Raw genomic sequence first — 55,866 nt, forward strand, 5'->3', positions numbered from 1 at the left:
CATGCCCCTCGAAGGCGGCGGCGCCGTCGTCGGCGACAAGATCACCATCACCCTCGAGATCGAGGCCGGCCTGCAGGCCTGACCCACCCCGCACCGACCGCGCCCCGCTCTCCACCCGGAGAGCGGGGCGCGGTCGTCGTCACGTGATCCAGGTCATTGTGATCTCGGGCCGGCTCGAGGGACCCTTGCCCGTTCGACATCGGCGACCGCGAAACGAAGGTGACCACATGGGTAGCGACTCCGAACTCTCGTTCGCTCTCGACCTCACGCTGGACGAGGCGCGGCGGCGCAGCGCGGTGCTCGAGGCGATCGGCGAGGACTGGGATCCCGTCGCCGTGCTCGCGGAAGAAGAGCGGGCGTACGACATGCTCTACTCCGGTCTCGACCCCGAGCAGCAGCGCATCTACGACGAACTGGTGCAGGCGGGTGTGCTCCCGGACCGGACGGTGGGCCGTGTTGCCGATTGATCCCAACGACCACGGCAACTGCTGGTTCAGCCGCGGCTGCGTGGCCGGTCGGCGAGTAGCTGGGTGAGCCGGTGCGCCGCGCGGAGGAGGAGTTCGCCCAGTTCGCGGCGTCGTTCCTCCCGGAACCGGCTCTCCACCCCGGTGATGCTCAGTGCCCAGGCCGGTGATCCCTGCGCGTCGAAGACGGCGGCGCCCATCCCCCAACTGCCCTCGACGAGCAGTCCGGGGTTGACGGTGTAGCCGTTGAGGCGGGTCTCCGCGATGCGCTCGGCGATCTTCTCCCGGCTGTGCTGCGGCCCCCATTCGCCGGTGACGTCCGCGCGGTTCAGGTAGTCGTCGACGTCGCGTTCCGGCATGTGCGACAAGATCACCATCCCCGCCGACGCCACCCCGAGCGGAAGCCGGATCCCGACGTACAGCACGTGCGACCGTAGCGGGAAGCTGCCTTCCTCACTGGCAATGCACACCGTTTCGTCGCCGCGCCGGGCGGACAGGAATGCGCTCTCGCCGGTCTCGCGGGCGAGGTCGCGCAGGACGCCGCGGGACCGGTCGGTGATGTCGTAGCGGCTGGCGGCGAGCGATCCGAGAAGATACAACTCCGGGCCGAGCGACCATTTGCCCGACTTCTGGTCGCGGTCCACCAGCCCCTCGTCGGCGAGCGAGACGAGCAGGCGGTGCACGGTGGGACGGGCGAGTCCCGTCTCCCGTGCCAGCGCGGACGTCGAGGATCCCGACGTGTCGAGCGCCCCGATTGCCCGCAGGAGGGCACTCACGCGGTGGATCACCTGCGGGCGCTGCGTGTCGTCCATCAGCGCAGTATACGTCCACTCAGTGAACGCTCCCGCGTCCATCGTCCAGACCGCGAGCACTCTGAGGGTTTTCCTTGAAATGCATGCAGGGACCCCTTTTAGTGAAGTGAGACACCCCACGAGGGTCCGTCCACTGGATGGACGGACAGTCGCGGGCAGAGGGATTCGCCGGGTTCGGCGGCCAGAAGAAAGGATGCACATGGGATCGAGAGTGTTCGACACCCCGGAAGCAGCTGTCGCGGACGTGTCCGACGGCGCATCGATCGCCGTCGGCGGGTTCGGCCTGTGCGGAATCCCCGACGCGCTGATCCGCGCGCTCGCCGACTCGGGTGTGGGCAACCTCGAGGTCTTCTCCAACAACTGCGGCGTGGACGACCACGGGCTCGGCATTCTGCTGGGATCCCGTCAGGTGCGCCGCGTCACCGCGTCCTACGTCGGCGAGAACAAGGAATTCGCCCGCCAGTACCTGGCCGGTGAACTCGAGGTGGAACTGACCCCGCAGGGCACCCTCGCCGAACGCCTCCGCGCCGGCGGCGCCGGCATCCCCGCCTTCTTCACCCCGGCCGGAGTCGGCAGCCCCGTCGCCGACGGCGGCCTGCCGTGGCGGTACGCCGACGACGGATCGGTCGCGCTCGCCTCACCGCCGAAGGAGACCCGCGTCTTCGGCGACAAGCGCTACGTCCTCGAACTCGGCATCACCGCCGACTTCGCGCTCGTCCACGCACTGCGCGGCGACACCGCGGGCAACCTGGTATTCGACAAGACGGCCCTGAACTTCAACCCCCTCGCCGCGATGGCGGGAAAGATCACCATCGCGCAGGTCGAGGAACTCGTCCCCGCAGGCACCATCGACCCCGCCCAGGTACACCTGCCCGGAGTCTTCGTTCAGCGCATCGTCGAGACCGGCCCCCAGAACAAGCGGATCGAGAAGCGGACAGTCAGCAGCACGGAAGGAGCCACTCGATGACCGGCACCAACGGATGGACCCGTGACCAGATGGCCGCGCGCGCGGCCGCGGAGATGGTCGACGGCGAATACGTCAACCTCGGCATCGGCCTGCCGACCCTCATTCCCGGGTTCCTCGGCACCGACGTCAACGTCACCCTCCACTCGGAGAACGGGATCCTCGGCACCGGCCCGTACCCCACCGAGGAGAACATCGACGCCGACCTGATCAACGCGGGCAAGGAAACGGTCACCGTCAACGCCGGTGCCGCGTTCTTCGATTCCGCCCTGTCGTTCGGGATGATCCGCGGCGGCCACATCGACACCGCCGTCCTCGGCGGCATGCAGGTCTCCCGCACCGGCGACCTCGCCAACTGGATGGTCCCCGGAAAGATGGTCAAGGGCATGGGCGGCGCCATGGACCTCGTGCACGGCGCCAGCCGCGTCATCGTCCTCATGGAACACACCGACCGGGACGGCAACGCCAAGATCCTCGACACCTGCACCCTGCCGCTGACCGGCCAGGGCGTCGTCAACCGGATCATCACCAACCTCGCCGTCATCGACGTGGTCGGCGACGGCACCCTCGCCCTGCGTGAACTCGCCCCCGGCGTCACCGTCGACGACGTCGTCGCGGCCACCGGAACCCCTCTCGACATCCGCGAATCCGTCCTCGTCTGAACGACATTCGCCACTACCCGAAGGACACACCCATGACTTCTTCCACCAGGTCCGTCATCGTCGCCGGCGCCCGGACTCCCGTCGGCCGCCTGACCGGTTCGCTCGCAACCCTGTCCGGTTCCGACCTCGGCGGCATCGCCATCAAGGGCGCCCTCGACAAGGCCGGGGTGGCACCGGAACTGGTGGAGTACGTGATCATGGGGCAGGTCCTCACCGCCGGCGCCGGTCAGATCCCGGCCCGGCAGGCGGCGGTCGCGGCGGGCATCCCGATGTCGGTGCCCGCCGTGACGGTCAACAAGGTGTGCCTGTCCGGTCTCGACGCCATCGCCCTCGCCGACCAGCTGATCCGCGCCGGTGAGTTCGACGTCGTCGTCGCCGGCGGGCAGGAATCGATGTCGCAGGCACCGCACCTGCTGCCCGGCTCCCGCGGCGGTTTCAAGTACGGCGACACCACCCTCGTCGACCACCTCGCCTACGACGGCCTCTACGACATCTTCACCGACCAGGCGATGGGCGCCCTCACCGAGAGCCGGAACGCGAACACCGACAAGATCGGTCGCGAGGAGCAGGACGCGTTCGCTGCTGCCTCACATCAGCGCGCCGCGGCCGCGTGGAAGAACGGACTCTTCGACGACGAGGTCGTTCCCGTGTCCATCCCGCAACGCAAGGGCGACCCGCTCGTCGTCACCGAGGACGAGGGGATCCGCGCCGACACCACGGCCGAGTCGCTGTCGAAGCTGCGTCCCGCCTTCAGCAAGGACGGCACCGTCACCGCCGGATCCGCGTCGCAGATCTCCGACGGCGCTGCTGCCGTCGTGGTGATGAGCAAGGCCAAGGCCGAGGAACTCGGACTCGAATGGCTCGCCGAGATCGGCGCACACGGCGTGGTCGCCGGACCGGACTCGACGCTGCAGCAGCAGCCCGCCAACGCCATCGACAAGGCCTGCGCCCGTGACGGTCTCGACCCCGCGTCCCTCGACCTCGTCGAGATCAACGAGGCATTCGCCGCCGTCGGCATCGAGTCGACCCGGCAACTCGGGATCGACCCGTCGAAGGTCAACGTGAACGGCGGCGCCATCGCCATCGGGCACCCGCTCGGCATGTCGGGCGCACGCGTGGTGCTGCACCTCGCGCTCGAGCTGAAGCGACGCGGCGGCGGCACCGGCGCCGCGGCTCTGTGCGGCGGCGGCGGACAGGGCGACGCCCTGATCCTGCACGTGCCGGGTGCCTGACGGACGCAGTCACACAACCGATTTCACGTCATGATCGCCCCGCCGCGAGCGCGGTGACGACCGGAGCGAACATCGTCGCCTTGATGGCGCCGAGGGTTCCGGAGTCCTTGCCCGCGAGCGGGGCGATCAGGTCGACGGCGGCGTCGAGGACCGCACCTTCGGGTGCGGTCCCGTCGACCAGTCCGGTGGCCTGCGCTTCGGTGCCGCCGTAACGATGACCGGTGGTCATCGCGGTGATCGCGGTCTGCGGCGTCAGCTTGGCCTGGATCAGTGCCGCCATTCCCGGGGTGAACGGAATGCGGATGTCGACCTCCGGGAAGCAGTAGAACCCGCGGTCGGAACGCATCACCCGGTAGTCGTGGGCGATGCCCAGCATGGCACCGGCACCGAACGCGTGCCCGTTCACGGCGGCGACCGTCGGCAGCGGGAGCGTCAGAATACGGCTGAACAGCGCCTGGACGCGGCCCACGTACCAGTCGGCGCGGTCGCCGTTGGACAGCAGCCAGTCCAGATCGAGGCCGTTGGAGTAGAACTTGCCCGTCGCCGTGGTGACGAGGGCCTGCGCGCCGTGTTCGTGGGCGTCGTCGAGGAGCCGGTCGACGGTGTCGAGCCACTCCGGGGAGAAACGGTTCTCGTCGTCGCCGAAGTCGAGGACGGCGATCGCGTCCCGGTAGGTCAGGGTGGCGGTCATGAGGGGCCTTTCGTGTCGGTGTCGTGACGTTTCCGCGGAGGCGGAGGGTCGAGTGCGAGGACGGCACGAACGGCCGTTTCGAGTCGTAGACGCATCGCGGCGTCCGGTTTTCGCCGGGCCTGGAGCAGCAGTCCGGTGGGGAGTCCGACGACGCACGCCTCGATCACCTCGACCGCGCGTCCGTCCTTACGTCCCCAGAGCGCACGCGCCAGTCGGATGAACAGTGCGACGAGGACGGAATCGAGCCGCGACAACTCGGCGGCGACGTCCTCGGGAACATCCGATCCGAGCAGTTCGTCGCGGCGGACGGTGAGAAGGAACCGAGACGACTGCGGAAACTTCTCCGCGAAGACCGCGGGAGTGTCGGCGGCCGCGACGACGGCGTCCACGGGACCCCGCTCCAGTGCCCGCTCGACCGACGCCTGCTGCAGGTCGAGAAACCGGTGCGCCGCCCGCAACCAGGCGCGTCCGACCAGACCTCCCCGGGAACCGAACGCGTGGTAAATGGCGCCGTTGGACATCTCGGTGGCGGCGGCGACCGCGCGCAGGGTCACCGAACTCGGTCCGCCCTCGACTGCCAGGCGCTCCGCGGCATCGAGCGCCTCGTCGAGGTCGTGGACGCGTGGCCTGGGCATACGCCGAACAATAACAGATCATTCGCTCTATTACTCGTCGGTAGCAAATGCGCAATTACGCCGTGAGAGCCACCCGCCGATGAGATTGCCGTTGTGCGCCGAGTCACAATGGGTTAGCTTTGTCCGGACATAAACACATTACGTGTTCTGCACATGGAATACGTCGAGGAGATGTTCATGGCCAGCGATCTATCCCGAACTACCGCCCCGTCCCCGACTACCGACGCCCCCGGGCGGCACTCGCACAGACTCGGAATCATCGCCGTCGTCGCCACCTTCGGCGGCCTGCTCTTCGGATACGACACCGGAGTCATCAACGGCGCACTCGCACCGCTGAAGGAAGACCTCCATCTCACCTCGTTCACCGAGGGCTTCGTGGTGAGCATCCTGATCTTCGGCGCCGCGATCGGCGCCCTGATCGGCGGACGGATGTCCGATCGATTCGGACGCCGGCACAACATCCTGGTTCTCGCGATCATCTTCATGATCGGGACGCTCGGCTGCGTGCTGTCCCCGACTTGGGAAATACTCGCGCTGTTCCGCTTCATCCTCGGCCTCGCGGTCGGCGGCGCGTCTGCGACGGTGCCCGTCTACCTCGCCGAAATGTCTCCCGCCGACCGCCGCGGCAGCGTCGTCTCCCGCAACGAGGTGATGATCGTCGTCGGGCAGTTCGCCGCCTTCGTGATCAACGCCGTCATCTTCAACATCTGGGGTGAGCACGAAAGCGTCTGGCGCTTCATGCTTCTGGTCGCCGTCACCCCCGCCATCGTCCTGTTCGCCGGAATGCTGCGGATGCCGGAGAGCCCGCGCTGGCTGATGTCGCAGGATCGGGACGACGAAGCGCTCGCCGTGCTGCTCCAGGTTCGGTCCCCGGAGCGGGCACGCGCCGAGATGGCGGAAGTCCGGGCGCTCGCCGAGGAGGAGAAGCTCTCGCAGACCGGCGGCGCCGCGGACCTGTCGGTCAAGTGGATCCGCCGCCTGATCTTCATCGGCGTCGGCCTCGGCGTGTTCCAGCAGGCCACCGGCATCAACTCGGTGATGTATTACGGCACGCAACTGCTCGGCGACGCCGGATTCTCCTCCAACGCCGCCATCGTCGCGAATACCCTCAACGGCCTGTTCAGCGTGCTCGGCGTCCTCACCGGCGTCGCCCTGATCAACCGGATCGACCGCCGGAAGATGCTCATCGGCGGCTTCACCCTCACCACCACGTTCCACGTGCTCGTCGGCCTGTCCGCGTTCCTGCTGCCCGACGGCACCCTCAAGGCGTATCTGATCCTGGTGTTCGTGGTGTTGTTCGTCTTCTCGATGCAGGGCACGATCGGCCCCCTGGTCTGGCTGATGCTGTCGGAGATCTTCCCGCTGAAGATCCGCAGCTTCGCCATCGGCGTCTGCATCTTCGCGCTGTGGATCGCCAACGCCCTTGTCGCGCTGCTGTTCCCACCCGTCGTGGCCGCACTGGGAATCGGTGCGACGTTCTTCATCTTCGCGGGCCTCGGCGTGCTGGCACTCGTCTTCATCAAGACCCAGGTTCCGGAAACCCGCGGCCGCTCCCTCGAGGAGCTCGAAGACCAGTTCCGGCGCGACTATTCGTGACAGCCGCACCGTGTCCCATGAAAGGTTGATCCCATGACAGTGCTCGTAGCCGTGACCGATTCCTCCGAAGGATCGCACGCCCTCCTCGCCGGCAAGAAGGAAGCCGCCATGCTGGGTGCCGACCTCCTGGTGGTGAACCTGTCCCTCACCGAACCCGAAGAGGTGCACACCCTCGCCGACGACGGCGTGACCGTCCTCGACCGGATCGGCCGCGGAGACCGCGATCCCGCGACCGCCGTGCTCGACCTGCTCGACGACCGGCCCGACATCCAACGTCTCGTCATCGGCGTCAAGCGCCGGAGCGCGGTCGGCAAGGCCCTACTCGGCAGCGTGAGCCAACGCCTCATCCTGCAATCGCCGATCCCGGTCCTCGCGGTCAAAACCCCACAGTAGTAACCGCTTCCGCCGTTCCACCGCGGTCACCCCCTCGCCGACGAGCCGGGTGCCGCGGTGGAACGGCGGATGCTCAACGTCGGCGTGTGCAGATGGATGCGCTGCGCCTGCGACGGCCGTTCCAGCCGCTGCAGGAGGAACTTGGCGGCCTGCGCGCCGACCGCGAAGTTGCCGTTGTTCACCGACGTCAACGACAGATGCCGGATGCGCGCGAGATACGTGTCGTCGTACCCGACCAGCGAGAGGTCGTCCGGTACCCGGAGCCCGCGGTCGTCAGCCGCCGACAACGCCCCGACACACGTCACGTCGTTGAACGCGAGGATCGCCGTGGGCCGCTGCTCCGCGTCGAGCACCCGCCCGGCCGCGACGTAACCGCTCTCCTCGGTCATGCCGGCGAACTGCACCGACGCGAGGTCGCCGCACCCGGCCTCGGTCATCGCCGCGGTGAACCCGTCGCGGCGCAGGGCGCCCACGACTCCCGGCCCCTGCAGGTAGGCGATCCGCCGATGACCCAGGTCCAGCAGATGCCGGGTGGCCAACCGGGCCCCGGCGACGTCGTCGTCCGCGGCGATGTCGACGTTGGGAAGACTCGGTTCGTGGGTGCCCGCGAGGACCACGGGGACGAGTGCGGCGGCCCGTTCGATCGCGGCGCCCGCGTCGGTGGTGCCCACCACGACCAGCCCGTCGATCCTCTGCGACAGTAGGGTCTCGACGGTGTCCCGCCCGACGCGCTGATCCATGTGGCTGTCGGCCAGGACGGGGGCGATGCCGACGGCGTCGAGGGTGGTCGTCATGCCCTCGAGTAATTCGACGAACCACGGGTTGCGCAGGTCGTTGAGCATCACCCCGACCGTGCCGCTGCGGGATTCGGACAGACCGCGGGCGATGGTGTTCGTCCGGTAGTCGAGTTCCTTCATCGCCTGCGTGACCTGCTCGCGACGCGCGGCGCTGACATTCGCCTCGCCGCGGAGAACCCGGGACACCAGCGATTTGGACACACCCGCCCGCGCGGCCACGTCGCGGATCGTCGGTGGGCGAAACGACGGTGCGCCGCGATCTGATTCGTTCACGGTGCACAGCATATGGAGCGGCACCCGTGTTACGCTCATCACAACTGGGACCGGTCCACGTTTGTCCCTTTCCCGAAGGAGTCGAGTTGAGCAAGCACGGAAGCCTGCGCCTGGTCGCGGGCATGGTCGGCGGCGGCGAAGGCGCCGACATCGGGAAGACCCACCGCTACGCGATGCGCCTCGACGACCGATACGACCTGCACGCGGGCGTCTTCGGACGGGACGGTGCGTCGTCGGCGCGGATCGCGGAGAGCCTCGGCGTACCGGCCGACCGCACCTACCGCGACTACCGGGAGATGGCCGAACGCGAATCTGCCCGCGAGGACGGCGTCGACGTGGTCGCGGTGACCACCCCGAACGACAGCCACTTCGACATCGCGCGCACGTTCCTCGAGGCGGGCATCTCGGTGGTGTGCGAGAAGCCCCTCACCCGCGACTCGGAGTCGGCGGCCGAACTGGTCGCGATCGCCGAGTCCTCCGGCGCGATTCTCGCCGTCCCGCACTGCTATTCGGCGTACGCGATGGTCCGGCACGCGGCCCGGATGGTCCGCGACGGCGACCTCGGGCGGATCCGGTTCGTGGCGGTGGAGCACGCGTCGGGGTGGGCGGCCACGCCCCTCGAACTCGGCGAGCACCGGCAGGCGCGGTGGCGCACCGACCCCGACGTCGCGGGCTTCCCCAGCGTCGTCGGCGATCTCGGCACCCACGCCTTCCACCTCCTGCGCTACATCACCGGCCTCGAGGCCACCCGGGTGTCGGCCGAACTGGACACCCTCGTCCCCGGGCGCCGGGTGTTCGACAACGCGACCGTCCGCCTCACCCTCTCCAACGGCGCCCCCGCGGCCCTGTGGGCGAGCATGGCCGCCACCGGCAACGAGCACGGCCTGCGCATCCGGGTCTTCGGCGACACCGCGAGCGTCGAATGGCGGCACGAGGATCCCCACCACCTGACGGTCCGCGACCTCGACGGCGGCACCACGATCCTCGCGCAGGGGATGCGCACGCTGTCCGACGACGCCGGCCGGCTCACCCGCCCCGGTCTGGGGCACCCCGAGGGCTTCCTCGAGGCGTTCGCGAACTTCTACCGCGACCTCGCGGACGAGTTGCGCGCCCGCCGCGACGGCGAACCCACCACCATCCGCGATCTGTCCTTCCCCACCGGGCGCGACGGCCTGATCGGCGTCCAGTTCGTGGAGGCCACCGCCGCCTCCCACTCCGCCGACTCCGCCTGGGTCGTCCCCGCTTTCGCACACGAAAAGGTCGGTATCTGACATGCAACGTTTCGCCCTCATCGGAGCCGGATTCATCGGCGGCGTGCACGGCGCCAACCTCGCCGCGCACCCCGACGTCGACCTGGCCCTCGTCTTCGACATCGATCTCGCTCGCGCGACGGACCTCGCCAAGCGGCACGGCAGCCGCGCGACCACCGACCTCGCGGAGGTCTTCGACCCCACGGCAATCGATGCCGTCTTCGTCGCGTCGTCCACCGACACCCACGCCGAACACCTCCGCAGCGCGGCGACCGCGGGCATCCCGGCGCTGTGCGAAAAGCCGATCGACCTCGACCTCGCGCGCGCCGTCGACATCGTCCGGTTCGCCGACACCCGGTCGCTGCGGGCGATGGTCGACTTCAACCGCCGCTTCGACCGCGACTACGCCGAACTGCAGCGGGTGGTCGCGTCCGGCGAGATCGGCTCGGTGGAGCTGATCCAGATGACCAGCCGGGGTCCGGCGATGCCGCCGCTCGAGTACATCGCGGTCTCGGGCGGGCAGATGCGCGACCAGACCGTCCACTTCTTCGACCTGGCGCGGTGGATCTCCGGGCTCGACCCCGAGTCCGTCTTCGCGACCGGGTCCACGCTCGCCGAACCCCGCCTCGCCGAGTACGGCGACGTCGACACGTCGGCAGTCACGCTGCGCCTCCCCGGCGGCGCGCTCGTCCAGATCGACTCCACCCGGCGGATCGGGTACGGCTACGACGAACGCATCGAGGTGCTCGGCTCGACGGGGATGGTCGAGGCACGCCGCCAGCGCGCCGGGTCGGTGTCCCGGTACAGCGCGGGCCGCGTCGTCGACGACGGGTTGCATGCGGGCTGGTTCGAGCGGATCCGCGCCAGCTACCGCACCGCACTCGACCACTTCGTCGACGCACTGGAGAACGGCGCCGCCATCGGTCCGACCCTGTCGGAAGCGCTGAAAGCCCAGGCAATCGCCGAGGCCGCGACCCGCTCCCTCGCCAGCGGCCGGTTGGAGCCGATCGACTACCCGGCCTGAATCACACGGGGTCGCCGCGGACGACGACGTCGGCGCGGGCCCGGCCGGGCGCGATCACCGCGGTGTTCTTCTCGTCGCTGTGCCGCACCCACTCCCGGGCCCGATCCGCTGTCCGGCCGTATCGGATGTGGCGTTCGACGAGGCGCGACACCCGCTCGTCGTCGTCCGGGACGAGGAACCACGCCTCGTCGAGCAGCCCACGCACCGGCGACCAGGGTCCGTCGTCGAGGAGGAGGTAGTTGCCTTCGGTGATCACCAGCGGAACGTCCGGCGGGACGGCGATCGACCCGGCATAGGATTCCTCGACCTCGCGGTGGAACTCGGGCGCGTACACCGTCTCCTCCCCGGGTTCCCGCAGTCGGCGCAGCAGCGCCACGAAGCCGGCGGCGTCGAAGGTGTCGGGTGCGCCCTTACGACCCGCGCGGCCGAGCCGGGCGAGTTCCGCGCCGGACAGGTGGAATCCGTCCATCGGCACCACCACCGCGGACGATCCCAGCGCCGCGAGTACCGCCGCCGCCACCGTGCTCTTGCCCGAACCCGGCGGCCCGGCGATCCCGAGAATGCGACGCTGTCCCGAGTCGGCCAGCGCCCGGGCGCGCGCAACGAGTGCCTCCAGTCGACCGTCGTCCATAGGCAGACGGTAGCTCAGCCGACGTAGCGGTCGGTCGCCCAATGTCACAGCCGGTCAATCAGATTGATCCGCTGCGACATTGGGCGAGCAAGACGGGTGGGCCGGCACGGATTGGACGCCCGACCGTTCGGCCGACTTCGAATCGCCCGATTTGTACCGGTGGCGGAAACCTCTTCTGTGCTGTACAAATACAAACAGCGAGACCGGTTTGTGATGGTAAACACATACAACCGTTACCTCGGGCACGGCAAAGAGCACCACAAGAATTAAGAGCAGTTCCGGGGGGAATGGATCCGCGCCGGCGGATCCCGTTTCGGGAACGGTAAGGACACGCATGCTGTTACCGATGGCACCGACCGATTCGTTGTTCCTCCTCGGCGAGTCGCGCGAGCACCCGATGCACGTCGGCGGCCTGGCCGTCTTCAATCCGCCGGACGGGGCATCCGCCGCCGACATGCGGGCATTGTTCGATAGCGCCCTGGCCGGCGACCAGGTGGCTCCGCCCTTCCGTAAACGTGCCCGCCGTTCGGTCACCTCCCTCGGCCAGTGGGGTTGGGACCATCTCCGGCAGGAAGACATCGATCTCGACCACCACGTGCGCCGGGACGCACTCCCCCAGCCCGGTGGCATGGCCGAACTGATGACGCTGGTCTCCAGGCTCCACGGCACCCTGCTCGACCGCAGCCGCCCGTTGTGGGAGATGCACCTGATCGAGGGACTGGCCGACGGCCGCTACGCCGTCTACACCAAGATCCACCACGCGCTCGCCGACGGTTCGTCGGCCATGCGACTGCTCCGCGACAGCATGAGCGAGGACCCGCACCGACGGAACATGCCCGCCCCCTGGCAGCCGCGCACTCCACTCGCCGCCGTCCCGGCACCCGCGGCCACCGGTGTCGTCGACACCGCGGGGTTCGGTGCCTCGGGGTTCGGTGCCGCGTTGCCGTCGATGGCGTGGGACGCCGCCCGGTCCGCGGCCGGCGAGGTGGCCGGTTTGCTGCCCGCAGCGCTGGGCACCGTCGATCGGGCCCGCCGCGGCAAGGGTGGTGCGGTGTCGCTCACCGCACCGCACACCGTGTTCAACGTGCCGATCAGCGGCGCCCGCCACGTGGCCGCCCGCTCGTTCCCTCTCGAGCGAATCCGTCTGCTGGCCAAGCACGCCGACGCCACCATCAACGACATCGTGCTGACGATGTGCGCGGGCACCCTGCGGGCCTACCTGCACACCCGGGACGCGTTGCCGGACAATCCGTTGATCGCGATGGTTCCCGTCTCGTTGCGCGCACCGCACACCGGTACCGGCGACCGTGCGCCCGGCGGCAATCGGGTGGGCGTGCTCATGTGCAACCTGGCCACCCACCTTCCCGACCCCGCACACCGCCTCGAGACCGTGCGGAACTGCATGAACGAGGGCAAGGCCGCCCTGCAGGCGATGAGCCCCGCCCAGGTTCTCGCGATGAGCGCTCTCGGCGCGGCCCCGCTCGGCGTGGAGATGTTCCTCGGTCGGCGCGGCCCGTTGCGACCGCCGTTCAACGTGGTCATCTCCAACGTCGCCGGTCCCCGAACTCCGCTGTACTGGAACGGCGCCCGGCTCGAATCCCTCTACCCGCTGTCGATCCCGACCACCGGTCAGGCGCTCAACATCACCTGCACCAGCAGCGACGACCAGATCGTCTTCGGCCTCACCGGGTGCCGCCGCACCGTCCCCGATCTGCACCCCATGCTCGACCAGCTCGACGCCGAACTCGACCTCCTCGAAACCGCCGTCGGGCTGTAAGCCGGCCGGCGGGGAGGCGTCAGGTCGCCGCCAGCGCGGCGACTCCCGGTCCGTCGAGGTCGTCGAGCGCGACCCGCCGACCGGAGAGTGACAGCAGCAGCGACAGGGCGCTGCCGCGCACCTCCGGACCGTCGCCGATCGACATTTCGGCGTCCACTGCCGTCAGTCGGACACCGGCCGCGAGTTCCTTCGCGCCGCCGAAGGACGCCGGGGTGCGGACCTGTAGACGCAGCGATCGGACGACGGCCTCCTGCGGGTAGGCGCGGGTGAGTCCCAACGGCCGACGAATATCCTCACCGTGGACGACCTCTTCGACGAGCCGGCTGTCGAGGGGCGCCGGCGGAGTCGACGTCCGCGACACCACCCGCCGGAGCCGTTCCAGCGTCTCCTGCGGTGAGGCACCCCGCTCACGCGCCACGCCGCGGGCGTTCAAGCGGTCGAAGTCGAACCGTGCCCGGGCGAGGTCGACGACGAACCCGAGGCGGGTCGTCCGCGCCGAGTCGATCAGGTGAGCGACCACGTCGTGCACGGTCCACTCACCGCAGAGCGACTGCTCCTCCCACCGCTCGGCGTCGACACCGCCGAGGGCTTCGATCAGCGCGGCACGCTCCGCATGCACCATCGACCAGACATCTCCCACGGTTCACTCCTCCAGTCGGCACATCGTGTGTCAGGTATGACTCGCGGAGGCTCGGAAATTCATCGTTTGCGCACTTCCCGAGATCCGCGAGGCAACGAAGCAGCGGTGGTAATTCCGAATCCGGCTATCCATTCGGGGATTTCGCGGTAAAAGGTCGAGCTGACGCGGTAGTCGCCGGCTGCGCTGAGGGCCGCGTACGCGGCGATCCAGGTGCGCACTTCGTGGGAGGAATGCCCGGCCTGTTCGACGAACCAGTCGTTGGTCCAGGAATCGATCTGCTCGAGGTGGCCGGAAGCGAGCACGTCGAGCAGGCGCTGATCCCATTCCGGGTTCAACGGCTGAATCGTGGCCACCCCGGCGGCGAAGTCACGCCCGGCGGTGATGACCCGCTGTTCGCGTGCGTCGCGTTCCTCTGCGGTGGGGTTGCGGCCGTCGATGAGCTTTTCCTTCACCTCCGAAGGTGCGGTGGCGAACTGCGGTACCGGCGGATCGTGGGAGAGCCCGCCGGAGCCGACGAACAAAACCCGTTTGTCGAGCTTCGCTGCGGCCCGGCCGACGGCTTCGCCGAGCAGTCGGACGCGGCTGACGGGACCGAGGGGTTCGGCGACGGAATTGATGAAGATGGGCACGGTCGGGACCGCGGTGATCGAGCCGACCAGCAGTTGCAGGGCCTGCGCGAAGCCGTGGTCGACGTGCATGCGTTCGGAGAATGCGACGTCGACACCGCTGGCGAGGACTTCCCGGGTGACCGCATAGGCGGCGTCGCGGTCGACGTCGAGCGGGCCGGCTTCGGTGCCGTAGTCGCCGACCGATTGTGCGGCCGCGCCGATGCAGAACGGGGGCATCAGATCGTAATGGACCCCGTTGTAGTGATCCGGGGCGAAGATGACTATTAGCTCTGGGTCGAAGTCGGCGATGAAGGTGCGCGCGTTGTCGAATGCGGCATCGACGTCGTCGATCACGTTTTGGGCGGGGTCGTTTCGTCCCATCAGGGGGGAGTGCGACATCGCGCACAGCGCTACGGGCATCGGTGGCTCTCCTCGAGCTGTCTTCAGTCCTCGATCGCGCCGTGGCGTCGGGAAAGGGACTGGGGTGGTGAGTGTGTCGAGACGCGGAATCCGGGTCGGTGCCTGCCGGGTTCCGGGGGCGGGCACCGACCCGGGGTCTGGGTCAGCTGCGGCCGAGGAGGAAGTCCAGGTGCAGCGTGTTGAAAGTGTCGGCGTCCTCGTATTGGGGCCAGTGCCCGCAGTTCTCCATGATCGCGAGCTTCGCGCCGGGGATATGGGAGGCGATCCGCTTGGCCTCGTCCACCGGCCCGGAGGGGTCTTTGGTGGTCCACAGCACCAATGCGGGCACCGTGATTCCTTGAAGCGTGGCGTCGGTGATCATGTTGCGCCTGCGGGTTTCCGGGTCCTGCAGGGCCATGTTCATCTCGCAGGCCTCGAGCCAGTCCGGCTGCTGGAAGATCGCCTGCCGGGTGCGGATCAGGTCGTCGGTGACCATGGCCGGGTCGGCCATCAACCACTCGAGCCGGGCCTTGACCCGTTCCCAGCTGGGGTCCTCCGCCGCCTCCATGGACAGGGTGTAGAGGCGTTCCATCACCTTCGGGTTGGCCATGGTGCCGCCCATGGTGTTGAGGACGATCCGGTCGACCTTCTCCGGGTGATCGTGCGCGAACTGGGCGGTGACCCAGCCGCCGAGCGATTCGCCGGAGAACGAGGCCTTCGCCACGCCGATCGCGTCCATGAACTGCAGGACGTGGTCGATGTAGTGGGTGATCTCGAGGGGGTGGTCGGGTTTGGTGGAGTAGCCGTGGCCGATGAAGTCGATCGCCCAGACGTTGAAGTGCTCCGCGTGTACGGCCAGGTTGCGGACGTACGCTTCGGCGTGGCCGGTGATGCCGTGCAGCAGGATAAGGGTCGGCTTGGAGGTGTCGCCGGCGTGCAGGTACCGGGTCCGGTATGGGCCGGCCTGGATGAAGCCCTGGCTGAACTCGACCTGGTTCAGGTCGTTCCAGACGCTGGTGTACGGGCGGGTCATCGGTTCTCTCCCTCGACTGTGGTGGTGGCGGAGGCGGGTTCGGCGTCCGCGGGGGTGGTGTGCGGGACGGTGATCGGCACCGCGTGGGTGTTGTATTGCGGCTCATCGGTGGCCGCCGGGGTCGGCTCGCCGGAGTCCGCCGAGCGGTCGAGGATTGCGGTGAGTGCGTCCTCGAGGCTCGCGAGCGCTTCGCTGTCGTCCCAGACGGGGGCGCTGTGCCGCCAGGCGATGTAGCCGTCGGGACGGATGAGAAGGGCACCGGCCTCGTCGATGTCGCGGATCTGCCGCCAGTAGCCGTAGGGGTCGATGGTGCCGGGTTCGCCGACGACCACGGTCCGCAGGAAGGGGACGTCGAGTTTGGCGGCGGCGCGCTTCCACGCCTGGCCGCCGAGTCCGGTGAGCAGGGTCATCATGCCCTTGCCGGTGACATCGAGGGTGGAGACGCGGGTGCCGTCGGCGCCGACAAGCCACGCGTGCGGCAGCTTCGCGCCGGGCCGGGTGGTGGCCTGCAGGTACAGCTGCCGGTCTCGGGTCCACTGTTCGTCGCCCGCCTCGAGGTCGGGGACGACCGCGGAGGAGGTGTAGCGCTGGTTGAGTTCGACGCCGTGGGCGTTGAACTCGGTGTTCTTGACCTCCAGCGCCTCGTACAGTCGCTCGCGCCGGGCGACGCCCTCGGGCGTGGGTTCCTTCAGCTTCGCCAGTCCGGCCGCGACCGGGTCGTCGCTGCCGGGGGCGAACCATTCGCGCAGCCCGGCGTAGTCCTTGCGGGACTGGTTGGCGCGGGCGACGATCTGTTTGCCGACCGGGACTCGCTCGGAGGAATAGGACTCGAGCAGGCCGTCTCCGGCGTATCCCTTGACGACGAATGCGATCTTCCACGCCAGGTTGAACGCGTCCTGGACGGAGGTGTTCGATCCCAGGCCGCTGCTCGGGGGGTGCCGGTGCACGGCGTCGCCGCCGCAGAACACGCGACCGGACTGGTAGTGCTCGGCGTACTGCTGGTTGACGTACCAGAAGGAGCGCGAGACGATCTCGACGTCCAGGTCCGGGTCGCCGACGAGGGTCCGGATCTGTTCGAGGACAACGTCGTCGGAGACGTCGGGCCGGCCCTTCGCCATGTCGAAGCCCCAGCCGGCGATCCACTGGTCCCACGGCTTGATCGCCCGCAGCAGGCCCATCCCGATCTCACCGAACCCGGCCTTGGAGTTGACGATCCAGTGCAGGATGCTCGGCCGGTGCGCGACGTACTTGCTCAGGTCCGCGTTGAAGAGAACGTAGGCGGTACCGGCGCGGGCGAGTTCACCTTCGAACGCGAGTCCGATCTCCTCGGCGATCTTGGAGCGAGCGCCGTCGAAGCCGAGGAGGAATCGGGCACGCTGGGTGAATTCGGTGCCGGAGCGGACGTCGCGGAACCGCACGGTCACCCCGTCCTCGTCCTGGGTGTGGTCGAGGTATTCGGTGTTGAAGCTGATGATCGCGCCGCGTTCGGCGGCGTTCTTGATCAGCACCGGTTCCATCAGCGGCTGGGGGATGTCGAGCATCGTGCACGGGCTGCCGGACAGGTAGTCCCCGTGCCGGTTGTCGCCGGTTCCCCAGGTCTGCATCCGGACGATTTCCTCGCCGGCCAGACTCGTGGTGAACAGGGTGTCACCCATCTGGTCCCACGGCGTCGCGTACTTGCGGGCCTCGTCTTCGACTCCCAGGTCGCGGAGCACTTCGACGGCGCGCTGGTTGGTGATGTGCGCGCGCGGTGAATTCGCCACCCAGGGGAACATCGAGACGGCGTGGACGCGCAGGCCGTACGTGGCGAGGGCGAGCGCCGCTGTGCCACCGGCGGGTCCGAGTCCGACGATCACGACGTCGGTGTCGTAGGAGGTGGGGTCGTGTTCATTCATGTCTGTCATCACTTCACTTGTCGAGGACGTGCAGGGGCTCTGCGCTGTCCGCATCGAGGACTGTCGGAGTCGAAAACGTCTCGGCGTCAGCCGTGTTCGAGGTGGAGGCCGCCTGGTCGCGAACGAGTTGGTGGGCGGCGCCTGCGCGGCCCCATCCGCCGGGCAGCAGGATCACCGAGACGATCGAGATGGCCGAGACGATCAGCAGGTAGGTCACGATCGAGGTGCTGGACTTGGTGGAGGCATACAGGGCGGTGGCGATCGTCGGGGCGAACGCCGAGCCCACGACCTGCGACAGTGTGTAGCCGATCGAGACTCCGCTGTAGCGCACGTCGGCGTCGAAGACCATCGTGAACAACGACCCGGTGACTCCGGCGGCGGGCGCCATCGCGATCCCGAAGACCAGTACCTGAGCGGCCATGAACAGCCAGGGGTTGCCGGTGTTGATCAGCGCGAATGCCGGACCGATCACCACCCCCATGGCCACGGCCCCGAGCAGATACATCGTCTTACGGCCGAATGTGTCGGAGAGGGAACCGAATACGGGATAGAGGATGACGGCGACGATGCCCGCGACGAACACCCCGGCGAGCGCGAAGGTGCGGCTGATCCCCGCGACGGTGGTGCCGTAGGAGACGAGGTAGGCCATGCAGATGTAGGCGAACACTCCCTGGGACAGATAGGTCCCCGCGATGAGGAGGATTTCCTTCCAGTGCTTGCGGAATGCCTCGGCGATCGGCATCCGCACCACCGCGCTCTGCGCCTTCACCTCGGCGAAGTCGGGGCTCTCAGTCAGGGACAGTCGGATGAACAGCCCGATCACGATCAAGACTGCACTGAACAAGAACGGCAGTCGCCAGCCCCAGCTGAGGAATTGTTCGTCGGGCAATTGGGAGACCGCGAAGAACGCCAGGGTCGCGACGCTGGTCCCGGCCGGGGCTCCCATCTGGGAGAAGGATCCGAAGAAGCCCTTCTTCGCGGTCGGGGCGTGCTCGACGGCCATCAGCGTGGCCCCGCCCCACTCGCCGCCGACCACGAAGCCCTGCACCAGGCGCAGCAGGGTCAGCAGGATCGGGGCGGCGATCCCGATCTGGGCATAGCCGGGCAGCAACCCCATCAGCACCGTCGCCGAGCCCATTCCGACGAGGGAGATCACCAGCATCCGCTTGCGGCCGACCCGGTCTCCGAAGTGACCGAAGACGACACCGCCGAGCGGGCGTGCGAGGAACCCGACGCCGAAGGTCGCGAAGGACAGCAGGATTCCGATCGCCGGAGATGCGTCGGGGAAGAACAGTTCGGGGAACACCAGTGCAGCGGCGGTGCCGTAGATGAAGAAGTCGTAGTACTCGACAGTGGTGCCGATGAAGCTGGCCATCGCCACCCGTAGCGGTGAAACTGCTGCGGGCTTCGTCGAGGAAGCGGGTGGGTTGCTCATGGTCGGGATTCTCCGATCCGCGCGCGGAAGCATGTCGGCGCCGCGGGGATCAACCTGCGCGAAGCGGTCGTCATGGCCGCTCCTTTCTCTGAGGGAAGTGAGAGAAACATTCGCAACTGGAATGCTAGACGTCTAGAAGGGAACCTACGCCGCCGTTGAAGGTGACGCAAGTCTCTCCGGAGGAGACGATGCAGCCCTTGGTACTCACCGACACAAGGCGCGGGTCGCCGGTGATGGGCATTTCACCCGGCAGTGGGCATGAAAAAAAGCCCGCCCGGGCAACGCGTGGTTGCGAGGGCGGGCCGCGGCGTTCGGCCTCAGCCGGCCACGTCGCCGGCTTCGTCGCGGATGACCGCGATGGTCCCCACGATGTGCCGTTCCATGGCCTGGCGGGCCGCCGCCTCGTCCCGATTCCGAATCGCCTCGGTGATCGCGTGGTGATCGTCCTGGCGTTCAGGCAACGCGCTCGACAGCGGGTTGGTGATCCCGGTGGTGTTGATCAGAAAGTCGGACATGTCCCACATTCGCTGACTGGTCTCGGCCATGATCCGCGAATGCGCCATGGTGTGGATGGCGGCGTGGAATTCGCGGTTGTGGATGCGGTATCCGTGGGCGCGCACCTCGGGGTCACCGGAGGTGAGCAGCGCATCCACCCGGGCCGAGATCAGGTCCAGTTCAATGAGCTGAGCATCGGTCCGCCGGGCGGCCGCGACCGCTGCGATCGTGCCCTCGAAGCCCCCGAACAGGGTGAAGAAGTCCTCGACCTCACGCTGGGTGTAGGAGACGACCTCACATCCGCTCTGAGGGAAGATGTAGACGAGTTTGTCGCTGGAGAGTCGGCGCAGGGCGTCCATGACGGGCTGCTTGCTGACCCCGAACTCCTGACGAATCGACTCGACGACGATCTTCTCCCCAGCCGCGTAGCGTCCCTCGATCAGCCGAGTCTTGAGAATGTCGTACATGGCGGCCGAGAGCCGCGCGCCCGAGGTCCGCACATTCGAGAGAAGGGCGGCCGCCTGCGGATCGGTACTGGCGGTGCTCATATGTACACGCTTTCGTCGGACGCGCTGATCATGGTGTCCCCCTCGCCTGCGGCACTCACCGCAGTAACTTGCATTCTAGTACTTGTGGCCCGCGTCACTGTCAGCTAAGGTCATCTGGAACGCTAGAATTCCAATTTGAGATGCGAAGCGCGCATTATCCATGCTACGAGCCTCAATGCCGTTCTGTATCAACGGCATTGGTCCCGGCGCGTAAGGCTCACGCCCCGGGACCCGATCATGCGTCCCGATTCGCCCTCATTCATGGAGTCGAACCACACAGCGGGTCAATGCAAGGAGAAGAAGATGGAATTCTGTATCGGCACCTGCGCCAAGATCGACCAGGTCGCGATGGTGAAGCGCGGTCGCCGACGTCGGCCGGGTGCCGGGCTCGGTCAAACTCGTCTCGCTGTCCTGGTTCTACCAACTCGGCAACGGTGAGACCTGGGAAGACGGCGCCACCAACAAGGCCCCTGACCAGCCGCACTACCTCCCGCACAGCTGCGAAAAAAGGCGGCGCTGATGCGCGAGGCCGGCGTCGACATCCTGCAGGTCTTCCTGTCCAACCCCTTCACAGCCAGGAGCTTCATCATGGAACTCGACCCCCGCACCACCGCTGCCGTGGCCGTTCACTGCCAGGGCGACGTCGTCGGACCCACCGGCGCCTTCGCGGACTTCTTCTACAAACAGGTGACCGATCGAAACGTCATCGACCAGATCGCCGCCGTCCTCGGCGCGGTCCGCAACGCCCGCGGCACCGTGGTCTACACCCGGGTCGCCTGGAAACCGGACTTCTCCGACCTCGACGTCAACTCACCGCTGCTGGGCATCGTCGCCCAATCCGGCTGCCTCAAAGAGGGCAGCGAACTCGCCGAGATCGTCGAGCCCCTCGCCCCACACGAGGGCGACATCGTGCTCACCCACCAGCGGATCGGCGCCTTCGCCGGAACCGACCTCGACACCATCCTGCGCGGCAAGGGCATCACCACACTCCTGTTCGCCGGTGTGGCCACCAATGCCTCCGTTGAGGGAACTGCCCGGGTCGCAAGCGATCTCGGCTACCGCGTGGTGATCGTCGAGGACGCCTGCTCGGCCGCCACCCCCGAAGCGCACCGGGCGAGTATCGACTCACTCGGGCTGCTGGCCGAAATCACCACCGTCGACGAGGTCCGCACCGCCCTGAACAACGCGGTCACCGGCACCCCCGCCTGATCACACCCAACCGAGCACTGGTGCGGACACCCCGGCAACCGCACCAGTCCGCAGCCGTGCCCGTAAACCCCATCCAACGCAGAAATCACAGGAGCTTTCGTTCATGAAATCCACCATGCGTGTCGCCCGCCTCCACGAGATCAACCAGCCGATGCAGATCGAGCAATTGCCCATACCCGAGCCGCGGCCGACCGATGTACTGGTGCAGGTCAAAGCCTGCAACGTCGTGCCGAACCTGAGCAACGTCCTGGCCACCTACAGCGAATGGTTCCCCTACCTGCCGCTGCCCAAGCTTCCCGCCGTCTTCGGCCTCGACTCCGCCGGTGTCGTCGCCGCTGTCGGCAGCCACGTCACCGACGCCGCCGTCGGCGACCGGGTCTACGTCAACCCCGGCATCTCCTGCGGCGGTTGCCGCGCCTGCCGACAAGGTCAGGATCAGAACTGTGACCGCTACACCTTCATGGGCTACTTCTCCTTCGGCGCCGACGGCCAACAGATCTTCGACGCCTACCCCTACGGCGGACTCAGCGAATACCTCACCGCCCCACAACGCAACCTGGTGAAACTGCCCGACTCCGTCACCTTCGAGGAAGGTGCCCGATTCGGCTACCTCGGCACCGGCTACTCCGCGCTGCGCAAGGCCGGCGCCGGCCCCGGCACGACCGTGCTGATCGACGGCATCTCCGGCACCCTGGGACTGGGGACCTGCCTGAGCGCACTCGCCCTCGGTGCCACCCGCATCTTCGGCACCGGCCGCAACGCCGACCTCCTCGAAGACGTCCGATCCATCGCCCCCGACCGGATCCACGTCCTCCCCGCCGGCAGAGGCGACCTGCGCAGCTGGGTCCACGAACACAACAACTGCGAAGGCGTCGACATCGTCATCGACTCCCTCGGCCCCGGCGCCCCCGCCGAATCCTTCCTCGACGCCATCACCACTCTCCGCCGCGGCGGCGTCGCCGTCGACATCGGCGGCATGATGGAACGCCCACCGCTCGATATGTTCTCACTGATGTGCAGCCAGATCAGCGTCCTCGGCAGCCTCTGGTTCTCCACCGCCGAAGCGCAGGACATGGCCGACCTCGCGGGCGCGGGAGTCCTCGACCTCTCGGTCTTCGAACACCACAGCTTCCCGCTCGAGAAGATCAACGAAGCCCTCGCCGACCTCCCCGCCCGACATGGCGGCTTCACCAACTTCGTCAGCGTCCCCTGATCGAGTCGGTGATAGCCGAGGTTGATGTCGACGTGCGTCCGCGCGCGCCGCACGCCGTCAGGGCGGGCGTCTATCCTCTTAGTCGACGTTCACTTAGTTGGCGAGAGGTGCTCATGACCGGCCCGAAGACAACCGTCCGGCGTCGACCGAAGGATCGCAAAGACCAGATCCTGGAAGCGGCACGGACGCTGATCGTCGCGCAGGGGTACCGCAATGTGTCGATGGCGCAGATCGCCGACGAGGTCGGCATCACCGCCAGCGCCCTCTACCGGCACTTCTCGAACAAGGCGGTGCTCCTCGACGCGGTGATCGGCGCCAGCTTCGACGAGGTCACGCCCACTTTCGATCCGGACAAGTCGCTCGCGTCGACGTTGGCGGAAACGTGCGAGCTGGTGGTCACTCGCCGGGATGTCGGTGCCCTGTGGTGGCGCGAGGGCCGGAATCTGCCGGAGGACATGTGGGAGGAGCTGCGTGAACGGTTGCGCCGGATCAACGGGCGCTTCGCAGACCTGATCCGGATCGAACGTCCCGCGTTGTCGGCAGCCGCCGCCGAGCAGCTCGCCTGGGGGGTGCAATCGATTCTCGCGAGTACGAGCACGCATTCGTCGAAGATCGCCCGACCGGAGTTCGCCGCGCTGCTCACCGGAGCGTGTGTGGCGCTGTGCGCGACCGATCTCGGACCACCGCGAGAGCAGGCGGCGCGACGCCCTTCGCCCCTCGCACCGGTGTCGAAACGGGAGGCACTACTCGGGCACGCCATCAGACTGTTCAGCGAAAGAGGCTACGACGCCACCGGTCTCGACGACATCGGGACGGCCGCGGGAGTGACCGGTCCGAATCTGTACAGCTACTTCGCCGGCAAGGCGGACCTCCTGGAAGCGGCGATCGAGCGCGGCACCAGTGCGTTGTGGCTGCTGCTGCATTCGGTGCTGCGCGCCAACGACGATCCCGCGCGTGCTCTCGCGGACTTGACGCACGGTTACGTCCAGTTGGCTTTGGACAGAACCATTTTGACCTCGCTGCTCCAGACGGAACAGGCGACACTGTCCGACGTGACGCGCGCCAGGCAGCGAGAGTACGTCGCGGAGTGGACCGCCCTCCTGCGGAGCGCGCGGCCGGAACTCGACGAGGTGCCGGCGCGCATTCTGGTGCACACCGCTCTGGGGGTGGTGAACACCGTCGCCCGCATCGAGCACCTGCAGGCCGACGCCGCTCTTCCGGACGATCTCGCGGCGATGGCCACGGCGGTGCTGTTCGCCGACTGACCTGGTTCGGGAGGTCAGTTGACCTGACGCGCTTGCCCGTCCCAGTAGGGGGCGCGCAATTTGAACTTCTGCAACTTGCCGGTGGCGGTGCGGGCCAACTCCGGGCGGAACTCGACCGACGTCGGCGCCTTGAAGCCGGCCAGGTGCTGTTTGCACCAGCCGATCAGGTCCGCCTCGGTGGCGCTGTCGGGTTCGACGTCCGGGTGCAGCACGACCAGGGCCTTGATCGTCTCGCCCCACTTCTCGCTGGGCACCGCGATCACAGCCACCTCGGCGACGGCCGGGTGGGAGAACAGGCAGTCCTCGACCTCGATCGAGGAAACGTTCTCGCCGCCGGTGATGATCACATCCTTCTTTCGGTCGGCGATGGTCAGGTAGCCGTCATCGCCGACGACCCCACCGTCGCCGGTGTGGAACCAGCCACCGACCAGCGCCTTCTCGGTTTCCTCGGGTTTGCCCCAGTAGCCGTCCATCACGACGTTGGACCGGGCCAGCACCTCGCCGGCGCCGTCCTCGGTGTCCTCGATCGTCAGCCGAACGCCGAGTGCCGGGGTGCCGGCCCGGGTCAGTTTCGCCGCCCGGGCTTCGGGGTCGAGGTCGTCCCACTCCGCCCGGGTGCGGTTGACGGTCAGCAGTGGGGACGTTTCGGTGAGACCGTAGATCTGGATGAATTCCCAGCCGAGTTCCTCCTCGACGCGGGCGACGATCTTCGTCGGGGGTGGCGCCCCGGCCATGATGATGCGCACCCGGTCCCGGCCGGGGATGTCGCCCTCCCAGGTCTGCGCGGCGTCGAGGACCGCGGCCGCGACCGCCGGGGCGGCGCACATCAATGTGACCCCGTGATCACGGACCCGCCGCAGGATCTCCGCGCCGTCGATCTTGCGCAGGACGACGTGCTGGGCGCCGACGCCGGTCATCGCGAACGGCTGGCCCCACCCGTTGCAATGGAACATCGGCAGCGTGTGCAGGTACACGTCCCGGTCACTGATGGTGGCGTGCAGACCGAAGGTGACCGCGTTGACCCAGATGTTGCGGTGGGTGATCTCCACACCCTTCGGACGGGCGGTGGTCCCGGAGGTGTAATTGAGGGTGGCGGTGGCGGATTCGTCCGGCTCCCACTGCCGCGGCTCCGCGTCGGGGGCGGCGTAGAGATCCGTGTCCGAGCCCAGGACGAACTTGTGCTCGCACTCGACCTCGTTCAGGGCGTCCGCGAGTTCGGGGTCGACGTAGAGGACGCGGGCGCCGGAGTCCTCGATGATGTAGCGGACCTCGGCGGGGCTCAGCCGGAAGTTGATCGGGACCAGTACCCGGCCCCAGCCACTGACCCCGTAGAAGGAGGTCAGCAGCCGGCTCGAGTTGTGGCTGACGATCGCGACCCTCTCGCCGACTCCGATGCCGAGTTCGTCGAGTTCGGCGGCCTGCCGGCGGGCGAGGTCGGCGATCTCGGCGTAGGTCAGCGAGCCCTGGCTCGGTGCGGGCTGATCGGGTTCGTCGATCACACCGATCCGGTCGCCGTACACAGTGGCGGCGCGGTCGAGGAAATCGGTGACGCTGAACGGGACAAACACGACTTTCTCCTACGGATTCCATACGTCGACAAGGGGCACGATCCGAAACCATCTCTGACGGTACGGTCTCCGCCCGCGGGGCGGGGCCGGTCGGACTGAAAAGCAGCATGCAAGGCAGAGGTCGAAGCAACCCCTTCCCAAAGAAGTGAATACTGGTTAAGGTGTCTCACATCACTTCACTTCGAGAGGACGGCAATGACCACCGATGTCCATGTAGCCGGCGTGGGAATGGTTCCCTTCACCAAGCCGGGTAAAAGCGCCAGTTATTACGAGATGGGCGAGTCGGCTGCCCGAGCGGCCCTCACCGACGCGGGCGTCGACTACGCCACCGTGCAGCAGGCCTTCGTCGGCTATGTGTACGGCGATTCAACCTCGGGTCAGGCGGCGCTCTACGGCTTGGAACAGACCGGAATCCCGATCGTGAACGTCAACAACAACTGCTCGACGGGGTCCTCGGCGCTGTGGCTCGCCCGCCAGGCCGTGGCGAGCGGAACCGTCGACTGCGCGCTCGCCCTCGGCTTCGAACAGATGGTGCCGGGCGCCCTGGGCTCGGTGTTCTCCGATCGCCCGGGACCGATGGTGCGCCTCGAGGCGGCCCGCGACGAACTGCAGGGCGTCGACCCGCAGTCGCCGATGGCCGCGCAGTTCTTCGGCGGCGGCGGTCAGGCGTACGTGGACGAGTTCGGCATCGACCCCGCGATCTTCGCGGAGATCTCGGTGAAGGCACGCAAGCACGCCGCGAACAACCCCAACGCGGTGTTCCGCGACCTCGTCACCGTCGAGGAGGTCCTTGCATCCCCGAAGATCTACGGGCCACTGACCCGGTTGCAGTGCTGCCCGCCCACGTGCGGTGCGGCCGCGGCGGTGGTGTGCAGCCCCGAGTTCGCCCGCAAGCACGGCCTCGCCGCGGACGTCGTGATCCGTGCGCAGAGCCTGACCACCGACACCTCCAGCACGTTCGAGTCGAAGGACATGCGCAAGGTCATCGGTTACGACATGGCCGTCGCGGCGGCGAACAACGTGTACGAGGCGGCCGGCATCGGCCCGGAGGACATCCGCGTCGTCGAACTGCACGACTGCTTCACGACCAACGAGTTCCTCACCTACGAGTCCCTCGGACTGACCCCGGCCGGCACGGCGGAGAAGTTCATCCGCGACGGCGACAACACGTACGGCGGCCGGGTGGTCACCAACCCCTCGGGCGGACTGCTGTCCAAAGGGCATCCGCTCGGAGCGACGGGACTCGCCCAGTGCGCGGAACTGGTGTGGCAGCTGCGTGGCCGGGCCGGAGCGCGGCAGGTCGAGGGCGCCGAGGTCGCGTTGCAGCACAACCTGGGCCTCGGCGGGGCCTGCGTGGTCACCATGTACCAGAAGGTGGACGTCCGATGAGTCTGGACCGTTCCGTCATCGGGCGCGAGTTCGCCCCGGTGTCGCTGCTGGTCACCCGCAGCCGGCTGCAGAACTTCGCGAAGGCCACCGGCCAGGCGGACCCGGTGTACCTCGACGCCGACGCCGCGAAGCAGGCCGGTCACCGCGACCTGCCGGTGCCACCGACGTTCGTGTTCGGCATAGAACTCGAGGCGCCGAACCCGTTCGCGTTCCTCGAGGACCTGGGTGTGGACCTGCGCACCGTCCTGCACGGTGAGCAGCAGTTCGACTACCACCAGATAGCCTATGCCGGTGACGAACTGACGGCGTCGAGCCGGATCACCGACATCTACGAGAAGAAGGGCGGGCTTCTCGAATTCATCGTCAAGGAAACCACCGTCACCAACCAGGACGGCGCCCGCGTCGCCGTGATGCGCAGCGCCACGGTCGTGCAGAACCGGCCCGGAAAGGACGCGTCATGACCACCTTCGCACCCGCGGTCGGCACCGAGGCGGCGCCGCTGCGCATCGACCCGATCTCGCGCACCACGCTCGCCCTGTTCGCCGGCGCCTCGGGGGATCACAACCCGATCCACATCGACCTCGACGTGGCCCGCAGCGCCGGGCTCGACGACGTCTTCTCGCACGGCATGCTGTCGATGGCCTACCTCGGCCGGCTGCTCACCGATCTCGTTCCGCAGCAGCAACTTCGCTCCTACCAGGTACGGTTCGCCGCCATCACCCCCGTGCACGGACAGCCCACGTGCACCGCCACCGTCGCCGCGATCGACGACGTCGGCGGCGAACGCCGCGCCACCCTCGATCTGAAGGTCGCGCTCCCCGACGGCACCGTCACCCTTCTCGGCGCCGCCGTCGTCGCGCTCGACTGACCACCGAAACCATCACTGTCGAAAAGGAATACCGAATCATCATGGGAAAGCTCGAAGGCAAGACCGCAATCGTCAGCGGATCCGGACGCGGCATCGGACGCTCCATCGCTCTCACCCTCGCGCGTGAAGGCGCCAACGTCGTCGTCAACGACCTCGACACCGCGCCCGCACAGGCCGTCGTCGACGAGATCACCGCTGCGGGTGGCAACGCCGCCATCTGCGCGGGCAACGTCACCGCCCCCGACTTCGGGGAGCGCTTCGTCGGCACCGCCACCGGAGAATTCGGCGGACTCGACATCGTCATCAACAACGCCGGCTACACCTGGGACACGGTCATCCAGAAGATGGGCGACGACCAGTGGGACGCCATCCTCGACGTCCACCTCAAGGCGCCGTTCCGGATTCTGCGGGCCGCACAACCGGTGATCAGCAAGGCGGCCAAGGCGGAGATGGAAGCCGGTACCCCGGTGCACCGCAAGGTCGTCAACATCTCCTCCATCGCCGGTCTCTACGGCAACGCCGGTCAGGTCAACTACTCGTCGGCCAAGTCCGGCATCATCGGCATGACCCGCACCCTGGCCAAGGAGTGGGGCCGGTACAACGTAAACGTCAACGCGGTCGCGTTCGGATTCATCGAGACCCGGCTCACCGAGGTCGCCGCCGACGGTGACGCGACCATCGACATCGAGGGCCGGGAGATCAAGGTGGGCGTGAACCCGCATCTGCTCACCGCGATGAAGGCGATGATTCCGCTCGGCCGCCCGGGTACCCCCGACGAGGCCGCCGGTTCCGTCGTGATGCTGACCTACCCCGAAGCCGATTACGTCAGCGGCCAGATCATGGTCACCGGCGGCGGATACGAAGGATAGGACGACACGAATGCCCTCCACCACCTATACCTCGTCCTGGCGCGACGACGAAACCACCGCACTGGGCGAACTCGCCGGCAAGTTCTTCGCCCGAGAACTCACGCCGCACCGCGAGAAATGGGAACAGCAGCACTACGTCGACCGGGACGTGTGGACCAAGGCGGGTGACGTCGGGCTGCTGTGCTGCTCGATCCCGGAGGAATACGGCGGTGGCGGAGGGACCTTCGCGCACGACCTCGCCGTCGTCGAAGCGCAGGCCCGTGCCCTCGACACCGGTTTCGGCATCACCGTGCACAGCGGGATCGTCGCGCATTACCTCTTGGCCTACGGCACCGCGGAGCAACGCCGCCGCTGGCTCCCGGGCATGGCGACCGGGCGCACGATCGCCGCGGTGGCCATGACCGAGCCCGGTGCCGGCTCGGACCTGAAGAACATCAAGACCACCGCCGTCCGCGACGGCGACAACTATGTGATCAACGGCGCGAAGACGTTCATCTCCAACGGATCCCAGGCGGACCTGATCGTGGTGGTCGCCAAGACCGATCCCGCCGCTGGTGCGAAGGGGGTCTCGCTGATCGTGGTCGAGACCGCCGACTGCCCCGGCTTCGCCCGGGGACGGATTCTCGACAAGGTCGGTCAGCACGGCGCGGACACGTCCGAGCTGTCGTTCGACGACGTCCAGGTGCCCGTCGCGAATGTGCTCGGCGGCGAGGAGGGGCGCGGGTTCGGCCAGTTGATGACCCAGCTGGCGCAGGAGCGGCTGCTCATCGGTGTCACCGCGGTCGCGACGATGGAGGCCGCCGTCGCGGAGACCGTGTCCTACACCAAGTCCCGGGGCGCGTTCGGTCAGACGATCTTCGACTTCCAGAACACCAAGTTCGTTCTCGCGGAATGCGAGACGGTGGCACACGCGTCCCGGGTGTTCATCGACTCGTGCATCGAGCGGCATCTGGCCGGCAACCTCGACACCACGACCGCGGCGATGGCGAAGTGGTGGCTGACCGAACAGCAGTGCCAGGTGATCGACCGTTGCGTGCAGCTCTTCGGCGGCTACGGGTACATGCGCGAATACCCCATCGCCCGCATGTACGCCGACGCCCGCGTGCAGAAGATCTACGGTGGATCCAACGAAATCATGAAAGACCTCATCGCCCGGGCGCTCTGACGTTCCCCCGTCGCTCACCGAAGGACTTCACCATGTATCTCACCCAATCGCTGCACCGCAACGCCCAGCAGCGCCCCGACGAGGTGGCCACCGTCTGCGGAACCCGCACCGCGACCCACACTCAGACCCTCGACCGGGTGAGCCGGCTGGCCGGCGCCCTGCGCGAGAACGGTGTCGACACCGACGACCGGGTCGCGATCCTGGCACTGAACTCCGACCGCTACCTCGAGACCATCCTCGCGACGGCGTGGGCCGACGCGGTGACCGTGCCCGTCAACACGCGGTGGAGCGTCAAGGAGATCGCGTACTCACTCGACGAGTCGGGTGTGCGGCACCTTCTCCTCGACGACGCGTTCGCACCTCTCGCCGGTGACCTGCGCGAAGCGTGTCCCGGACTGGGGGTGATCGTGCACTGCGGCGACGGCGACACCCCGGCCGGGATGCTGTCGTACGAGGCGTTGATAGCCGGCACCGCGGGCATTCCGGACGCGCACCGCCGCGGCGACGCCCTCGCCGGCATCTTCTACACCGGCGGAACGACGGGCTTCCCGAAGGGCGTCATGCTCAGCCACCGGAACCTGCTGACGTCGGCCACCGCGTGTGCGGCGACCGGCACCTGGACCGCGGAGGGCCGAGTCCTCCACGCCGCCCCCATGTTCCACCTCGCCGACCTCGCCTCGATGATCGCGCACCTGTTGCTCGGCGGCACCCACGTGATCATCCCGTCCTTCGAGCCGATCGCCGCCCTCACCGCGATCGTCGAACACCGGGTCACGGACAGCCTGCTGGTCCCGACGATGATTCAGATGCTCGCCGACCACCCGCGGCGTGCCGACTTCGACACCTCGAGCCTGCAGAACATTCTGTACGGCGCCTCACCGATCTCCGAGGCGCTCCTGGCCCGGGCCCGCACCGCCTTCCCGTCCGCGTCGTTCGTGCAGGCCTACGGCATGACCGAACTCTCGCCCGTGGCAACACTTCTCCAGGACCGCGATCACGATCACCCGGTTCGCCGCCGCTCAGCGGGACGGGCGGCACCGCATGCACTGGTCCAGATCGTCGACCTCGACGGAAACGAGGTTCCCCGCGGGACGGTCGGTGAGATCGTCGTCAGCGGCGACCACGTCATGCTCGGCTACTGGAACAAGCCCGCCGAGACCGCGGAGGCATTGCGCGGCGGATGGATGCACACCGGCGACGGCGGCTACATGGATCGCGACGGCTACGTCTTCGTCGCGGACCGCATCAAGGACATGATCATCTCCGGCGGCGAGAACGTGTATTCCATCGAGGTCGAGAACGTCGTCGCGAAACATCCGGCCGTGACCCAGTGCGCCGTGATCGCGGTACCCGACGACCAGTGGGGCGAACGGGTGCACGCCGTCGTCAGCCTGGTCCCCGGCGCCACGCTGACCCTCGAGGAACTGCGCGAGCACAGCAAGAAGGAGATCGCCGGGTACAAGGTGCCGCGCAGCCTTGCCATCGTCGACTCGTTCCCGACGTCCGCCGCCGGCAAGATCCTCAAACGGGAACTCCGCCGGCAGTTTGCGTGAACACACCCACCCCGACGAACCTCCGAGGAGACCTGGGGACGCGTCGGATGTGCGCCTGACGCATTGAGGGAAGCGGGTGTGCATGCCGGGCGTCGGGTGGGATCCCTACACTGTGACGGGTGCGGATTGCGACCTTCAACGTCAATGGGATCCGCGCGGCGCAGCGGCGTGGGATCGAGGAGTGGCTGGGACACCGCGAACCCGACGTGGTCGCGCTGCAGGAGGTGCGGGCTCGTGCCGCCGCGATCCCACCCGGCGTGTTCGGCGACTATCACCTCGCATACGACGAGGGGGACGTCGCGGGCCGCAACGGTGTCGCGCTCCTCACTCGGCACGCGCCCGTCGCGGTTCGGACGTGGAGCGGTACCGCACTGCTGCGGGAGCCGGGTGAATTACACACCGAAAGAATCGAACTTGATCCGCAGCCGTTGGCGCGGGGACTGGGAGAGTTCGCGAACCAGGGCCGCTACGTCGAGGTCGATCTCGCCGACGCACCCATCACCATCGCGTCCATGTACCTGCCGAAAGGCGGGCTTCCGGCGCACCTGCAGAAGCCCGGGCGCATGCGGGAGGCGCCCGACGGCGGCGCCCGCTACGACCGCAAGATGCGTTTCCTGTCCGCGTTCGCGCGACAGCTGACCCGCTCGCGCCGCACGGCACGCGCTCAGGGCAGGGAACTCCTGCTGATGGGCGACCTCAACATCGCGCACACCCGTCACGACGTCCGGAACTGGCGGCGCAGCAATCAGGTCGAGGGTTACCTGCCGGAGGAGCGTGAGTGGTTCGACTCCATTCTGTCGCCGCGCACCCTCGTCGACGTCGTCCGGCAACACCATCCGGGCATCGACGGCCCGTACTCGTGGTGGTCGTGGCTGGGGCAGTCGTTCGCGAACGACACCGGGTGGCGCATCGACTACCACCTCGCGACGCCCCACCTGGCCCGGACGGCGATCACCGCCGGCACCGACCGCGAGCAGGCGGCCGACCTCCGGATGAGCGACCACGCCCCGGTCGTCGTCGACTACGACTTCTGATCGCGGAGCCTCTTCGCCCTGTCGCGGTGGTGCGCGTGCAGTCATCCATTCATGCGCTGGTGGTCATGGTCCGGCGGCCTCGTCCTTCCTAGTGTTTCAGATCACAGACGCTCGACGAGGTGCGCACGCGCGCTTCCCGTGAGCCGTGGGATGGAAGGACGGACACCGTGGCGACACTGCAGACGGTCCAGAAGATCGGGCCGGTGTTGGACCTGTTCACCGCAGCGCAACCGGAATGGGGGGTCTCCGAGGTCGCGGCTGCCATCGATGTTCCCCGATCGAGTGCGCACGCGCTGCTGTCGAGTCTGGTCGACACCGGACTGCTGCAGTGCCGCACCCGGGGCCGCTATCGGATCGGCTGGCGGGTCATCGAACTCGGCGAGACCCTACGAGGCACCGTCGACGTGCGGTCCTGCGCGGCGCCGATCATCGAAAGCCTGGTCGAGCGGTTCGGCGAGACCAGCCACCTCGCGGTGATGGAGCGGTGGCATGTGCTGTACGTCGACAAGGTGGTCGGCACGCACAACATCACCGTGCAGGGTGCGCGCGTCGGCGCCCGCCTCGAAGCGCACTGCACAGCGGTGGGCAAAGTTCTGCTGGCGAGCCTCGAGGAGAACGAACTGCGTCGCTACCTGGCCGGTCGCCAGTTGCGCAGACACACGCCGTCCACGATCACCAATGCGGGGGCGTTGATCGACGCGGTGTCGGTGGCACGGTCGTCCGGGCACGCCTACGACCTCGGTGAAGCGGTGTCGGAGGTCCACTGCGTGGCCGCGCCGGTCCGGGACGACATGGGTTCGGTGGTGGCCGCGGTGAGCATGAGTGTCCCGGTCAGCCGTTTCGTGCCCCGGCGCGCCGAGTTCACCCGCGCCGTCATGGCGGCGGCCCGCGACGTCTCCCACGCGGTCGCGAACACCAACCATGCCGTGCCGACCACGACCCGGGACGTTTCCGAACCGGGCCGCCGCGCGCTGGCCTCCTGACCGTCCCGACCTGTACAACAGACCGTCCGATCCGAAACAGAGGTGCCATGGATACCGACGCACGCAAGGCCGCCGACCGGTTACTGGAGGTGTACCGGACGGGCGAGCCGATCGACCCGCTCACGCCGGAACAACCTGACGCGTCGATCGAACTCGCCTACCGCATCCAGCAACTGCAGGTCGAGGCGTGGACCCTGGGCGGCGACATCGTCAAGGGCCACAAGGTGGGCCTCGCGTCGCGGGCCATCCAACGGCAGTTGGGCGTGAACCAACCCGACTTCGGGCACCTCACCGCGAGCATGTTCCACCTCGAGCACCAGCCCATCCCCTCGGACCGGTTCCTGCAACCGCGGATCGAACCTGAGGTGGCGTTCGTGCTCGGCAGGCCGCTGTCCGGACCTGGGGTCACCGTGGCCGAGGCGGTTCGCGCCGTCGACTTCGTGCTGCCCGCGCTCGAGATCGTCGACTCCCGGATCCGGGACTGGAGGATCGGCATCTTCGACACCATCGCCGACAACGCGTCGTCGGGCGGAGTGATCCTGGGCAGCCGCCCGGTCGCGCTGAACGAGGTGGACCTGCGGCTCGCGGGTTGCACACTGCACATCGGTGGGGAACTCGTGGCCACCGGCGCGGGTGGCGCCGTCCTCGGTTCGCCGCTCAACGCACTGGTGTGGCTGGCGAACACCGTGGGACCGATGGGCGTGACGCTCGAACCCGGCCATGTGGTGCTCCCCGGCTCGATGACCAAGGCATTTTCGGTGAACCCGGGCGATTCGATCGTCGCGCAGATCAGCGGGCTCGGCAGTGTGACGGCCGTGCTCGGTATGAAGGAGGAACAGTGATGGGCACCGACACGTGGAGCGCGGCCCTCGTCGCCGAGCGGCTGTTGCGGGCGGAGGACTCGGCCACGGCCCAGACGTCGATCACGGCGGAATGGGACGGCCTCGACCTCGCGACGGCGTACGCCGCCCAGGACCTCGCCCTCGGGATCCGGGTGGCGCGCGGCGAGAAGGTCACCGGAGTAAAACTCGGGGTCACGTCGAAGGCGAAGCAACGGCAGGTGGGCGTGGACTCCCCGTCTACCGCGTGGCTGACCGACCGGATGATCCTCCCCATCGGTGAGGCGGTGCCCCGGGACCGGTTGATCCACGCGCGGGCCGAACCGGAGATCGCGTTCGTCATGGGACGCCGCCTCGCGGGTCCGGGAGTGAGCGCGGCGACCGCGCTGGCCGCCGTGGACCACGTCGTCGGCGCGATCGAGATCATCGACAGCCGGTTCTCGGGCTACCAGTTCTCGATGATGGACGCCGTCGCCGACAACAACTCGTCCGGCCGCTACGTCACCGGGCCGATCACCCGGCGGCCCGAGGACCTCGACCTCGCGCTGGAGGCCTGCCTGCTCGAGGTGGACGGCGAAATCGTCGATTCCGCGACCGGCGCTGCGGTACACGGACATCCCGCCGAAGCACTGGCATTCGCCGCCAACACGCTCGCCGAACGCGGGCACGCGATCGAGGCCGGCTGGGTGGTGCTCACGGGCGGGATGACCGACGCGGTGCCGGTGGATCCGGGTGCCCGGATCGCGGCCCACTTCACGAACCTGGGCACGATCACCCTGGCGGGAGGTCACTGATGCCGATCATCGAGGTCACCCTCGCCGAGGGGCGCACTCCCGACGAATTGCGCCGGCTCATCTCCGAACTCACCCACGCCGCCCACCGTGCGGTGGGAACACCCGTGGCGAACGTGCGGGTGATCCTGCGGGAGACACCGAAGACGCACTTCGCGGCCGGCGACGTCACGCTCGCCGAGCGGGAGGCGGCGAATATCCGGGTATCCGGAACGTCTGCCGACGTCGGCACCTGACGAGTCGGGCATTGCGATCAGGAGGCGAGACGAGGGCACGACCCGCGCTACACAGGGAAGGTATCCACCTCATCGCCCCAGGAGATCCGATGACCCCGCACAGTCCCGTCACCCTCGTCGCGGAGCCGGCGCATTCGTCGCAGACCCCCGACCGGATGGCAGACGAGTTGTATCACGACCTGTTGTCACCGAACGAGGTTCGTGCGCTCCGAAGGCGCGTACGCGAGTTCGCCACCCGCGCCGTCGCGCCCGTGGCGCACCGTATCGCCGGGGGTGACGAGCGGCTCGACGGCTTCCCACGGGACGCGTTCGAGGCCATGTCTGCGGAGGGGCTGTTCCGGATCCCGTTCCGCCCCGACGTCGGCGGGGTGGGCCTGACCCACCCCGCCACGGCCACCGCGGTGGCCGTGGAAGAACTGGCGTACTACTCGAACAGCGTCGCCGCCATCTACGACGTGCACTGCATCCTGGCCGGCACCGCGCTCGACCAGGGCACCGACGAGCAACGGCGGTGCTGGCTGCGGCCGATCGTCGCCGGCGAGATGGTGGGCGCCTTCGCGACCAGCGAACCGGGCGCCTCGAGCGACCTGTCTCCCGACGCCGTGTCCACCGAGGCCGTCCCGGACGGTGACGGCTGGATGCTGCGCGGCCGGAAGCGGTGGATCACCAATTCCGTCGTCGCCGGTGTCGTGGTGGTACTCGCCCGCACCGGGGACAGCCTCACGACCTTCATCGTGCCCACCAATGCGGCAGGAGTCACGATCGGCACCCCCGATCGCAAACTCGGCAACCGCGGGCAGATCACCGCTGACGTTCACCTCGACGACGTCCGACTCGGACCGGAGTCGGTGCTCGGGCGGGTCGGGGGCGGCCTGCGCATCGCATTGCAGACCCTCACGTACGGCCGGATCGGGATCGGTGCCGCTGGGGTCGGCATGGCGCAGGCCGCATTCGATCGGACTGTGGCCCATCTGAAGTCGCGGCACGCGTTCGGCGGTTCGCTGGCCTCGAAGCAGCACTGGCAGTTCGTGATGGCCGACTACGCGGCCGACCTGGAGGCGGCCCGCAGCCTCTACCTCAAGGCGGCGCTACGCCTCGATGCCGGCGAGCGATTCCCGGAACCCGAGGCGGCGATGGCGAAACTGCGAGGTACCGATCTGGCGGCGCGGATCGCGCGAGATGCCGTGCAGGCCTTCGGCGGAATGGGATTCGTCCGGTCGCTCGGCGCCGACGACACGGAGGGTCCGGTGGAGGCCATCTACCGCGACAGCAAGATCGGCGAGATCTACGAAGGGGCCAACGAGATCCAGCGGTGGGTGCTGGCGCGTCAGATCTTCGGACGCGAGCACACCGGGTAGCCCGAACAAAACCTAACGGTCTGTACTCGGATCGGCATGCTGCTCACGGAAATGCGCGGGGCTGGCGCCGAACCGCTTGCGGAACGCGCGGCTGAAATGTGAGACGTCGCGGAAACCGACGCGATCGCTGATCTCCGCGACGGTCGAGTCGGTGTCCAGGAGTTGCCCCCGCGCGCGATCGAGGCGCACTTGGTACAGCCACGTGCGGGGAGTGGTGCCGGCGAGGCTGAACAGTTTGTGGATGTAGCGCACCGACATTCCCAGTTCGACACCGATCTCCGCCGTCGAGTGATCGGAGTCGTGCAGGTACCGCGCCATCGTCTGCTGCACCGTCCGCAGGTCGTCGGTGTGGATCCGCTTCGTCGCGGTCAGGGGTGGCGCCTGCTCCGTGAGGGCGGACGTGAGCAGATCGACGGCGGACGCGGCGACCGATGCCGACGACCCCACCGACAACCGGGCGTCGGTGGTCGCGATGTCGACGAGAAAGCGTGACACGAGACCGCTCATCCCGTACTGCCCGGAAATGCCCAGGCCGGTGACCTCGTCCATGGCCTCGACGGACAGCCGGGAGATCAGCAGTTGACGGGGCGCGCGCAGCACGACCTGCTCGAATTCGGTTGTTCCGTCCACGACGAACGGGACCGCAGAGTCGAGGATGCCGAATGCCCCCTCCTCGAGGACTGCGGTCCGCGAATGCTGCTGCAGCGTTGCCGTTCCCCGCGTGATCAGGCACAGCAGGTAGTCGTCGTTGGGGTCCGACCGGATCATCTCCGGCGTGCGTACCACCGTGTGCGGATCGGCGTGCACCACACTCACGGTCAGCTCCCCGAATGGCCGCACCGTCAATTCCGCGGCGAATCGCGCGTGCCGGTCGGGCCAGTCGACGTCCATTTCGCAGTATGTGGTTTCGAGGGTGTCCGCCCAGCGAATGCGGCTTTCGGTCGACTCCAGCTCGCGGGTGTTCAGCACCATCGCAGTGGCGTTCTCGGTGCAGGCGGAGTCATCCTTCTGTGCACTCTCGGTCATGTTCGATCACACCTCCGCCTCCTAGTGTTCCAGATCACAGGCACTCCCGGCGTGGACGAGCCCCGAAAGGCTCCCCTCCGCGCCCACTTCGAATCTCGCGCATCACCTCAGAGGAGACAACGCCATGACCACCAGCACCACGTGGATCGAATCGATCACCATGGAGGAACTCGACCGCGATCCGAACCCGATCTACGACCGGCTCCGGCGTGAATCACCGGTTGCGTTCGTTCCCGCCGTCGGGATGCACGTGGTGGCCTCACGCGACCTCTGCCTGCAGATCGCGCAGGACTCCGACACGTGGTCCACGGTGATCGCACCCTCGGGTGGACGAACCTTCGGTGAAGGTACCGTACTCGCCTCCAATGGTGAACAGCACAGGAAGATTCGCGAATGGATCGACCCGCAGTTGCGTCCCAGCGCGGTGGACTCCTACGTCGAGGCGCTGGTCCGGCTGCAGGCGCGCAAGCTACTCGAGGAGATCGAGCAGCTGGGTGCCGTCGACATCCAGGAGGCCTACTTCGCACCGATCAGCGTGCGGTCGGTCGGTGACCTGATGGGACTCACCGAGATTGCTTCGGAGACGCTGGTGCGCTGGTTCCAGACGCTGGCGCAGTCGTACGGGAACGCGGAAGTCGACGAGGACGGGCACTTTGCCAACCCCGCTCCGTTCGAGGCCGGTGACCGGGTCAAGGCCGAGATCGTCGCCGCCGTCGACCCGATGCTCGACCACTGGTCCGACCATCCCGACCACACCCTGATCTCGCACTGGTTGCACGACGGGATGCCCGACGGAACGGTCCGCGACCGGTCCGAGATCTACCCGAACATCTACGTGTTCCTGCTCGGCGCCCTCCAGGAGCCCGGGCACGTCATGACGACCACGCTGGCCGGACTCTTCGAGCACCCCGACCAGCTCGAACGCGTCGTCGACGACCCCTCACTCATTCCGCGTGCCGTCAACGAGGGCGCGCGCTGGGTGGCCCCGATCTGGAGTGCCGCGGTGAAGGTCGCCAACCACGAGGTCACGGTCGGCGGTGTCGACCTGCCCGCGGGAACACCGGTGATGCTCGCATACGGCTCGGCCAACCGCGACGAGTCCGTCTGGGAGAACGCGGAGGCCTACGAGGTCGACCGGCCGATCATGCCGCACCTGGCATTCGGTGCGGGAAACCATGCGTGCGCCGGAACATATCTCGGGACCGCGATCGTGCGGATCGCTCTCGAGGAACTGTTCGAGACGATCCCGAACATCGAACCCGATCCCGACCGCGCCCCGCAGTTCTGGGGATGGACGTTCCGCGGGCCGCAGGGCCTGCACGTCACCTGGGAGGTGTGACCGATGGACCGCATGGTCACCGTGTCCGGGCACGACGGGGCGTTCCCCGTCGCTGCCGGCACCTCGGTTCTGGAAGCCGCGCTGCGCGCGAATCGCTGGCTCCCGCATGCCTGTTCGCAAGGGACGTGCGGTACGTGCAAGATCCGGGTTCTCTGCGGTGCGGTCGACCACGGCGCCGCCGACGAGGCCGTCCTCACCGCCGACGAGCGTTCGTCCGGGCTCGCACTGGCCTGCCAGTCGCAACCCCACGGAGACCTGACCATCGCCCCCGTGAACGACGCCGGCCCGAGCCGGCCGATGCACGCCCTCCGCGACTACGCGGGCACCGTGCGGGAACTGTCGGACATCGCCCGCCAGACTCGCAGGCTCGTCGTCGAACTGGACGAGCCGATGGAATTCGACGCCGGCCAATATGCGGAGCTGATGGTGCCGGAATCCGGCGTCGCGCGGCAGTATTCGATGGCGAATCCGCCGTCCGAGGGGCGGATGCTCGAGTTCCACGTCCGGAACACGGAGGGCGGCCTTGCCACCGAAGGCTGGATCTTCGACACACTCGGTGTGGGTGATCGAATCGATCTGCGTGGACCGCTCGGCCAATTCGGTGTCACCGAACCCCGGGAGGAGCCGGCCATCCTGATCGGCGGAGGAACCGGGCTCGCCCCACTCAAATCCATTGTCCGGCATGCGCTGGACGGTAACCTGCTCCCGGAAATTCACCTTTACCACGGCGGTCGCCGAGAAGCGGATCTCTACGACGTCGAGCACTTCCGCGCGGTCGCGGCGGCCGATTCCCGCTTCCACTATCACCCGGTCCTCAGCGAGGAGTCCTGGGACGGAGCGACGGGAATGGTGACCGATGCCGTGCTGAACGACTTCGCGAGTTGCCGCGGCCACAGCGCGTACCTGTGCGGACCGCCGGCGATGGTCGTCGCCGCCGTCAAGGCGCTCAAACGCCGACGCATGTCGCCGCAGCTGATCTTCAAGGAGGAGTTCACCGTCAGCGCGCCGCGCCCGGCGGCCGAGGCCGTGTGAACCCGCAGTCCCTACGCCATCGGCCAGATAGTGTTCGGGTGTCACGGGCATGGGTCGTCAGTGTCCTCGATGTCCTGAACTCAGACAGGCTGGGCAAACTACTGCCGCCGCGCATGCTCGATCAACTCACCGGGGTGATGTCGGTGGTTGATGCGCGGTCTTCGGGTCGGGTCGGGTCGATGTGCGGTGGCGGAATCCATTCGGTCCGGCCCGGGTATCTGGAATGTTCTGGCGCGGACCTCGTCGACCACCCGGCCGGGCCGTCGTTGACCTGGGCATGGCAGGCGTCGCACACGAGGGCCAGACTGTCGATGTCGGTGTGCCCACCCTTGTGCCAGTCCGTGACATGATGCACCGCACACAGACTCGCCGGTGCCGCGCACCCGGGCCGGGTGCAGCCCGCATCTGCCGCGATCAGGGCGAGGCGCTGATCGGCGCCGGCCAGACGGCGCCGCCGCCCCAGATGCAGCGGGCGACCCGCATGGTCGAACAGTGCGAGCACCGGATGCGCGTCCTCGGCCAGGGCCAGGGCGTCCTCGATCGGGAGTAATCCGCCGGTCGCCGTCGTGGCGAGACCGCCGATCGCTCGTTCCAATTGTTCGAGCGTCATCGTGACGATCACCGTGGTCGGCAGTCCCCGGTGCCGGCCCAGCACCCCCGACTCGAGCAGCACGCGGAACATCGCGCTGAACGCGTCGTGGTGACGTTGCGCCGCGGTGCGGGTGTCGCGGGCGGCGGCCGCCGCCAACATCTCGCGATCGATCGACGGGTCCTCGGCGTCACCGGTGGGCGACTCGGGATCGTCCGGATTGTTCATTCCCGGCCGGGCCCATTTGGCGAGAATCGGATCGAGCAGCGCCCGCGCGACGGGGTCGAGTTCACCGGAGATTTTCGACATCAGTTCGGTGTCTTGCCGCCCGATCGAGATACCCCGCCGGCGTTTCCGGTCGCGGTCGTCACCGAGGTTCCCGTCCGGGTTCAGATAGGCCAGTAGCCGGTGCCCGGCCTGCTCGACGTCCTCCGGGGTGCCCTCCCGGGCGAGATGGGCCAGCACCGCCTCCGCGTCGGCGAGCGCCTCGTTGCCGACGGCGTGGGGAATCTTGCGCATCACCTTCGTGATCGCGCGCACGTGGCCGACACCGATGCCGCCGTCATGCTGTGCCGCAGCGGTTTCCGGCAGTGCCGGCGGCATCGGGTCGCCGGACAGGGTGTGCCACACCCCCAGCTCGCGGGCCGCGGCGACACGGGCGGACGCGTCCGCCGCCGAGATCCGGAGCACGTCGATCAGCATCTTCTTCGGTGAGTTGTAACCCAGACTCGCCGGGACCGAGCGTTCCACACTCTCCACGATCAGCCGGTGCGACAGCGCATCCGCTCGACGGAGCGACTGTTCCACCCCGCGCATCATGTCGACGACCTCACCGTCCGACAATTCCGTCAACCCGGCATCGAGGAGTCCATCGACCGCGGCAGCGAGCATCGACAGATGCTGCGCCACCCGGCTTTTCACCGACCCCCCAGTCGAACTCATGCGCGAATTCTACCGCGGGGGTCCGACACGTTTTGGAGGCGAACTCCCGCAGTTCGAACGCAACCTCGTCGCCCTCGGCACCGTGACGATCGTCGTCTCGGTGGGGCACCCGCAGACCTGCGGTTCAACGAACGTGCCCGTCAGCACGGGGTTGGCCGCGACAGGGCGGCGGGTCCTCCACGAGACGCGGATTCGGGAGGCGGCGAATGAGTTCGGTGAGCGCCCCCTGCCCTGAACGTTCCTCACTACACGCCTTTCGGTGCGTGGGCCTTCCGGTACTGCCCGGGGCTCGCACCGAAGGTGCCGCGGAACAATCGGCTGAAATGGGACACGTCGCGGAAGCCTGCGCAGTCGCTGACGTCCGCGACGGACAGTTCGGTGGTGAGCAGGTACTTCCGTGCACGTTCGAGGCGGGCCTGGTACAACCAGGCCCGCGTCGTGGTGTCTGCGGCACTGAACAGTTTGTGCACGGTGCGCAGCGACATTCCCGCCGCTGCCGCGATGTCGGACAGTGTGAGTTCCGCGTCGTGGAGATTCTGTTCGATCACCCGCTGTACTCGCGCGAGGTCTTCCGTGCGGTGGAGGTGGGCGGGGTTGGTGGCGAGTGGGCCCTCGGTGAGAGCCGTCGCCAGCATGTCGACGGTGGAGGATGCGAACGAGACCGCGGCTCCCTCCGACATCGGCGCCTCCAGGCTCGCGATGTCGACGAGTAAGCGACCGACCAGTCCGCCCGGACCGGTGGCGCCGGAGATCGATCGAGCTGTGCCGTGCTCGACGAGGCGGCCGGGCAGACGCGCGGTGAGCACGCTCCGGGGCGAGCGCACGACGATCTGCCGGAACGGGGCCGGTGAGTGAAACACGAAGGGCGCGGAGCAGTCGAGGAGCGTGAAGGAACCCCGCTCCACCGTCGTTGTCCGGCCGGACTGCCGGACCTCCACGCATCCGTCCGTGACGAGACAGACCAAATATCCTTCCCCCGAATCGGACTGGATCATCGAGGGTGAGCGGACGACGGTGTGGGCATCGGCCCGGATCGTGCTGACGTGCAGATCCCCGAACGGCCGTCCGCCCCATTCCGCGTCGAAATGCCGCCGCGGCTCCGGCCACGCGACGTCGGTCTCGCAGTAGAGCTGCTCCAGGGTGCTTGCCCACTGGACGCGACCCTCACCGGTACCCAGCTCCCGTGTACTCAGGGAGACGATCGCGGGCGCGTCGGTGCACGCGGAGTCATACGATCGTTCGCGCTCAGCCATGGTCCACCACACCTTCGCCTAATAGTGTTCCAGATCACAGGAACGTGGCGTTCGGGTCAATATACCCCACCCCGGCGAGGACCACACCGACGGCGAGGACCGATGCGCCCCGGCGGCTTTCGATGCCGAAACAGATTCCTGCCCAACGAGACCAGGAGTGCCTCCATGACCACATCAGCATTCGTCGACACTGCCGTCGGAGTGCCCAACGACGCCCGGCCCATGACCGGCGACGAGTACCTCGAATCGTTGCGGGACGGCCGTGAGGTGTACTTCCGCGGGGAGCGCGTCGACGACGTCACCACCCATCCAGCCTTCCGCAACTCGGCACGATCGGTGGCGCGGATGTACGACGCACTGCACCGGCCGGAGGCGAAGGGCGTGCTGGCGGTGCCCACCGACACCGGCAACGGCGGCTTCACGCACCCCTTCTTCAAGACTGCGCGCAGCGCGGACGACCTGGTCCTCGCCCGCGACGCGATCGTTGCCTGGCAGCGTGAGGTGTACGGCTGGCTGGGCCGGTCGCCCGACTACAAGGCCTCGTTCCTCGGCACACTGGGGGCCAACGCCGACTTCTACGGCCCGTACCGCGACAACGCACTGCGCTGGTACAAACAGTCGCAGGAACGGATGCTCTACCTCAACCACGCCATCGTCAACCCGCCGATCGACCGCGACAAGCCTGCCGACGAGACCGCCGACGTGTGTGTGCACGTGGTCGAGGAGACGGATGCGGGCCTGATCGTGTCGGGCGCGAAGGTGGTCGCGACGGGATCGGCGATCACCAACGCTAACTTCATCGCCCACTACGGACTGCCGCTCCGTAAGAAGGAGTACGGCCTGATCTTCACGGCGCCGATGGATTCCCCCGGACTGAAGTTGTTCTGCCGCACGTCCTACGAGATGAACGCCGCGGTGATGGGCAGCCCGTTCGACTACCCGCTGTCGAGCCGGTTCGACGAGAACGACGCGATCATGGTGTTCGACCGGGTGCTCGTGCCGTGGGAGAACGTCTTCGCCTACGACACCGAGACGACCAACAACTTCGTCATGAAATCGGGATTCCTCTCCCGCTTCATGTTCCACGGATGCGCCCGGCTCGCGGTCAAGCTCGACTTCATCGCCGGCTGTGTGATGAAGGGCGTCGAGATGACCGGTTCCGCCGGCTTCCGCGGAGTGCAGATGCAGATCGGGGAGATCCTCAACTGGCGCGACATGTTCTGGGGGCTGTCGGACGCGATGGCCAAGTCGCCCGAACAATGGGTGAACGGTGCCGTGCAGCCGAACCTCAACTACGGTCTCGCGTACCGCACGTTCATGGGGGTGGGGTATCCGCGGGTCAAGGAGATCATCCAGCAGGTGCTGGGCAGCGGCCTCATCTATCTGAACTCGCATGCGAGCGACTGGGCGAACCCGGCGATGCGCCCGTATCTCGACCAGTACGTGCGCGGGTCGAACGGCATCGCCGCCATCGACCGCGTCCAGTTGCTCAAACTGCTGTGGGACGCCGTCGGAACGGAATTCGGCGGGCGTCACGAACTCTACGAGCGCAACTACGGCGGCGATCACGAGGCCGTCCGGTTCCAGACGCTGTTCGCCTACCAAGCCAGCGGTCAGGACACAACGCTCAAGGGGTTCGCCGAACAGTGCATGTCCGAGTACGACGTAGACGGCTGGACCCGGCCCGATCTCATCAACAACGACGATCTGCGGATCGTCCGGGGCTGAGTGAGCCGGCAGATGAGGAGCACAGCCATGACTGACACGGTCTGCGGATCCGATCTCGAGGTGACTCCCCCTCACATGCGGAAGGCGCTGGGACGCTTCGCCAGCGGCGTCACCATCGTCACCACCGCCGAATGTGAGGACGAGGAGTCGGTGCACGGGATGACCGCCAATGCGTTCACTTCCGTCTCGCTGGACCCTCCGCTCGTGCTCGTCTCGATCTCGACGCGCGCGAAGATGGACGCGAAGATCCGCGAGACCGGAACGTACGGCGTCTCCATCCTCGCAGGCGACCAGGAACCGGTGTCGCTGCACTTCGCAGGCGCCACGCAGCAGCCGGATCTGGTCCGATTCCTCTGGCGCAAGGGCGTTCCGCTCCTCGAGGGCGCCCTGGTCCATCTGGCATGCACGGTCGTCGCCTCACATCCCGCGGGCGATCACACCTTGCACGTGGGCCGGGTCGAGCAGCTGTCGTACGACGACGGACACCCGCTCGTCTTCTACACCGGCAGTTTTCGGTCGCTCGAACTCCTCGGGCGTGACGAGCCCTGGGGGTTCTGAAGACATTGCCCGACGACCGGGGCGGTCGCGACGAGTGTCGCGACCGCCCCATACGTACGTATGCATGGGGCGAATCAGGATATCGACCTCGCGCGGGCCGAGATCTCGCCAGCGCGCGTCGCGGCGGCGGAGTTCCCGGCGATCGCCCAGTTCACGGGGTCGACTTCGACGATCTGGCCGCGTACGAGTGCCCGGTCCTCACCGAGGACGTCGACGACCAGATCGGTGAAGCGGGCCGCGAGTTCCTCGCGTTGCGACGCAGGGCGTCCGGCGAGCACGATCGCGGTGAAGTACGGCGCCGGCGGCGCACCGTCGGCGACAACGGCTCCGGCGACGGCGACGTCGCCGGGGGTGTAGCGCACGATGAAGGTCCGGACGCGTTCGATCGGAGAGTCGAGCACCTCGGCGTAACACCGACTCGCCTCGGTCAGCAACGTGCGGTGCTGCTCGGCGGTGTACGCCCCGTCGACGAGGTGGAAATGGGCAACAGGCATGAGCGACAGATCCTTTCGAACTCGGGGTCAGTGGATTCCGTGCCGGGTTCCGGCGTCGACGTTGATCACCGAGCCGTGCAGCACCGCAGCTTCGGGTGCGAGCAGCGTCTCGACGATCCAGCCGATCTCCTGGAGCGTCGGCAGGCGGCCGAGGGTGGTCTTGGCCCGGTAGCGGTCCCAGATCTGCTCCGGGTCCCGTCCGGTCTCCGCGGATTCCGTCTCGACGAACGCGCGCAGCCGTGGGGTGTCCACCGGTCCGGGTGCGATCGTGTGGGTGGTGACGCCCCTCGGCCCGTAGAGGGCACTGAGTTGCCGCATGAGGTTGAAGACGGCGGCGTTGGCCGTGCCGGGAGCGGCATCGAGCGGGCCGGGTTCGAGGCCGAGGGAACCGGCGATGGTGACGAACCGGGAGCCGTCGACGAGATGATCACGGACGGAGTGCAGGAGGCGGACGAGTCCGCCGACCTTGATGTTCGCCGCCACGGCCAGGTCGCCGGGTGGGATCGTGTCGGCGGAGCCCCGAACCGGCAGCCCGGCCGCGAACAACGCCATGCGGACCGGCGAATCCACCCGAGCGGAGATTGCCTCGATGGCGCTGTCGTCGGCGATGTCGGCGCGGCAGGGGATGATCCGCTCGTCCGCCGCGGCGAGTTTCTCGAGGTCGTCAGGGTTGCGGGCAACGGCGAGGACGCGGAGGCCGCGGCGGGCCAGTCTCAGGGTGATCTCGGTGCCCATCGCGCCGGTCGCGCCGACGACGACGCAGAGGTCGGGTGTAGTCACGAGAGTGTTCTCCTCGAGGAAAGACGGACGGCCGGGGCGGTGGGTACCGCCCCGGCCGCTCATGGACGACAGGGGATCAGCTGCGCAGGCGGATGGTGACCGCCCGGGGCTCGGTGAAGAACTCACGCGAGTACTGGCCGCCCTCACGGCCGAGCCCGCTGCTGCCCTCGCCGCCGAACGGCAGCCGCAGGTCGCGTTCGAAGAAGGTGTTGATCCACACCGTGCCGGCCTTCCACCGCGCCGCCATCCGGTGAGCCCGGTTCAGGTTGTCGGTGAACAGGATCCCGGCCAGGCCGTACGGGGAGTCGTTGGCGATGCGCAGTGCCTCGTCTTCGGTGTCGAAGCCGAGGACGGTTTCGACGGGACCGAAGATTTCCTCCCGCGCAGTGCGCGAGTCGTTGGTGAGTCCGGTGATCACGGTCGGCGGGTAGTAGAACCCTCGCGCCCGGGCATCGTCGGTGAGCCGGGATCCGCCGGTGACAATCTTGCCACCTTCTTCCTGCGCCAATTCGACGTAGCTGTGCACCTTCTCGAGGTGCTTCTCCTCGATCAGCGGCCCGACGAAGTTCGCGGGATCCTTCGGGTCGCCGACGGTGAGCTTGCGTGCCTCCTCGGTGAACCGCTCGAGGAACTCGTCCATGATCGAGTTCTGCACCAGCAGGCGGGAACCCGACAGGCACACCTGACCGTTGCCGCCGAAGATCGCCCGGATCGACATGGGAACGGCGACGTCGAGGTCGGCGTCGTCGAAGACGATGTTCGCGGACTTGCCGCCCATCTCGGCCGAGACCGGGGTGTGGTTGACCGCGGCGGACTGGAGGATCTTCACGCCGGTGGCGCTCGATCCGGTGAACGTGATCCGGTCGACGCGGGGGTCGGCGGTGAGTGGGCCGGCGACGGCCTCGCCGCCGAATCCGTGCACCACGTTGAGGACCCCAGGCGGCAGTCCGGCCTCGAGGGCGAGTTCGGCGAAGCGGTGCGCGGTGAGCGGTGTCTGCGGTGCGGGCTTGAGAACGGTGGTGTTGCCGAAGGCCAACGCGGGGGCGATCTTCCACGTCGCGAGCATCAACGGCGCGTTCCAGGGGCTGATCGCCGAGACCACCCCGGCGGGCGGGTACAGGGTGTAGGAGAGCAGGTCGCCGTCCGGGTACGCCTCGTTCGCCGCCATCGACACGTAGTCGGCGAAGAACCGCAGATTGTGGGCGACCCGCGGGATCTCGGCATGCAGCGACTGATTGATGCTCTTGCCGCCGTCTCGGGTCTCGAGAAGCGCCAGTTCCTCGCGGTGCTCGTCGACCTTGTCGGCGACCGCATGGAGGATCTTCGCGCGCTCCTTCGGCGACAACTGCGGCCAGGGGCCCTCGTCGAACGCCGTCCGCGCCGCGGTGATGGCGTCCGCGCCGTCTGCGGCGGTTCCGCGGGCGACATTACCGAGGAGCGAGTCGTCGTGCGGATCACGGGTTTCGAAGGTGGCGCCGTCCGAGGCAGTCGTCCAGTCGCCGCCGATGAGATGACGAACCTCGGTCACCACAGGGGCGGATTCCGTCGTGGTCATGGTGTTCCTTGCCTGTCAGACCCCGGCCGGAGCCGGGGTTTCGTAGGTGCGGCCGGCGAGTTCGGAGGCGACGTCGATGATCATGTCCTCCTGACCGCCGATCACGCCGCGGCGACCGAGTTCCATCAGGATGTCGCGGGCGGGGACCCCGAACTTCTTCGCCGCCCGCTTGGTGGGGTGGAAGAACGTGGAATACACCCCCGCATACCCGAGGACCAGGGCGGTCTCGTCGACGATCTGCGGTTCCTTCATCAACGGCGCCACAATGTGTTCGGCGGTATCGATCAGCGGGAACAGGTCCACCCCGGTATCCCAGCCGGCCCGTTCGAACGCCGCGGCGAGGACCTCGGTCTGCGCGTTGCCGGCGCTGGCCCCCAGCCCGCGCAGCGACCCGTCGATGAACGTGGCCCCGTTCTCCGCGGCGGTCAGCGCATTCGCGATACCGACACCGAGGTTGTTGTGGGCGTGGAACCCGATGTCCGCGGTGATCGCCTGCCGCAGCGCGGCGACCCGGTCCCCGGCGTGCCGGGGCACCATCGCACCGGCGGAGTCGACGACATAGACGACGTCCGCGCCGTAGGAGTCGAGTTTGGCGGCCTGCTCCGCGAGCGGTTCGGGGTCGAGTTTGTGGCTCATCATCAGAAACGTCATCACCGTCAGGCCCTGCTCCTTGGCCCACTCGACGGGCTGCTGCCCGCAGTCGGCCTCGGTGCAGTGCACCGCGACCCGGACGGTGGTGATGCCGGCGTCGATGGCCTTCTGCAGTTCGGCCAGGGTCGCGATGCCGGGCACGTAGAGGGCGGCGATGTCCGCATCCTCGACGGCGTCGACGGCGGCGCGGACGTAGTCGGGGTCGGTGGCGGCGGCGAACCCGTACTGGATGGACGAGGCGCCGAGACCGATGCCGTGCGCCACCTCGATCGTCGATACTCCGGCCCGGTCGAGTCCGCGGGCGATGTCCGCGACGTTCTGCGGGGTGAACTGATGCGACACCGACGACATGCCGTCGCGCAGGGTGGTGTCGACGATGGTGATCGTGTTGTTCTCGGTACTCACTGGGCTGCTCCCTGGACGAGGTTCTGGCGGGCCATGACGTCGGCGACCTGAACGGCGGCGGCGGTGATGATGTCGAGGTTGCCGGCGTAGGTGGGCAGGAAGTCGCCGGCGCCGATCACCTCGAGCATCACGGTGACGAGGTCGCCGTCGACGTCGACCAGGCGCAGCGAGTAGCCGGGCACGTACTGCTGGACCGTGGCGACCATGTCGATCACGGCCCGCTCGATCGCGGCCGGGTCGGGGTTGCGGACCTTGGCGTAGACGGTGTCGCGCATGTTCATCGGCGGCTCGGCCGGGTTGATCACCGAGATGGCCTTGGCGCGGTCGGCGCCGGCGACCCGGGCGAGCGCCTTACCGGTCTTCTCGCTGAATTCGCTGAGATTCTGCCGGGTGCCGGGACCGGCGCTGTGGGAGGCGATGGCGGCGACGATCTCACCATAGGAGGCGTCGGCGACCTCGTTGATCGCATACAGAATCGGGATGGTGGCCTGGCCGGCGCAGCTGACCATGTTCACGTTCGGGGCGCCCAGGTGCTCGTCGAGGTTCACCGCGGGCACGACATACGGGCCGACGGAGGCGGGGGTGAGGTCGATGGCGGTGATCCCGGCGTCGGCGTAGCGCGGTGCCGCCGCGGCGTGGATCTTCGCCGACGTCGCCTCGAACACGAAGTCGGGCAGTTCCGGTTGCGCGAGCAGCCAGTCCAGTCCGCCGGCGGACGCCTCGAGGCCCTCCTGGCGGGCGCGGGCCAATCCCTCACTGTCCGGGTCGATCCCGATCATGTACCGGGGTTCGATCCGCTCGGACCGCAGCAACTTGTACATCAAGTCCGTGCCGATGTTCCCGGAGCCGATAATCGCGGCGCTCTGACGACTCATCTTTCCAGTCCTTCCCTGGGTGATGGGGTCGACGCTAGGAAGAATCCGCAGGTCCGGGACTGGCGATTCGGCTGTTCCGGACAGCGAGCGCCTCCACGCGACCGCTGTTCGGCTATCACGAAAAGCGCTGACTGCCCCGACCCCCGTCCGCCACGCTCGTGACATCGACCACAGCCGGTGCAGCAGCCCCGGAAGTCGGAAACCAGGAGAAGCCATGAGTGACGCTCGTTTCGACATCGCGCACCTCGCCCGTGCCGAACTGTTCAGCCCCAAGCCGCAGGAGACGCTGGACTTCTTCACGAAGTTCCTCGGGATGTACGTGACCCACCGCGAAGGGCAGTCGGTGTACCTGCGCGGGTACGAGGACCCGTATCAGTGGAGCCTGAAGATCACCGAAGCACCCGAGCCCGGCATGGGCCACGCCGCGATGCGGACGAGTTCGCCGGAAGCCCTCGAGCGACGCGCTCGGTCGCTGGTGGACGGCAACGTCGACGGCAGGTGGAGCGAAGACCAGTTCGGGTACGGCAAGACCTTCGAGTACCAGTCACCCGACGGGCACAACCTGCAATTGGTGTGGGAGGCCGAGAAGTACGTCGCCCCCCCGGAACTGCGGAGCAAGATCCTCACCCGGCCGTCCAAGAAGCCGCTGCAGGGTATCCCGGTGAAGCGCATCGACCACCTCAACCTGATGTCGTCCGACGTGACGGCGGTGAAGGACTCGTTCGAACGGCACCTCGGATTCCGGACCACCGAGCGCGTCGTCGACGGCAATGTCGAGATCGGCGCGTGGATGAGCTCGAACCTGCTCGGTCACGAGGTCGCCTGCATGCGGGACATGACCGGCGGGCACGGCAAGCTGCACCACCTGGCGTTCTACTACGGCACCGGGCAGCACAACATCGACGCCGTGGAGATGTTCCGCGACTACGACATTCGAATCGAGGCCGGACCCGACAAGCACGGCATCACGCAGAGCCAGTTCCTGTACGTGTTCGAGCCCGGCGGAAACCGCATCGAGCTGTTCGGCGAGGCCGGTTACCTGCACATGGACCCGGACGCCGAGACCAAGACCTGGCAGATGTCCGACATCGACACCGGACTGGCGATCGGCGGCGCGAAGCTCCCCTGGGAAACGTATTTCACCTACGGCACCCCGAGCCCGCTGTCCCTCGATCAGCACATCGAGAAGTACGCCCACTTCGGGCCCGGCGCCCCCGACCCCTCCGCGCCGGAACTCGCCGTCGCCCCGGTCTGAGTCCCGTCGGCGGCGGGTGTCAGCCCAGCGTGCAACCCTCCTCGACGGGCGTGTCGTCGAACCGGTCGAGAATGTAGGACACGGCGCCGTTGGTGCCGTAGCCGTCGACGAGTTCGGGGCCGAAGTGGTTCGGGAGGGTGGTGCCCGGGGCGATGGGCGGTAGGTCGTTGGTGCGGAAGGTGACGTTCGCGCCCCGGTCGCACCAGTCGACGGCGAGTTGGCGGGCCTGTTCGTACGGCACGGTGTCGTCGTTGCGGCCGCTGGTGACGAGCACCGGACTGCTGGGGGTGAGGGTGCCCAGACGCTGCGCGTCGAAGACGGGGCCGGCTTCGGGGATGTCGCGCAGGTTGTCCAGCAGGGACTTGTGGTCGTTCGTGTACGTACTGGTGTGCAGGAACGGCTGGTTGGTGATCACGTCACCGATGCACTCGGTGGCGAGCGTGTTCAGCACCGCCCGGCCCTCGGGGGTGATGCGCTCGTGGAGGGGCTTCGCCAATTCGGGGTAGCGGGCGACGAATCCGTTGATCGCGAACCCGACGGCGCCGCCGATGAGGTTGCCGTCGATCCGGCCGAGCACCGTGAGAAGGTCCGCGGGCGGTCCGCCTGCCCAGGTGCCCTTGATGTTCAGTTCCGGCGCATACGAAGACTGGAGTTCGGCGGCGGCCGCGGCGGCCCCGCCGCCCTGGGAGTATCCCCACAGGGCCAGTGGTGTCTCCGGACCGCTGCCGCTGAGTGCATTCGCGGCGCGAGCGGCGTCGAGCACGGCGTGGGCTTCTTCGAGTCGGTTGACGTAGGTGTGCACTCCCGGGGTGCCGAGACCGATGTAATCGGTGACGAAGACGCGCGCCCCCAACGCGCTCCACACGTCGGCCGACAACGCTTCCTGATTGGCGGACAACGAGATCGGAGCCGTGGTCACGTTCAGCCCGGTGGAGAACGCCTTCGACGGTGCGCACTGATCGCCCTGCCCGACCGTGCCGGGGGCGATGATCACGGTCGGCCGGGGTCCGCTGCCGGTCCAGGGCCGGGTGGCGTCGATGAAGGTGCCGGTGACCGCCGTCGGTGAATAGTCCTGCAGCCGCGACGTGTACATCACCCGCTGCCCGGTGCCCGGCCAGCCGCCGGCTGTTCCCGGGACCGCGGCGAACAGCGGCATCGGTTCGGTGCGGACGATCGATCCCGGAGCGGACGCGAACTCCGCCGGCGGCCGGTAGAAGTCGTCGCCGGGGGCTGCGGTCGCCGGGGCCACACCGAGGGTGAATACGCCACTGACACAGACGATGGCGGCCAGCGCGACGGCTCTGGCGAGTCGCGGGGAGTTGACGATATGCACGATCAGATCACCGTTCCGACGTCGTGGGCGACCAACTGATCCAGCGCGCGTTCGGCCACCGCCGCGATGGTCATCGAGGGGTTGCACGCGGCGGTGTTGCCGGGCATCAGCGCACCGTCGAGCACATACAGTCCGCGCTGGCCGTGCACTCGGCCCTCGAGGTCGCAGACCGGGCCCATCGACGCCCCGCCCAGCGGATGCCACGTGGAGGGGAATACCGCGTTGGTGTCCGTGAGCATGCTCCCGGGACCGGCGATCTTCCGCACCATCGGATCGATGCGGCCGTTCTGGACGACGGCGTCGCCCTCTCTCGGCCACCGCAGTACCGCTTCGTCTCTCGCCGAGTCGTATTCGAATCGTCCGCGTCCCTCGCTGACGCCGTAACCGACGAGCATGGTGCTGCGCGCATCGAAGGACAGCGGCGGGATCGATGCCTGGATGACCGTGACGGCGGAGGCGGGGTCGTCCCAGTTCAGGCTGCCATAGACGACGGGGCCGCCCTGCGGCGCGCCGAATGCTTCTTCGACGCTCGTCCAGATGTAGATCCGGTCGGCGTTGGTGCCCCAGCCGGCGCCCAGTTCGTCCGGCAGATCGGGGATCTGGCCCTTCGCCGCCGCGCGCACCAGCAACTTGGTGGTGTTCAGGCTGCCCGCGGCCATCACCAGGGCGTTCGTGGTGAGGATCTTGTTCCCCAGCACCGCGCCGGTCGTGTCGATCCGGTCGACGTACACCGTCCAGCGGCCGTCCGGGGCGCGCTCGACGTCGGTGACCTCGTGCTGGGTTTCGACGGTCGCCAGTCCGGTCGCTTCCGCGGCGGCGATGTAGGTGACATCGACGGAGTGCTTGCCGCCGTTGTTGACCCCGAGCGCGCCGTCGCCGTTGGTGTACGACGGCGTCATGTCGCCGCGGAGTTCGCCCAGCGCGTAGTTCCAGTCGATCGGCATCGGAATCTTCGACACGGGCAGGCCGGCGCGTTCCACGTTCTGCGCAAACACCCTCGCGGACTGGTAGTTCGGGCTGTCGATCAGCTCGTCGGGCGCGACCGCCAGTTGCAGCATCCGCGCGACCCGCGGGTAGTGGACCCGGTCCATGGTGGCCCAGTCGAGCTCTTCCGGAAGGTGCGCGTTGAACACGTCCTCCGCCGGCTGCAGGGTCATCCCCTGGTAGACCAGCGACCCACCGCCGACGCCCGCGGCGCACAGTGCGGTCATGTTGTCGCCGGGCACTGCCTCGAGCAGGCCGGTGTACGGCTCCAGGACCACCGGGGCGCCGAAGAGTTGCGGGCTGGATCGGTACCAGAGGATGCGCTTGTCGGGGGCCGTCGCGCGCGGGAAGGTGTCCGCGTTCGGACCTGTGGGCCAGCGCATCCCACGCTCGAGCACCAGAACCGGCACACCGGCCTCGGCGAGCCGCAGTGCCGCCACTCCGCCCCCGAATCCCGACCCGACGACGATGACCCGGTGGTCTTCGCGGGTGAGCGGAACGGCGTTCCCCCGTTCCGCGCGTGCGGGCTTCGCCTCGGCGATCCGGGAACTCGCGAGCGCGACCCCCGCGGCAGCGGCCCCGGTCAAGAAGGACCGGCGATTGAATGCAGACACAGCTTTCCCCCAGATCACAAGAAGATCGGTGTGGAGCGTTTCTCAGGCGAGCTCAAACTAGACACTTCGAGGCAGATGTGTCAAGAAGTTACTGTGACTGCCGTTACGCGCTGGACGGCATCGCCGGCAGCAGCCAGCGGGCGAGGAACCGGCGCAGGTCGTCGTCGGTGTGCACGGCGTCGTCGTCGAAGAGGACGACCGACAACGCGAGGCGAAGGGCGATCTCGACGATGTCGTCCAGGTCCGGTTCCACACCCGGGTCGCGCTCGACGAGCGGCGCGAGCAATTCGCGCGCAACGGGTTTCGCGCGGGACATCATGCCCGTGTCGAAGACCGGGTTGCCTCGTTCCGCCTGGAGCAGGGTGGCCAGGACCGGATGTGCGCGCACCGCGGCACGCCCCGCGACGATGAGCTCGACCACGTACTCGCCCGTCGTCTCGGTGGCCGCCAAGCGGGAATGGATGCCGCTCAGTGCCTCGACGGCGACACCGGCGATCGCCTGCGACACCAGTTCCTCTCGCGACCCGAAGTTGGAGTACACGGTCTGACGGGTGACGCCGGCAGCGTGTGCCGTCGCCGCGATGGTGACCCGCTCGAAGCCGTCGCTCGCGATCAACGCGAGGGTGGCATCCAAGATCTTCCTCCGCGATCGCATGCGCCCATTATCGAGCACGAGCCCGGCGAGGTGTGTCTTCGCCGTCAGGCCGGGATCGAGGGTTCGGCGTCGACGTCGGTGGTGCCCAGTTGCGCGAATCGGTCCCGGTCGCGTCGCGTGAGTCGAGCACCGACCACCAACCCGACCACCACGCTGACCGGTGTGACGGCGACGAGGATGGCGTTCACGACCGGTCCGGCCGCGGTGAGCGGGTCCATCAAGGCCACGATCAACCACGTCGCGTAAATCAACATGGCGAGGGCGGCCGCGGGGGCCACGACAACCCGCCAGACCGGGTCGGCGCCGGCTATATTGCCCACCCCCTCGGCGGCGAGTGGGGAGGTGTCGGGTCGCTCAGCCGGCGCTCACCTTCGGCCGCCGCCCACGCAGGAAGTACGCGATCGGGACGACACCGACGGAGTTGACCAGCACCAGAGCGGTCGCCCACACCGCCTTCGATCCCCGGATCTCGTCCGCCGGCCGACGTTTGATGTCGACCAGTGCCGCGATCTTCAGGACCCCCTCGACGACGGAGGCAACGAGAAGCCACCGGCGCTCACGGTCACTCAACTCGCTCCATCGCCTGGCCTGCATCCTCAACCTCCCACAGTTCGCTCGCTGCGTGCCTTCCACAGTAGCCACCACCGGCTTCGCGACGCGGCTGCAACTCTGGTGCCACCGCCCGCGGACCGGCGTAGCGTCGCCGGCATGGCTGCGATCTCGGTGGAGAATCTCGTCAAGACGTTCGGACCGACCCGCGCGCTCGACGGCCTCGACCTCGACGTCGGCCCCGGGGAGGTGCACGGCTTCCTCGGCCCCAACGGTTCCGGCAAGTCGACGACCATCCGTGTGCTGCTCGGCCTGCTGCGTGCGGACTCGGGCGACGTTCAACTGCTGGGCGGTGACCCCTGGCGCGACTCGGTGTCGCTGCATCGGCGGCTCGCCTACGTTCCGGGTGACGTGAATCTGTGGCCCAATCTCTCCGGGGGTGAGGCGATCGATCTCCTCGCGGGGTTGCGCGGCGGGCTGGACGAGTCGCGGCGCGCCGAACTCCTCGAACGGTTCGAACTCGATCCGACGAAGAAGGCGCGCACGTACTCGAAGGGCAACCGGCAGAAGGTCGCTCTGGTGGCGGCCTTCGCGTCGGACGTCGAACTGTACGTTCTCGACGAACCCACATCGGGGCTCGATCCCTTGATGGAGT

General features: G+C 67.8%; 56 protein-coding genes (1 of these 56 only partly in view). 31 read left to right on the plus strand and 25 right to left on the minus strand.

The genetic code is table 11. From position 1 onward, the window contains the following. Window positions 1-227: 227 nt before the first annotated feature. Window positions 228-467 carry a DUF6400 family protein gene (locus tag ACFTWF_RS32875; RefSeq protein WP_087555278.1) on the plus strand — a complete coding sequence of 80 codons (240 nt, stop codon included), beginning with the start codon at window positions 228-230 and terminating at the stop codon, window positions 465-467. 26 nt (window positions 468-493) lie between these two features. Here ACFTWF_RS32875 and ACFTWF_RS32880 read toward each other — a convergent pair whose 3' ends face one another. Continuing rightward, window positions 494-1,276 (minus strand): IclR family transcriptional regulator, encoded by a 783-nt coding sequence (locus ACFTWF_RS32880; protein ID WP_378465393.1) that lies wholly within the window; start codon window positions 1,274-1,276, stop codon window positions 494-496. A gap of 199 nt (window positions 1,277-1,475) precedes the next feature. On the opposite strand from ACFTWF_RS32880, the gene ACFTWF_RS32885 reads away from it, so the two are divergent. From ACFTWF_RS32885 to ACFTWF_RS32895, 3 genes are read left to right on the plus strand one after another with little or no spacing between them, the layout of a single operon-like run. Next, window positions 1,476-2,243 (plus strand): CoA transferase subunit A, encoded by a 768-nt coding sequence (locus ACFTWF_RS32885; RefSeq protein ID WP_378465272.1) that lies wholly within the window; start codon window positions 1,476-1,478, stop codon window positions 2,241-2,243. Beyond that, on the plus strand, window positions 2,240-2,902 hold the full coding sequence (locus ACFTWF_RS32890) for a 3-oxoacid CoA-transferase subunit B (RefSeq protein ID WP_378465273.1): 663 nt from the start codon (window positions 2,240-2,242) through the stop codon (window positions 2,900-2,902). The genes ACFTWF_RS32885 and ACFTWF_RS32890 overlap by 4 nt, the downstream gene beginning before the upstream one ends. Before the next feature lie 32 nt (window positions 2,903-2,934). Beyond that, window positions 2,935-4,134 (plus strand): acetyl-CoA C-acetyltransferase, encoded by a 1,200-nt coding sequence (locus tag ACFTWF_RS32895; protein ID WP_378465274.1) that lies wholly within the window; start codon window positions 2,935-2,937, stop codon window positions 4,132-4,134. A gap of 28 nt (window positions 4,135-4,162) precedes the next feature. On the opposite strand, the gene ACFTWF_RS32900 is transcribed toward ACFTWF_RS32895, so the two are convergent. Together ACFTWF_RS32900 and ACFTWF_RS32905 are read right to left on the minus strand one after the other, a co-directional pair. Further along, window positions 4,163-4,825: an enoyl-CoA hydratase-related protein gene (locus tag ACFTWF_RS32900; RefSeq protein WP_378465275.1), complete on the minus strand. Its 663-nt coding sequence runs from the start codon at window positions 4,823-4,825 to the stop codon at window positions 4,163-4,165. Next, on the minus strand, window positions 4,822-5,460 hold the full coding sequence (locus ACFTWF_RS32905; RefSeq protein ID WP_378465276.1) for a TetR/AcrR family transcriptional regulator: 639 nt from the start codon (window positions 5,458-5,460) through the stop codon (window positions 4,822-4,824). The genes ACFTWF_RS32900 and ACFTWF_RS32905 overlap by 4 nt, the downstream gene beginning before the upstream one ends. 177 nt (window positions 5,461-5,637) lie before the next feature. Here ACFTWF_RS32905 and ACFTWF_RS32910 point away from each other — a divergent pair, with 177 nt between their 5' ends. Beyond that, window positions 5,638-7,056, plus strand: a complete 1,419-nt coding sequence (locus tag ACFTWF_RS32910; protein ID WP_378465277.1) for a sugar porter family MFS transporter — start codon at window positions 5,638-5,640, stop codon at window positions 7,054-7,056. A 33-nt stretch (window positions 7,057-7,089) separates the two neighbouring features. Beyond that, window positions 7,090-7,449: a universal stress protein gene (locus tag ACFTWF_RS32915; protein WP_378465278.1), complete on the plus strand. Its 360-nt coding sequence runs from the start codon at window positions 7,090-7,092 to the stop codon at window positions 7,447-7,449. 26 nt (window positions 7,450-7,475) lie between these two features. Here ACFTWF_RS32915 and ACFTWF_RS32920 read toward each other — a convergent pair whose 3' ends face one another. Further along, a complete protein-coding gene (locus tag ACFTWF_RS32920) occupies window positions 7,476-8,519 on the minus strand; it encodes a LacI family DNA-binding transcriptional regulator (RefSeq protein WP_378465279.1) in 1,044 nt (347 codons plus the stop codon). Between the two features lie 86 nt (window positions 8,520-8,605). On the opposite strand from ACFTWF_RS32920, the gene ACFTWF_RS32925 reads away from it, so the two are divergent. Both ACFTWF_RS32925 and ACFTWF_RS32930 read left to right on the plus strand, forming a co-directional pair. Continuing rightward, window positions 8,606-9,790, plus strand: a complete 1,185-nt coding sequence (locus ACFTWF_RS32925; RefSeq protein ID WP_378465280.1) for a Gfo/Idh/MocA family protein — start codon at window positions 8,606-8,608, stop codon at window positions 9,788-9,790. A gap of 1 nt (window position 9,791) precedes the next feature. After that, window positions 9,792-10,793, plus strand: a complete 1,002-nt coding sequence (locus tag ACFTWF_RS32930; protein ID WP_378465281.1) for a Gfo/Idh/MocA family oxidoreductase — start codon at window positions 9,792-9,794, stop codon at window positions 10,791-10,793. A gap of 1 nt (window position 10,794) precedes the next feature. On the opposite strand, the gene ACFTWF_RS32935 is transcribed toward ACFTWF_RS32930, so the two are convergent. Next, a complete protein-coding gene (locus ACFTWF_RS32935) occupies window positions 10,795-11,424 on the minus strand; it encodes a nucleoside/nucleotide kinase family protein (protein ID WP_378465282.1) in 630 nt (209 codons plus the stop codon). Between the two features lie 334 nt (window positions 11,425-11,758). Between ACFTWF_RS32935 and ACFTWF_RS32940 the strand changes: the two genes are divergently transcribed. Continuing rightward, window positions 11,759-13,201, plus strand: coding sequence for a wax ester/triacylglycerol synthase family O-acyltransferase (locus ACFTWF_RS32940; RefSeq protein ID WP_378465283.1), 1,443 nt, complete (start codon window positions 11,759-11,761; stop codon window positions 13,199-13,201). Window positions 13,202-13,220: 19 nt separating this feature from the next. Here the strand turns inward: ACFTWF_RS32940 and ACFTWF_RS32945 are convergent, their stop codons facing one another. From ACFTWF_RS32945 to ACFTWF_RS32970, 6 genes are all read right to left on the minus strand, one after another. Beyond that, window positions 13,221-13,841 (minus strand): maleylpyruvate isomerase family mycothiol-dependent enzyme, encoded by a 621-nt coding sequence (locus ACFTWF_RS32945; RefSeq protein WP_378465284.1) that lies wholly within the window; start codon window positions 13,839-13,841, stop codon window positions 13,221-13,223. Between the two features lie 59 nt (window positions 13,842-13,900). Next, window positions 13,901-14,869: a 3-carboxyethylcatechol 2,3-dioxygenase gene (locus ACFTWF_RS32950; RefSeq protein WP_378465285.1), complete on the minus strand. Its 969-nt coding sequence runs from the start codon at window positions 14,867-14,869 to the stop codon at window positions 13,901-13,903. A gap of 142 nt (window positions 14,870-15,011) precedes the next feature. Continuing rightward, window positions 15,012-15,881 (minus strand): alpha/beta fold hydrolase, encoded by an 870-nt coding sequence (locus tag ACFTWF_RS32955; protein WP_378465286.1) that lies wholly within the window; start codon window positions 15,879-15,881, stop codon window positions 15,012-15,014. Continuing rightward, entirely contained in the window at window positions 15,878-17,785 is a 1,908-nt protein-coding gene (locus ACFTWF_RS32960; protein WP_378465287.1) for an FAD-dependent monooxygenase, read from the minus strand. Before ACFTWF_RS32960 ends, ACFTWF_RS32955 begins: the two co-directional genes overlap by 4 nt. 4 nt (window positions 17,786-17,789) lie before the next feature. After that, a complete protein-coding gene (locus ACFTWF_RS32965; RefSeq protein ID WP_378465288.1) occupies window positions 17,790-19,211 on the minus strand; it encodes an MFS transporter in 1,422 nt (473 codons plus the stop codon). 317 nt (window positions 19,212-19,528) lie between these two features. Then, window positions 19,529-20,254: a GntR family transcriptional regulator gene (locus ACFTWF_RS32970; protein WP_378465289.1), complete on the minus strand. Its 726-nt coding sequence runs from the start codon at window positions 20,252-20,254 to the stop codon at window positions 19,529-19,531. Between the two features lie 379 nt (window positions 20,255-20,633). Here ACFTWF_RS32970 and ACFTWF_RS32975 point away from each other — a divergent pair, with 379 nt between their 5' ends. The 4 genes from ACFTWF_RS32975 to ACFTWF_RS32990 all read left to right on the plus strand — a co-directional run bounded on the left by ACFTWF_RS32975 (window position 20,634) and on the right by ACFTWF_RS32990 (window position 23,941). Then, window positions 20,634-20,774, plus strand: coding sequence for a hypothetical protein (locus ACFTWF_RS32975; protein ID WP_378465290.1), 141 nt, complete (start codon window positions 20,634-20,636; stop codon window positions 20,772-20,774). A gap of 68 nt (window positions 20,775-20,842) precedes the next feature. Then, window positions 20,843-21,463, plus strand: coding sequence for a cysteine hydrolase family protein (locus ACFTWF_RS32980; RefSeq protein WP_378465394.1), 621 nt, complete (start codon window positions 20,843-20,845; stop codon window positions 21,461-21,463). Between the two features lie 103 nt (window positions 21,464-21,566). Then, window positions 21,567-22,676, plus strand: coding sequence for an alcohol dehydrogenase catalytic domain-containing protein (locus tag ACFTWF_RS32985; RefSeq protein ID WP_378465291.1), 1,110 nt, complete (start codon window positions 21,567-21,569; stop codon window positions 22,674-22,676). 113 nt (window positions 22,677-22,789) lie between these two features. Then, window positions 22,790-23,941: a TetR/AcrR family transcriptional regulator gene (locus ACFTWF_RS32990; RefSeq protein ID WP_378465292.1), complete on the plus strand. Its 1,152-nt coding sequence runs from the start codon at window positions 22,790-22,792 to the stop codon at window positions 23,939-23,941. A 14-nt stretch (window positions 23,942-23,955) separates the two neighbouring features. Here the strand turns inward: ACFTWF_RS32990 and ACFTWF_RS32995 are convergent, their stop codons facing one another. Then, entirely contained in the window at window positions 23,956-25,509 is a 1,554-nt protein-coding gene (locus ACFTWF_RS32995; protein ID WP_378465293.1) for an AMP-binding protein, read from the minus strand. Window positions 25,510-25,704: 195 nt separating this feature from the next. Here ACFTWF_RS32995 and ACFTWF_RS33000 point away from each other — a divergent pair, with 195 nt between their 5' ends. The 12 genes from ACFTWF_RS33000 to ACFTWF_RS33055 all read left to right on the plus strand — a co-directional run bounded on the left by ACFTWF_RS33000 (window position 25,705) and on the right by ACFTWF_RS33055 (window position 36,594). After that, window positions 25,705-26,898 (plus strand): lipid-transfer protein, encoded by a 1,194-nt coding sequence (locus ACFTWF_RS33000; protein WP_378465294.1) that lies wholly within the window; start codon window positions 25,705-25,707, stop codon window positions 26,896-26,898. After that, entirely contained in the window at window positions 26,895-27,359 is a 465-nt protein-coding gene (locus tag ACFTWF_RS33005; protein WP_378465295.1) for a MaoC family dehydratase N-terminal domain-containing protein, read from the plus strand. The genes ACFTWF_RS33000 and ACFTWF_RS33005 overlap by 4 nt, the downstream gene beginning before the upstream one ends. After that, the gene (locus ACFTWF_RS33010; protein ID WP_378465296.1) at window positions 27,356-27,766 is read left to right on the plus strand and encodes a MaoC/PaaZ C-terminal domain-containing protein; all 411 of its coding nucleotides are present in this window, start codon (window positions 27,356-27,358) and stop codon (window positions 27,764-27,766) included. The genes ACFTWF_RS33005 and ACFTWF_RS33010 overlap by 4 nt, the downstream gene beginning before the upstream one ends. A 41-nt stretch (window positions 27,767-27,807) precedes the next feature. Next, window positions 27,808-28,635 (plus strand): SDR family NAD(P)-dependent oxidoreductase, encoded by an 828-nt coding sequence (locus ACFTWF_RS33015; protein ID WP_378465297.1) that lies wholly within the window; start codon window positions 27,808-27,810, stop codon window positions 28,633-28,635. 10 nt (window positions 28,636-28,645) lie between these two features. Then, complete coding sequence (locus tag ACFTWF_RS33020; RefSeq protein WP_378465298.1) at window positions 28,646-29,800, plus strand: acyl-CoA dehydrogenase family protein; 1,155 nt, start codon at window positions 28,646-28,648, stop codon at window positions 29,798-29,800. 32 nt (window positions 29,801-29,832) lie between these two features. Then, window positions 29,833-31,353 carry a long-chain-fatty-acid--CoA ligase gene (locus tag ACFTWF_RS33025; RefSeq protein WP_378465299.1) on the plus strand — a complete coding sequence of 507 codons (1,521 nt, stop codon included), beginning with the start codon at window positions 29,833-29,835 and terminating at the stop codon, window positions 31,351-31,353. A gap of 119 nt (window positions 31,354-31,472) precedes the next feature. Further along, complete coding sequence (locus ACFTWF_RS33030; RefSeq protein WP_378465300.1) at window positions 31,473-32,387, plus strand: exodeoxyribonuclease III; 915 nt, start codon at window positions 31,473-31,475, stop codon at window positions 32,385-32,387. 167 nt (window positions 32,388-32,554) lie between these two features. Beyond that, window positions 32,555-33,370: an IclR family transcriptional regulator gene (locus ACFTWF_RS33035; protein ID WP_378465301.1), complete on the plus strand. Its 816-nt coding sequence runs from the start codon at window positions 32,555-32,557 to the stop codon at window positions 33,368-33,370. A 47-nt stretch (window positions 33,371-33,417) separates the two neighbouring features. Further along, window positions 33,418-34,212, plus strand: a complete 795-nt coding sequence (locus ACFTWF_RS33040; protein WP_378465302.1) for a 2-keto-4-pentenoate hydratase — start codon at window positions 33,418-33,420, stop codon at window positions 34,210-34,212. Next, complete coding sequence (locus tag ACFTWF_RS33045; protein ID WP_378465303.1) at window positions 34,212-35,003, plus strand: 2-keto-4-pentenoate hydratase; 792 nt, start codon at window positions 34,212-34,214, stop codon at window positions 35,001-35,003. The genes ACFTWF_RS33040 and ACFTWF_RS33045 overlap by 1 nt, the downstream gene beginning before the upstream one ends. Then, window positions 35,003-35,236 (plus strand): 4-oxalocrotonate tautomerase family protein, encoded by a 234-nt coding sequence (locus tag ACFTWF_RS33050; protein ID WP_378465304.1) that lies wholly within the window; start codon window positions 35,003-35,005, stop codon window positions 35,234-35,236. Before ACFTWF_RS33045 ends, ACFTWF_RS33050 begins: the two co-directional genes overlap by 1 nt. Window positions 35,237-35,325: 89 nt before the next feature. Further along, entirely contained in the window at window positions 35,326-36,594 is a 1,269-nt protein-coding gene (locus tag ACFTWF_RS33055; RefSeq protein ID WP_378465305.1) for an acyl-CoA dehydrogenase family protein, read from the plus strand. Window positions 36,595-36,606: 12 nt separating this feature from the next. On the opposite strand, the gene ACFTWF_RS33060 is transcribed toward ACFTWF_RS33055, so the two are convergent. After that, window positions 36,607-37,620, minus strand: a complete 1,014-nt coding sequence (locus ACFTWF_RS33060; protein WP_378465306.1) for an AraC family transcriptional regulator — start codon at window positions 37,618-37,620, stop codon at window positions 36,607-36,609. 124 nt (window positions 37,621-37,744) lie between these two features. On the opposite strand from ACFTWF_RS33060, the gene ACFTWF_RS33065 reads away from it, so the two are divergent. Together ACFTWF_RS33065 and ACFTWF_RS33070 are read left to right on the plus strand one after the other, a co-directional pair. Continuing rightward, the gene (locus ACFTWF_RS33065) at window positions 37,745-38,959 is read left to right on the plus strand and encodes a cytochrome P450 (RefSeq protein ID WP_378465307.1); all 1,215 of its coding nucleotides are present in this window, start codon (window positions 37,745-37,747) and stop codon (window positions 38,957-38,959) included. A 3-nt stretch (window positions 38,960-38,962) separates the two neighbouring features. Beyond that, the gene (locus ACFTWF_RS33070; protein WP_378465308.1) at window positions 38,963-39,991 is read left to right on the plus strand and encodes an NADH:ubiquinone reductase (Na(+)-transporting) subunit F; all 1,029 of its coding nucleotides are present in this window, start codon (window positions 38,963-38,965) and stop codon (window positions 39,989-39,991) included. A gap of 121 nt (window positions 39,992-40,112) precedes the next feature. On the opposite strand, the gene ACFTWF_RS33075 is transcribed toward ACFTWF_RS33070, so the two are convergent. Then, window positions 40,113-41,522: a DUF222 domain-containing protein gene (locus tag ACFTWF_RS33075; protein WP_378465309.1), complete on the minus strand. Its 1,410-nt coding sequence runs from the start codon at window positions 41,520-41,522 to the stop codon at window positions 40,113-40,115. Between the two features lie 245 nt (window positions 41,523-41,767). Next, a complete protein-coding gene (locus ACFTWF_RS33080; protein ID WP_378465310.1) occupies window positions 41,768-42,775 on the minus strand; it encodes a helix-turn-helix domain-containing protein in 1,008 nt (335 codons plus the stop codon). Window positions 42,776-42,940: 165 nt separating this feature from the next. Here ACFTWF_RS33080 and ACFTWF_RS33085 point away from each other — a divergent pair, with 165 nt between their 5' ends. Next, window positions 42,941-44,503 carry a 4-hydroxyphenylacetate 3-hydroxylase family protein gene (locus ACFTWF_RS33085; protein ID WP_378465311.1) on the plus strand — a complete coding sequence of 521 codons (1,563 nt, stop codon included), beginning with the start codon at window positions 42,941-42,943 and terminating at the stop codon, window positions 44,501-44,503. Between the two features lie 27 nt (window positions 44,504-44,530). Continuing rightward, window positions 44,531-45,061 carry an NADH-dependent flavin reductase gene (gene nphA / locus ACFTWF_RS33090; RefSeq protein ID WP_378465312.1) on the plus strand — a complete coding sequence of 177 codons (531 nt, stop codon included), beginning with the start codon at window positions 44,531-44,533 and terminating at the stop codon, window positions 45,059-45,061. A gap of 74 nt (window positions 45,062-45,135) precedes the next feature. Here the strand turns inward: nphA and ACFTWF_RS33095 are convergent, their stop codons facing one another. From ACFTWF_RS33095 to ACFTWF_RS33115, 5 genes are all read right to left on the minus strand, one after another. Next, complete coding sequence (locus ACFTWF_RS33095) at window positions 45,136-45,555, minus strand: tautomerase family protein (RefSeq protein WP_378465313.1); 420 nt, start codon at window positions 45,553-45,555, stop codon at window positions 45,136-45,138. A gap of 27 nt (window positions 45,556-45,582) precedes the next feature. Continuing rightward, entirely contained in the window at window positions 45,583-46,335 is a 753-nt protein-coding gene (locus tag ACFTWF_RS33100) for an SDR family NAD(P)-dependent oxidoreductase (protein WP_378465314.1), read from the minus strand. Window positions 46,336-46,411: 76 nt separating this feature from the next. Next, entirely contained in the window at window positions 46,412-47,890 is a 1,479-nt protein-coding gene (locus tag ACFTWF_RS33105) for an aldehyde dehydrogenase (protein WP_378465315.1), read from the minus strand. 15 nt (window positions 47,891-47,905) lie between these two features. After that, complete coding sequence (gene dmpG, locus ACFTWF_RS33110) at window positions 47,906-48,946, minus strand: 4-hydroxy-2-oxovalerate aldolase (RefSeq protein WP_378465316.1); 1,041 nt, start codon at window positions 48,944-48,946, stop codon at window positions 47,906-47,908. Beyond that, window positions 48,943-49,821 carry an acetaldehyde dehydrogenase (acetylating) gene (locus ACFTWF_RS33115; RefSeq protein WP_378465317.1) on the minus strand — a complete coding sequence of 293 codons (879 nt, stop codon included), beginning with the start codon at window positions 49,819-49,821 and terminating at the stop codon, window positions 48,943-48,945. Before ACFTWF_RS33115 ends, dmpG begins: the two co-directional genes overlap by 4 nt. Before the next feature lie 214 nt (window positions 49,822-50,035). Between ACFTWF_RS33115 and ACFTWF_RS33120 the strand changes: the two genes are divergently transcribed. After that, window positions 50,036-51,076, plus strand: a complete 1,041-nt coding sequence (locus ACFTWF_RS33120; protein ID WP_378465318.1) for a VOC family protein — start codon at window positions 50,036-50,038, stop codon at window positions 51,074-51,076. Between the two features lie 19 nt (window positions 51,077-51,095). On the opposite strand, the gene ACFTWF_RS33125 is transcribed toward ACFTWF_RS33120, so the two are convergent. The 5 genes from ACFTWF_RS33125 to ACFTWF_RS33145 form a co-directional block, all read right to left on the minus strand. Next, entirely contained in the window at window positions 51,096-52,409 is a 1,314-nt protein-coding gene (locus ACFTWF_RS33125) for a lipase family protein (protein WP_378465319.1), read from the minus strand. A gap of 2 nt (window positions 52,410-52,411) precedes the next feature. Continuing rightward, window positions 52,412-54,007, minus strand: coding sequence for a GMC oxidoreductase (locus tag ACFTWF_RS33130; protein ID WP_378465320.1), 1,596 nt, complete (start codon window positions 54,005-54,007; stop codon window positions 52,412-52,414). Window positions 54,008-54,110: 103 nt separating this feature from the next. After that, window positions 54,111-54,662, minus strand: coding sequence for a TetR/AcrR family transcriptional regulator (locus ACFTWF_RS33135; RefSeq protein WP_378465321.1), 552 nt, complete (start codon window positions 54,660-54,662; stop codon window positions 54,111-54,113). A gap of 44 nt (window positions 54,663-54,706) precedes the next feature. Beyond that, complete coding sequence (locus ACFTWF_RS33140) at window positions 54,707-54,982, minus strand: hypothetical protein (RefSeq protein WP_378465322.1); 276 nt, start codon at window positions 54,980-54,982, stop codon at window positions 54,707-54,709. A gap of 34 nt (window positions 54,983-55,016) precedes the next feature. Continuing rightward, window positions 55,017-55,232, minus strand: coding sequence for a DUF5652 family protein (locus ACFTWF_RS33145; RefSeq protein ID WP_378465323.1), 216 nt, complete (start codon window positions 55,230-55,232; stop codon window positions 55,017-55,019). A gap of 138 nt (window positions 55,233-55,370) precedes the next feature. Between ACFTWF_RS33145 and ACFTWF_RS33150 the strand changes: the two genes are divergently transcribed. Next, window positions 55,371-55,866, plus strand: partial view of an ATP-binding cassette domain-containing protein gene (locus tag ACFTWF_RS33150; RefSeq protein WP_378465324.1) — the 5' portion only. It continues 440 nt past the right edge of the window; the window shows 496 of its 936 coding nt (coding positions 1-496); it begins with the start codon at window positions 55,371-55,373; the stop codon falls past the right edge of the window.

The sequence above is a fragment of the Rhodococcus sp. NPDC056960 genome, assembly GCF_042674125.1.
In the GTDB taxonomy this organism is placed as follows: Bacteria; Actinomycetota; Actinomycetes; order Mycobacteriales; family Mycobacteriaceae; genus Rhodococcus_F.

What these genes read in the sequence shown, in the direction of transcription:
- ACFTWF_RS32875 (WP_087555278.1), top strand. Translation starts at nt 228, where the DNA reads ATGGGTAGCGACTCCGAACTCTCGTTCGCTCTCGACCTCACGCTGGAC.
- ACFTWF_RS32880 (WP_378465393.1), bottom strand. Translation starts at nt 1,276, where the DNA reads ATGGACGACACGCAGCGCCCGCAGGTGATCCACCGCGTGAGTGCCCTC.
- ACFTWF_RS32885 (WP_378465272.1), top strand. Translation starts at nt 1,476, where the DNA reads ATGGGATCGAGAGTGTTCGACACCCCGGAAGCAGCTGTCGCGGACGTG.
- ACFTWF_RS32890 (WP_378465273.1), top strand. Translation starts at nt 2,240, where the DNA reads ATGACCGGCACCAACGGATGGACCCGTGACCAGATGGCCGCGCGCGCG.
- ACFTWF_RS32895 (WP_378465274.1), top strand. Translation starts at nt 2,935, where the DNA reads ATGACTTCTTCCACCAGGTCCGTCATCGTCGCCGGCGCCCGGACTCCC.
- ACFTWF_RS32900 (WP_378465275.1), bottom strand. Translation starts at nt 4,825, where the DNA reads ATGACCGCCACCCTGACCTACCGGGACGCGATCGCCGTCCTCGACTTC.
- ACFTWF_RS32905 (WP_378465276.1), bottom strand. Translation starts at nt 5,460, where the DNA reads ATGCCCAGGCCACGCGTCCACGACCTCGACGAGGCGCTCGATGCCGCG.
- ACFTWF_RS32910 (WP_378465277.1), top strand. Translation starts at nt 5,638, where the DNA reads ATGGCCAGCGATCTATCCCGAACTACCGCCCCGTCCCCGACTACCGAC.
- ACFTWF_RS32915 (WP_378465278.1), top strand. Translation starts at nt 7,090, where the DNA reads ATGACAGTGCTCGTAGCCGTGACCGATTCCTCCGAAGGATCGCACGCC.
- ACFTWF_RS32930 (WP_378465281.1), top strand. Translation starts at nt 9,792, where the DNA reads ATGCAACGTTTCGCCCTCATCGGAGCCGGATTCATCGGCGGCGTGCAC.
- ACFTWF_RS32935 (WP_378465282.1), bottom strand. Translation starts at nt 11,424, where the DNA reads ATGGACGACGGTCGACTGGAGGCACTCGTTGCGCGCGCCCGGGCGCTG.
- ACFTWF_RS32940 (WP_378465283.1), top strand. Translation starts at nt 11,759, where the DNA reads ATGCTGTTACCGATGGCACCGACCGATTCGTTGTTCCTCCTCGGCGAG.
- ACFTWF_RS32950 (WP_378465285.1), bottom strand. Translation starts at nt 14,869, where the DNA reads ATGCCCGTAGCGCTGTGCGCGATGTCGCACTCCCCCCTGATGGGACGA.
- ACFTWF_RS32955 (WP_378465286.1), bottom strand. Translation starts at nt 15,881, where the DNA reads ATGACCCGCCCGTACACCAGCGTCTGGAACGACCTGAACCAGGTCGAG.
- ACFTWF_RS32960 (WP_378465287.1), bottom strand. Translation starts at nt 17,785, where the DNA reads ATGACAGACATGAATGAACACGACCCCACCTCCTACGACACCGACGTC.
- ACFTWF_RS32965 (WP_378465288.1), bottom strand. Translation starts at nt 19,211, where the DNA reads ATGAGCAACCCACCCGCTTCCTCGACGAAGCCCGCAGCAGTTTCACCG.
- ACFTWF_RS32970 (WP_378465289.1), bottom strand. Translation starts at nt 20,254, where the DNA reads ATGAGCACCGCCAGTACCGATCCGCAGGCGGCCGCCCTTCTCTCGAAT.
- ACFTWF_RS32980 (WP_378465394.1), top strand. Translation starts at nt 20,843, where the DNA reads ATGGAACTCGACCCCCGCACCACCGCTGCCGTGGCCGTTCACTGCCAG.
- ACFTWF_RS32985 (WP_378465291.1), top strand. Translation starts at nt 21,567, where the DNA reads ATGAAATCCACCATGCGTGTCGCCCGCCTCCACGAGATCAACCAGCCG.
- ACFTWF_RS32990 (WP_378465292.1), top strand. Translation starts at nt 22,790, where the DNA reads ATGACCGGCCCGAAGACAACCGTCCGGCGTCGACCGAAGGATCGCAAA.
- ACFTWF_RS33000 (WP_378465294.1), top strand. Translation starts at nt 25,705, where the DNA reads ATGACCACCGATGTCCATGTAGCCGGCGTGGGAATGGTTCCCTTCACC.
- ACFTWF_RS33005 (WP_378465295.1), top strand. Translation starts at nt 26,895, where the DNA reads ATGAGTCTGGACCGTTCCGTCATCGGGCGCGAGTTCGCCCCGGTGTCG.
- ACFTWF_RS33010 (WP_378465296.1), top strand. Translation starts at nt 27,356, where the DNA reads ATGACCACCTTCGCACCCGCGGTCGGCACCGAGGCGGCGCCGCTGCGC.
- ACFTWF_RS33015 (WP_378465297.1), top strand. Translation starts at nt 27,808, where the DNA reads ATGGGAAAGCTCGAAGGCAAGACCGCAATCGTCAGCGGATCCGGACGC.
- ACFTWF_RS33020 (WP_378465298.1), top strand. Translation starts at nt 28,646, where the DNA reads ATGCCCTCCACCACCTATACCTCGTCCTGGCGCGACGACGAAACCACC.
- ACFTWF_RS33025 (WP_378465299.1), top strand. Translation starts at nt 29,833, where the DNA reads ATGTATCTCACCCAATCGCTGCACCGCAACGCCCAGCAGCGCCCCGAC.
- ACFTWF_RS33040 (WP_378465302.1), top strand. Translation starts at nt 33,418, where the DNA reads ATGGATACCGACGCACGCAAGGCCGCCGACCGGTTACTGGAGGTGTAC.
- ACFTWF_RS33045 (WP_378465303.1), top strand. Translation starts at nt 34,212, where the DNA reads ATGGGCACCGACACGTGGAGCGCGGCCCTCGTCGCCGAGCGGCTGTTG.
- ACFTWF_RS33050 (WP_378465304.1), top strand. Translation starts at nt 35,003, where the DNA reads ATGCCGATCATCGAGGTCACCCTCGCCGAGGGGCGCACTCCCGACGAA.
- ACFTWF_RS33055 (WP_378465305.1), top strand. Translation starts at nt 35,326, where the DNA reads ATGACCCCGCACAGTCCCGTCACCCTCGTCGCGGAGCCGGCGCATTCG.
- ACFTWF_RS33060 (WP_378465306.1), bottom strand. Translation starts at nt 37,620, where the DNA reads ATGACCGAGAGTGCACAGAAGGATGACTCCGCCTGCACCGAGAACGCC.
- ACFTWF_RS33065 (WP_378465307.1), top strand. Translation starts at nt 37,745, where the DNA reads ATGACCACCAGCACCACGTGGATCGAATCGATCACCATGGAGGAACTC.
- ACFTWF_RS33070 (WP_378465308.1), top strand. Translation starts at nt 38,963, where the DNA reads ATGGACCGCATGGTCACCGTGTCCGGGCACGACGGGGCGTTCCCCGTC.
- ACFTWF_RS33075 (WP_378465309.1), bottom strand. Translation starts at nt 41,522, where the DNA reads ATGAGTTCGACTGGGGGGTCGGTGAAAAGCCGGGTGGCGCAGCATCTG.
- ACFTWF_RS33080 (WP_378465310.1), bottom strand. Translation starts at nt 42,775, where the DNA reads ATGGCTGAGCGCGAACGATCGTATGACTCCGCGTGCACCGACGCGCCC.
- ACFTWF_RS33085 (WP_378465311.1), top strand. Translation starts at nt 42,941, where the DNA reads ATGACCACATCAGCATTCGTCGACACTGCCGTCGGAGTGCCCAACGAC.
- nphA (WP_378465312.1), top strand. Translation starts at nt 44,531, where the DNA reads ATGACTGACACGGTCTGCGGATCCGATCTCGAGGTGACTCCCCCTCAC.
- ACFTWF_RS33095 (WP_378465313.1), bottom strand. Translation starts at nt 45,555, where the DNA reads ATGCCTGTTGCCCATTTCCACCTCGTCGACGGGGCGTACACCGCCGAG.
- ACFTWF_RS33105 (WP_378465315.1), bottom strand. Translation starts at nt 47,890, where the DNA reads ATGACCACGACGGAATCCGCCCCTGTGGTGACCGAGGTTCGTCATCTC.
- ACFTWF_RS33115 (WP_378465317.1), bottom strand. Translation starts at nt 49,821, where the DNA reads ATGAGTCGTCAGAGCGCCGCGATTATCGGCTCCGGGAACATCGGCACG.
- ACFTWF_RS33120 (WP_378465318.1), top strand. Translation starts at nt 50,036, where the DNA reads ATGAGTGACGCTCGTTTCGACATCGCGCACCTCGCCCGTGCCGAACTG.
- ACFTWF_RS33135 (WP_378465321.1), bottom strand. Translation starts at nt 54,662, where the DNA reads ATGCGATCGCGGAGGAAGATCTTGGATGCCACCCTCGCGTTGATCGCG.